The 57671-nt window shown below is 65.7% G+C and carries 40 protein-coding genes and 2 pseudogenes (1 of these 42 running past the window's edge); 21 read left to right on the forward strand and 21 right to left on the reverse strand.

Annotation, left to right across the window (positions count from 1 at the left end):
* Positions 1 to 60: 60 nt before the first annotated feature.
* The 5 genes and pseudogenes from BGO47_RS06625 to BGO47_RS06645 all read right to left on the reverse strand — a co-directional run.
* Positions 61 to 1287: pseudogene (locus tag BGO47_RS06625) on the reverse strand (sugar transferase); the annotation flags it as partial.
* A gap of 63 nt (positions 1288 to 1350) precedes the next feature.
* Positions 1351 to 1641, reverse strand: coding sequence for a Dabb family protein (locus BGO47_RS06630; protein ID WP_292709759.1), 291 nt, complete (start codon positions 1639 to 1641; stop codon positions 1351 to 1353).
* Positions 1642 to 1643: 2 nt separating this feature from the next.
* Complete coding sequence (locus BGO47_RS06635) at positions 1644 to 2627, reverse strand: GDP-L-fucose synthase (protein ID WP_292709948.1); 984 nt, start codon at positions 2625 to 2627, stop codon at positions 1644 to 1646.
* Between the two features lie 76 nt (positions 2628 to 2703).
* Complete coding sequence (gene gmd / locus BGO47_RS06640; protein ID WP_292709761.1) at positions 2704 to 3732, reverse strand: GDP-mannose 4,6-dehydratase; 1029 nt, start codon at positions 3730 to 3732, stop codon at positions 2704 to 2706.
* Positions 3733 to 3779: 47 nt separating this feature from the next.
* Entirely contained in the window at positions 3780 to 5039 is a 1260-nt protein-coding gene (locus BGO47_RS06645; RefSeq protein ID WP_292709763.1) for a glycosyltransferase family 4 protein, read from the reverse strand.
* A gap of 55 nt (positions 5040 to 5094) precedes the next feature.
* On the opposite strand from BGO47_RS06645, the gene BGO47_RS06650 reads away from it, so the two are divergent.
* The 4 genes from BGO47_RS06650 (at position 5095) to BGO47_RS06665 (ending at position 9164) form a co-directional block, all read left to right on the forward strand.
* Entirely contained in the window at positions 5095 to 5673 is a 579-nt protein-coding gene (locus BGO47_RS06650) for an acetyltransferase (RefSeq protein WP_292709765.1), read from the forward strand.
* A 64-nt stretch (positions 5674 to 5737) separates the two neighbouring features.
* The gene (locus BGO47_RS06655) at positions 5738 to 6844 is read left to right on the forward strand and encodes a glycosyltransferase (RefSeq protein WP_292709767.1); all 1107 of its coding nucleotides are present in this window, start codon (positions 5738 to 5740) and stop codon (positions 6842 to 6844) included.
* Between the two features lie 4 nt (positions 6845 to 6848).
* Positions 6849 to 8273, forward strand: a complete 1425-nt coding sequence (locus BGO47_RS06660; protein ID WP_292709769.1) for a hypothetical protein — start codon at positions 6849 to 6851, stop codon at positions 8271 to 8273.
* A gap of 3 nt (positions 8274 to 8276) precedes the next feature.
* Positions 8277 to 9164, forward strand: a complete 888-nt coding sequence (locus BGO47_RS06665; RefSeq protein ID WP_292709771.1) for a glycosyltransferase family 2 protein — start codon at positions 8277 to 8279, stop codon at positions 9162 to 9164.
* A 179-nt stretch (positions 9165 to 9343) separates the two neighbouring features.
* Here BGO47_RS06665 and BGO47_RS06670 read toward each other — a convergent pair whose 3' ends face one another.
* Together BGO47_RS06670 and BGO47_RS06675 are read right to left on the reverse strand one after the other, a co-directional pair.
* On the reverse strand, positions 9344 to 10783 hold the full coding sequence (locus BGO47_RS06670; protein ID WP_292709773.1) for a Coenzyme F420 hydrogenase/dehydrogenase, beta subunit C-terminal domain: 1440 nt from the start codon (positions 10781 to 10783) through the stop codon (positions 9344 to 9346).
* Positions 10780 to 11832, reverse strand: a complete 1053-nt coding sequence (locus tag BGO47_RS06675; RefSeq protein WP_292709775.1) for a polysaccharide pyruvyl transferase family protein — start codon at positions 11830 to 11832, stop codon at positions 10780 to 10782. The genes BGO47_RS06670 and BGO47_RS06675 overlap by 4 nt, the downstream gene beginning before the upstream one ends.
* Positions 11833 to 11922: 90 nt before the next feature.
* On the opposite strand from BGO47_RS06675, the gene BGO47_RS06680 reads away from it, so the two are divergent.
* The 3 genes from BGO47_RS06680 to BGO47_RS06690 all read left to right on the forward strand — a co-directional run bounded on the left by BGO47_RS06680 (position 11923) and on the right by BGO47_RS06690 (position 14386).
* Entirely contained in the window at positions 11923 to 12777 is an 855-nt protein-coding gene (locus tag BGO47_RS06680) for a glycosyltransferase (protein WP_292709777.1), read from the forward strand.
* A gap of 95 nt (positions 12778 to 12872) precedes the next feature.
* A complete protein-coding gene (locus BGO47_RS06685; protein WP_292709779.1) occupies positions 12873 to 14192 on the forward strand; it encodes a hypothetical protein in 1320 nt (439 codons plus the stop codon).
* 68 nt (positions 14193 to 14260) lie between these two features.
* Entirely contained in the window at positions 14261 to 14386 is a 126-nt protein-coding gene (locus BGO47_RS06690) for a hypothetical protein (protein ID WP_292709781.1), read from the forward strand.
* 971 nt (positions 14387 to 15357) lie between these two features.
* Here BGO47_RS06690 and BGO47_RS06695 read toward each other — a convergent pair.
* From BGO47_RS06695 to BGO47_RS06715, 5 genes are all read right to left on the reverse strand, one after another.
* On the reverse strand, positions 15358 to 16740 hold the full coding sequence (locus BGO47_RS06695) for a polysaccharide biosynthesis tyrosine autokinase (protein WP_292709783.1): 1383 nt from the start codon (positions 16738 to 16740) through the stop codon (positions 15358 to 15360).
* Between the two features lie 93 nt (positions 16741 to 16833).
* A complete protein-coding gene (locus BGO47_RS06700; RefSeq protein WP_292709785.1) occupies positions 16834 to 17481 on the reverse strand; it encodes an alpha/beta family hydrolase in 648 nt (215 codons plus the stop codon).
* A gap of 115 nt (positions 17482 to 17596) precedes the next feature.
* Positions 17597 to 18193 (reverse strand): low molecular weight phosphatase family protein, encoded by a 597-nt coding sequence (locus BGO47_RS06705; RefSeq protein WP_292709787.1) that lies wholly within the window; start codon positions 18191 to 18193, stop codon positions 17597 to 17599.
* A gap of 82 nt (positions 18194 to 18275) precedes the next feature.
* Positions 18276 to 19562 (reverse strand): type II toxin-antitoxin system HipA family toxin, encoded by a 1287-nt coding sequence (locus BGO47_RS06710; protein WP_292709789.1) that lies wholly within the window; start codon positions 19560 to 19562, stop codon positions 18276 to 18278.
* Complete coding sequence (locus BGO47_RS06715; protein ID WP_292709791.1) at positions 19559 to 19783, reverse strand: helix-turn-helix domain-containing protein; 225 nt, start codon at positions 19781 to 19783, stop codon at positions 19559 to 19561. The genes BGO47_RS06710 and BGO47_RS06715 overlap by 4 nt, the downstream gene beginning before the upstream one ends.
* A gap of 237 nt (positions 19784 to 20020) precedes the next feature.
* Between BGO47_RS06715 and BGO47_RS06720 the strand changes: the two genes are divergently transcribed.
* Both BGO47_RS06720 and BGO47_RS15115 read left to right on the forward strand, forming a co-directional pair.
* A complete protein-coding gene (locus BGO47_RS06720) occupies positions 20021 to 20263 on the forward strand; it encodes a helix-turn-helix transcriptional regulator (RefSeq protein WP_292709793.1) in 243 nt (80 codons plus the stop codon).
* Positions 20260 to 20490, forward strand: a pseudogene (locus BGO47_RS15115) (HipA N-terminal domain-containing protein); the annotation flags it as partial. The gene BGO47_RS06720 and the pseudogene BGO47_RS15115, both read left to right, overlap by 4 nt.
* A gap of 27 nt (positions 20491 to 20517) precedes the next feature.
* Here the strand turns inward: BGO47_RS15115 and BGO47_RS06725 are convergent.
* Positions 20518 to 21156 (reverse strand): low molecular weight phosphatase family protein, encoded by a 639-nt coding sequence (locus BGO47_RS06725; RefSeq protein ID WP_292709795.1) that lies wholly within the window; start codon positions 21154 to 21156, stop codon positions 20518 to 20520.
* Positions 21157 to 21243: 87 nt separating this feature from the next.
* On the reverse strand, positions 21244 to 22107 hold the full coding sequence (locus BGO47_RS06730; RefSeq protein WP_292709797.1) for a hypothetical protein: 864 nt from the start codon (positions 22105 to 22107) through the stop codon (positions 21244 to 21246).
* A 388-nt stretch (positions 22108 to 22495) separates the two neighbouring features.
* Here BGO47_RS06730 and BGO47_RS06735 point away from each other — a divergent pair, with 388 nt between their 5' ends.
* Positions 22496 to 23140 carry a CPBP family intramembrane glutamic endopeptidase gene (locus BGO47_RS06735; RefSeq protein WP_292709799.1) on the forward strand — a complete coding sequence of 215 codons (645 nt, stop codon included), beginning with the start codon at positions 22496 to 22498 and terminating at the stop codon, positions 23138 to 23140.
* On the opposite strand, the gene BGO47_RS06740 is transcribed toward BGO47_RS06735, so the two are convergent.
* The 4 genes from BGO47_RS06740 to BGO47_RS06755 all read right to left on the reverse strand — a co-directional run bounded on the left by BGO47_RS06740 (position 23137) and on the right by BGO47_RS06755 (position 37854).
* Entirely contained in the window at positions 23137 to 24693 is a 1557-nt protein-coding gene (locus tag BGO47_RS06740) for a LuxR C-terminal-related transcriptional regulator (protein WP_292709801.1), read from the reverse strand. The genes BGO47_RS06735 and BGO47_RS06740 overlap by 4 nt on opposite strands.
* A gap of 172 nt (positions 24694 to 24865) precedes the next feature.
* Positions 24866 to 26683, reverse strand: coding sequence for a sigma-70 family RNA polymerase sigma factor (locus BGO47_RS06745; protein ID WP_292709802.1), 1818 nt, complete (start codon positions 26681 to 26683; stop codon positions 24866 to 24868).
* A 566-nt stretch (positions 26684 to 27249) separates the two neighbouring features.
* On the reverse strand, positions 27250 to 36027 hold the full coding sequence (locus BGO47_RS06750) for an isopeptide-forming domain-containing fimbrial protein (protein ID WP_292709803.1): 8778 nt from the start codon (positions 36025 to 36027) through the stop codon (positions 27250 to 27252).
* A gap of 357 nt (positions 36028 to 36384) precedes the next feature.
* A complete protein-coding gene (locus BGO47_RS06755; RefSeq protein ID WP_292709805.1) occupies positions 36385 to 37854 on the reverse strand; it encodes a helix-turn-helix transcriptional regulator in 1470 nt (489 codons plus the stop codon).
* A 747-nt stretch (positions 37855 to 38601) separates the two neighbouring features.
* On the opposite strand from BGO47_RS06755, the gene BGO47_RS06760 reads away from it, so the two are divergent.
* Positions 38602 to 41247, forward strand: coding sequence for a LuxR C-terminal-related transcriptional regulator (locus BGO47_RS06760; protein WP_292709807.1), 2646 nt, complete (start codon positions 38602 to 38604; stop codon positions 41245 to 41247).
* On the opposite strand, the gene BGO47_RS06765 is transcribed toward BGO47_RS06760, so the two are convergent.
* A complete protein-coding gene (locus BGO47_RS06765; RefSeq protein ID WP_292709809.1) occupies positions 41158 to 42459 on the reverse strand; it encodes an MFS transporter in 1302 nt (433 codons plus the stop codon). The genes BGO47_RS06760 and BGO47_RS06765 overlap by 90 nt on opposite strands.
* Before the next feature lie 353 nt (positions 42460 to 42812).
* On the opposite strand from BGO47_RS06765, the gene rplM reads away from it, so the two are divergent.
* The 4 genes from rplM to BGO47_RS06785 all read left to right on the forward strand — a co-directional run bounded on the left by rplM (position 42813) and on the right by BGO47_RS06785 (position 45543).
* Positions 42813 to 43259, forward strand: coding sequence for a 50S ribosomal protein L13 (rplM, locus tag BGO47_RS06770; RefSeq protein ID WP_292709811.1), 447 nt, complete (start codon positions 42813 to 42815; stop codon positions 43257 to 43259).
* Positions 43260 to 43288: 29 nt separating this feature from the next.
* Positions 43289 to 43771 (forward strand): 30S ribosomal protein S9, encoded by a 483-nt coding sequence (gene rpsI, locus BGO47_RS06775; RefSeq protein WP_292709813.1) that lies wholly within the window; start codon positions 43289 to 43291, stop codon positions 43769 to 43771.
* A gap of 20 nt (positions 43772 to 43791) precedes the next feature.
* On the forward strand, positions 43792 to 45156 hold the full coding sequence (glmM, locus tag BGO47_RS06780) for a phosphoglucosamine mutase (protein WP_292709815.1): 1365 nt from the start codon (positions 43792 to 43794) through the stop codon (positions 45154 to 45156).
* 177 nt (positions 45157 to 45333) lie between these two features.
* Entirely contained in the window at positions 45334 to 45543 is a 210-nt protein-coding gene (locus BGO47_RS06785; RefSeq protein ID WP_292709817.1) for a hypothetical protein, read from the forward strand.
* A 123-nt stretch (positions 45544 to 45666) separates the two neighbouring features.
* On the opposite strand, the gene BGO47_RS06790 is transcribed toward BGO47_RS06785, so the two are convergent.
* Entirely contained in the window at positions 45667 to 46599 is a 933-nt protein-coding gene (locus BGO47_RS06790; RefSeq protein WP_292709819.1) for a Ppx/GppA phosphatase family protein, read from the reverse strand.
* A gap of 35 nt (positions 46600 to 46634) precedes the next feature.
* A complete protein-coding gene (locus BGO47_RS06795; RefSeq protein ID WP_292709821.1) occupies positions 46635 to 47210 on the reverse strand; it encodes a YdcF family protein in 576 nt (191 codons plus the stop codon).
* A 127-nt stretch (positions 47211 to 47337) separates the two neighbouring features.
* Between BGO47_RS06795 and coaA the strand changes: the two genes are divergently transcribed.
* From coaA to BGO47_RS06825, 6 genes are all read left to right on the forward strand, one after another.
* A complete protein-coding gene (coaA, locus tag BGO47_RS06800) occupies positions 47338 to 48300 on the forward strand; it encodes a type I pantothenate kinase (protein ID WP_292709823.1) in 963 nt (320 codons plus the stop codon).
* 157 nt (positions 48301 to 48457) lie between these two features.
* A complete protein-coding gene (locus BGO47_RS06805; protein WP_292709825.1) occupies positions 48458 to 49783 on the forward strand; it encodes a hypothetical protein in 1326 nt (441 codons plus the stop codon).
* Between the two features lie 97 nt (positions 49784 to 49880).
* Positions 49881 to 51734 (forward strand): glutamine--fructose-6-phosphate transaminase (isomerizing), encoded by a 1854-nt coding sequence (gene glmS / locus BGO47_RS06810; RefSeq protein WP_292709827.1) that lies wholly within the window; start codon positions 49881 to 49883, stop codon positions 51732 to 51734.
* Between the two features lie 109 nt (positions 51735 to 51843).
* A complete protein-coding gene (locus BGO47_RS06815; RefSeq protein ID WP_292709829.1) occupies positions 51844 to 52248 on the forward strand; it encodes a metalloregulator ArsR/SmtB family transcription factor in 405 nt (134 codons plus the stop codon).
* Positions 52245 to 52751, forward strand: a complete 507-nt coding sequence (locus BGO47_RS06820) for an SRPBCC domain-containing protein (protein WP_292709831.1) — start codon at positions 52245 to 52247, stop codon at positions 52749 to 52751. The genes BGO47_RS06815 and BGO47_RS06820 overlap by 4 nt, the downstream gene beginning before the upstream one ends.
* Positions 52752 to 52913: 162 nt before the next feature.
* Positions 52914 to 57671 carry the 5' portion of a lamin tail domain-containing protein gene (locus tag BGO47_RS06825; protein WP_292709833.1) on the forward strand. 489 nt of this gene lie beyond the right edge of the window, so only the first 4758 of its 5247 coding nucleotides appear in the window; its start codon is at positions 52914 to 52916; the stop codon falls past the right edge of the window.

Below are 57671 nucleotides of genomic sequence, written 5' to 3' on the forward strand. Positions count from 1 at the left end.
CGGAAGCTCGTCGAGGCTGTACTTGCGCATGAAGCGCCCGACCCGGGTCACGCGGGGGTCATTCTTCATCTTGAACAGCACCTCGTTACCCGAGTCGCGCTGCGCTTGCAGCAGCCTCTCGAGCAGCTGTTCGGCGTTGGGCACCATCGACCGGAACTTGATCATCCTGAACGTCTTCCCCCCGCGACCCACACGCTCCTGACGGAAGAGCACGGGCCCGGTCGAGGTCAGCATGATCGCCACTGTCAGCAGAAGCAGCAGTGGGCTAATGACAATGACGCCCAGCACGGATGCGACGAGGTCGAACGCTCTCTTCGTGACTCGCTGACCGAGCGAAAACCGAGGGGTCTCGACGTGAATCAAGGGGAGGCCGGATACAGGACGAATGTGGATGCGAGGGCCAGCGATGTCGGCGATGCTGGGGGCGATCACAAGGTGCTGTTTGCCAGCCTCGAGACCCCACGAAATCTGCTTGACCTTCGCGGGCGGAAGATCATCGGCGCTCGTAACCGCGACCGTGTCGGCACCGGTTGCCAGCAGCGCTCTTTCAACGGCATTGACATTGCCCATGACTGGGATCGTGGTTCCCGGGAGGGAGTCTCCGACTTTGCCGCTCGGCACGCATGCGCCAGCCACGAGGTAGCCCGCGCGCGGCGTTCGCTGCAGCTCGTGCGCGATCTGGGCGACCGAGCTTTCTGACCCGACCAGAAGGACGCGGTGCATATACGAACCGCTTCGGCGCTTGGCGACCAGCCACTGCCGCCACAGCCACCGCACAAGAATGAGCACCGCGACACCGAGGGGCAGGCTGATCAGGAGGAAGCCGCGGGCGATGTTGATTTGGAAGAGGAACGCGATGATCGCGATCACTCCGAACAGTCGAACGCTCGAGTCGACAATGCGGATGTATTCCGCGCTCCCGGCACCAATGACGCGGTGACTGCGCGAGTCGGCGAGTGAGAGCGCCCAGAACCACACCACGACGAGAATCGTTGAGAGCGCCCAGTAAGAAACATCACTGAAGCGGTGGTCTTGCAGGAGCGCGAGTTCGGCGTTGCCTGTGCCGAACCAGAAGATCTGAGTGCCGAACACGACCCAGATGAGCACGATGGCGTCACTGATCCACAAGCGTCGGCTGAAGAGCAGCTGCCATCGTGCGTCGGCACGCTTCGCAGGGATGACGACCGATCCTGTTGAGGTCGTTACGGGGCGCGGCCCCGCGGAAGTTTCTTCGCCGTGCGCGCGATGCCCTGTTGCATTCGTGCCGTGCTGAACGTCAGCCGTCACAGAGTGCCCTTCGTCGTGGTCCCGATTCCACCCGGAGGCGAAGATACCACTCCTGTGTTTCGCTCAGTTGTCGCGCGCGTGATAGTCACCGACCCACCAATCCGAGATGCGCGCCATGTAGTCAGCGATGGCGATGTGTGCCGGATGTGCGCGGAAGCGGTCGAAGGCTGCAGCATCCGCGAATGCCGTGTCTTCCACAATCACCCGACCCTTACGCGAGTCCAGCGAGACTTCTACGTTCCACGACACAGCCTCGATCTCATCGCCGAGTGCCCGCAAAGCCGAAACCGTCCGTTCCAGCTCGGCGCCGGACACATCGTCGTGTACGCGAAAGAGGACGATGTGCCTGAACACGTCTACTCGCGAATTGACTCGACGTGGTCGTGATACCAAGCCACAGTGCGCTCGAGGCCTTCCTCAAGGGAGATCTGAGCGGTCCACCCCGCCTCAGCGAGCTTGGAGACGTCCAACAGCTTCTGCGGTGTGCCGTCGGGTTTGGATGTGTCCCACTCCGTCTCACCCTGAAAGCCCGTGACGGATGCAATCGTCTCCGAAATCTCGCGAATCGTGACATCCGACCCTGTGCCCACGTTGACCTGGTCGGGTCCGTCGTAGTGCTCCATCAGATGGAGGCACGCGTCCGCCATGTCATCCGCGTGCAGGAACTCACGGCGCGGTGTGCCCGTGCCCCAGTTGGTCACGGTCGCCGCGCCCGACTTGACTGCCTCGTCGTACCGGCGGATCAGCGCAGGCAGCACGTGCGACCCCCTCGGCGAGAAGTTGTCGTTCGGCCCATAGAGGTTGGTGGGCATGGCCGAGATCCAGGGCAGCCCGTACTGGCGGCGTACGGCCTGCGTGTGCAGGATGCCGGCGATCTTCGCGATCGCGTACGCGTCATTTGTAGGCTCGAGATGACCAGTAAGCAACGAATCCTCGCGGATGGGCTGCTCGGCAAGCTTCGGGTAGATGCACGACGACCCGAGGAACAGCACGCGCTCGACGTCGTTCGCGAGAGCGGCGTCCAGCACATTGGTCTGAATGCGCATGTTGTCGCTCAAGAAATCGACCGGGTAGGTCGAGTTTGCCAGAATGCCGCCGACCTTCGCAGCTGCCAGCACCACGTACTTCGGCTTGATCTCGCCCACATACGCGAACACCGCGTCTCGATCCTTGAGGTCAAGTTCGGCGGATGTCTTGCCGACGATGTTCTCGAACCCGGATGCCTCGAGCTTGCGCCAGATCGCAGACCCCACGAGTCCTCGGTGCCCGGCAACGTAGAACGTCGCGTCGCGGTCGAGTTCGCCAGGTGTGTACTCAACTCCGTCCGCCGCACTCCCCATCATCAAGCTCTCCTTCGATCGTTGAGCGAGCGAGGCCCCATCCGGTCGTTGAGCGAGCGAAGCGAGATGAAACGAATCACTTCGTTCCCCAAGACGCGAGCTTCACGGTGTCGATCCAGTCGGCGCCCTTCTCCAGTGCTTCCACGTCGGCGTCAACCATGAGCTTGGCCAATTCCTTCCCATCGATCGTGGGAGTCCAGCCGAGCTTGTCTCCCGCCTTCGTCGGGTCGCCGATCAGTGCGTCGACCTCGGTCGGGCGCAGGTAGCGCTCGTCGAACTTGACGTACTCCTGCCAGTCGAGTCCTACGTGGCCGAACGCCGTCTCGAGGAAGTCCTTGATCGTGTAGCCGACGCCGGTGGCAAGCACGAAGTCTTCCGGTTCGTCGACCTGCAGCATTCGCCACATACCCTCGACGTACTCGGCGGCGTAGCCCCAGTCGCGGATGGAGTCGAGGTTGCCGAGGTAGATGTCTTTCTGGACTCCTGTCTTGATGCGCGCGACGGCGCGCGTGATCTTGCGGGTTACGAAAGTTTCACCGCGGCGGGGGGATTCGTGATTGAACAGGATGCCGTTCACCGCGAACATGTCGTATGCCTCGCGGTAGTTCTTCGTGATCCAGAAGCTGTAGAGCTTGGCTGCCGCATAGGGGGACCGGGGGTAGAACGGCGTTGTCTCCGACTGCGGCGGGGGAGTCGCTCCGTAGAGCTCAGAGGTCGAGGCCTGGTAGAAGCGGGGGCGAATCCCGGCCATGCGCACTGCTTCGAGGAGCCGCACTGTGCCGGTGCCGGTCGTGTCGGCGGTGTGCTCGGGTTCGTCGAACGAAACCCGCACATGGGACTGCGCTGCGAGGTTGTAGACCTCGTCGGGCTCAATCTCCATGAGCAGGGTGACGAGTCGGGCGCCGTCACTCAGATCACCGTAGTGAAGGAAGAGCTTCGCGTCTGGGTTGTGAGGGTCGGTGTAGAGGTGGTCGATCCGGTGTGTGTTGAAGGTCGAGGCGCGGCGGATGATCCCGTGTACCTCGTAGCCCTTGGAGAGCAGCAGCTCCGCGAGGTATGAACCGTCCTGCCCTGTAATTCCGGTAATGAGTGCGCGCTTGGCCAAGACCGTCTCCGATGTCTTTCTTCGTGATTTTCAGTGGGGTGTGGCGACTACGCAGGGTGGTCGCCGGTCATAGTGACTTCGTACAGCATGTCGGCAAACTTCGTGATTGCTGTCTCTTCTTCGAGAACCGTCTGACGGTAATGCAGGCCGTTCACACCGAACCTTGTAGCCCGGTCGGGATTCGCACGCAGCTCGAGCGCCGCGTTACGCAGTGCCTCGGGATCTCCGGCGGGAACGACCAGCCCAGCGTCGGCTGCCCGAACTTCAGCCGCGGTGATTCCGGACGGGTCGGTCGCGGCAATGACCGGACGCTCAGCCTGGAAATATGAGGTCAGCTTGCTCGGCACGGCCATTTCGGCGACCCCGGCCAGCTCGTTGACGAGCAGGATGTCGGCACTCTTGAGAGCGGCAGCGTAGTCCGCGTCGTCCAGCGGGGGCACGAACTGGAGCGGCGCAACGCCGCGTGCCAGCTCCTGTAGCTTCTCCCGCTCGCCGCCGTCGCCGACGAGCACAAACCTCACCGGATCGCGATAGTGCTCCGTGACTCGAGCCGCATCGATGACATTCTCGAGGCCTTGCTTCACCCCCATGTTCCCTGTGTGCAGCACGACGGTTTCGTCGGGTTTCCAGCGGAACCGTTTGCGGGTAGCTGCGACATCGATTGGGGGGAACGGTGCCAGGTGGGTCCAGTTGCGAACTACGATGATCCGGTCGCGATCCACGCCGAAGTCACGGGCGACGATGTCGGCGAAGCGGTCGTGGATCACGACGACGCGGTCAGCGCTGCGTAGGAGACGACCTTCGATAGCGGCAAGCCCCTGTGCCGCACGGCCGCCTTGGCCGGTTTCGACCATTCCGCGCGCGTAGAGGTCCTGTACCCAGACGATTAGGGGCGCCGAGCGATGCAGCGCCTTGGCTCTGAGGGCCGCCATCGCTGACGATATCATCGCCGGGGACACGACGACGATTGCATCTGGCGACCCCCACCGACTGACCGTCGAGCGCGCGCCGAAGCTCACTTCCGAAGCAAGCCGCCGCGCTCCTTTGGGAGGGTTCGGAACGTAGTGTCGAACCCGTTTCACCGCGACGCCGTCGAGATGTTCGCTGCGTGACCACTGCCCGTAACCTGGCTTGATCTTCCAGTCCGGATAATGAGGATGGGCCGTAATGACGCGTGCGGCGATCCCTCTCCGGGCGAGTCCGCGGCTCATGGAACCCGTGTAGGGAGCGATACCAGTGTGCTCGGGGGGGTAGTTGATACCTACCACGAGCACGCGGGGTGAACTGTCGGGTGAACGGCGCGACATGCTGAGAGGCTATCGTGGTCGTGATTTCGTGACGGTTACGCAGAAGGGAAGGGTTGTGTCAGACATCCCAGTCATCGATCTTTCCCAGGCTCCAGGTGAGCACGCCGCTTGGGATCGTCCCGCGTGGTTCGTTTACCTCTGGGCGATCTGCGAGCTGCTGTTCATCACCAACGCGTGGCAAATCAGTTCGAGTTTGAGGGTGCGCGTCCTCAGAGCTTTCGGCGCCGACATCGGAGAGGGCGTGGTCTTCCGCCCGCGGACCCGGGTGAAGTTTCCGTGGAAGCTCCACATCGGGGCGCGCTCGTGGATCGGCGAAGGGGTGTGGTTTCACAACCAGGACCACATCTACGTGGGGCACGACGTCGTGATCTCTCAGGAGACCTTCCTGACGACCGGGAGTCATCGGCATCGCACGGACATGGCGCTTATCACGCGTGCGATACGTATAGAGGATGGCGCGTGGGTAACTTCCCGGTGCATCGTGCTTGGGGGGAGCCTCGTCGAGCAGAATAGTTTGGTCGTACCCGGGACCGTCGTGTCCGGGAGGGTGCCGCAGGACGCCATTTTTGGCACTCCCGCCGCTGTCGTACTTGGTCAACGCTGGACCATTGACCGCAGTAATGAGCCAAGTTGAGCCGCAGAGACGTGGCTCGTGGGCGTGAGGGTGTGAAGGGCTGGTGTGAGTGAGAATCCTCCATGTGGCAACTCTCGATTCCCCCGATGGAGCCTTCGGCGGGCCGACGCGGGTTGCACATACTCAGTGCGCCGAGTTGGCGAGACAAGGGCATGTGGTGGACCTTGCGGTTGGCTCCCCAAGAGAGGGGGTCGGTCAGTTTGATGGCGGGGGGTACGGCATATTGCGCTTTCGGGCGAGAAAGCTTGCGCCCGTCGGCGGTTTTGCCTCGCTTGTGAGTTGGCCAATGCTTCGCTGGTTGCGAGATAACGTCAAGAACTACGACGCTATTCATGTACACCTGGCGAGAGATCTGGTTACGCTCCCTGCTGCAAGCATCGCGCAAGCAGCCGACATACCAGTCTTTGCTCAGACGCACGGAATGGTCGACCCGAGCAAGAGGATGTCGGCGCGAGTAGTCGATCTATTGGCGACGCGGCGGGTGCTTCGCCACTCTCGTGTCGTGTTCGCACTGACCGCCGCTGAAGAGGTCGATCTGGCGGGTGTAGAGCCCGCTGTCAAGGTGCGACGAGTCGTCAACGGTGTTGCAATTCCGGATCGTCAGCCCGTGCGCGTTGTAAGGGAAAGCGGGACGCGCGAAGTCCTGTTCTTGGCGCGACTCCATGAGCGAAAGAGACCGGTCGCCTTCGTTGAGATGGCGGCGATCGTCTCTAGGCAGTTGAGCGATGTTCAATTCACGATCGCCGGGCCGGACGAGGGTGAGTTGGCGGCCGTGAGCGATACGATCTCCCGGCTCGCACTCGAAGATAGAGTTAGAGTCGTTGGGCCGCTTGCGCCCGAGTCCACGGATGCGGCGATGGCGCGGGCTGATGTATTCGTTCTCCCGTCCACGGGAGAAGTTTTCCCCATGACGGTGCTCGAAGCATTTCGAGTCGGTACCCCGGCAGTCGTAACGGACTCGCTGGGAATCGCCGACGAGTGCAGGAGAGCCGGGGCCGCGGTTGTTACAGATGGGTCGGCGAGTGCGCTTGCCAGCGCAGTGTCGGAGTTGCTTGGCGATGCTACCGCCGCGAAGCGGCAGGCGGAGGCCGCTTACCACCTCTTGCACTCAACGATGACGATTAGATCTGCCGTATCGCCGATACTCGAGGCATACGGAGAGGCCGAATAGACTCGTGTCGAATCCAGAGATCTCAGGCCTGCCGCGCGTTGTTCACCGCCGCCATCTCCTCGCTCAATTTCTTCTCCTCCCACTTCTCGTGGTCACCTGCATAGCCGCAATCCTGGAGCCAGAACTCGCATCAGTGATACCCGCGGGAGTTGTTTTGGTGGGCTCGCTTCTACTTTCCTGGAAGCGTCTCGCCCCGCTATGGCAGTCTCCGGCCCTAATATTCGCGGTTGTTATGACCCCAACGGCCTTGTTTGGCTTCACGTTCGGCAATCAGCTCGCCGATCTAGGCGGCACAGGGGGCGCAAACACCACGCTTAGTGGGGGAGACCAGGTCGCCACTCTTTGGCTATTTGTCGCCGCGCAGTTGCTCGTGCTCGCTTGCGCCGCGGCGACGGCAGGTTCTCCTGCGCGAGCCAACTTTCCCTCTGTCGCAGTGACGCCAAGAATTGTCGCCGGCGCGTTGACTCTCGCCGCCAGTGTGCTAATTCTCTCAGTTGCATATCGAGGCATCGGGTGGTATTTAGAGAGACCACTTCGATTCTCAAGTGAACTCGGAAACCTCGAGAGTCTACTTACGATATCTTCCATCGCTAGTTGCGTACTGCTCGGCCTTGTGATCGCCTCGACTGAAAGCAGCTTTGCACGGTTTTGGGCCATTGTGCTGGTCCTTTCCTACTCGCTGATGTTCTTCGCGATGGGCAGTCGGAACTTGGCCTTGGCGCCGATCTTGGTCTTCCTCGGGATGGTGCTTTCAGGACGGCATAGATTGAGGGTCTATCAGCTGCTCGTCGTCGGCGCACTTGTCGCCGTACTTTGGCCGATTCCGCTAGTTCTGCGAAATCAGGCGTCTCATGGACTATTTCCGTACGTGACAGCGCTCCCATCTGCAGACCTTGGTTCCGACTTGTGGCTCGCCTCCATCAACAACGTTCTGAGCGGGTTCAATATCGTTGGAACTACTGCATTCGTGCGACCTCAAATCTCTGCATCGGACATGGCAACGAGCATCTCGCTTCTTGGAGGTAGTGAAGCTGGCTGGTATGAGGTGGCGTCGCGGCTGCGTCTGAATCACTACACGCCATACGGTGCAATCGGCGAAATTGCGAATCAGGGTATTTGGGTGGCGGTCGTGTCCTTTTGTGTTCTCGGTGTCATCTTTGGGTTTGTCCAGCGAGTCGGGCGCAAACTTAGTGATAGCGCGGGGGGGCAGGTCTACTACCTAGTCCCATTGGGCCTGAGTATCCTTCTAGTGCTTCAGGCGACGCAGTACAACTTAAGGTCGGAGATGCGGCTTCTGTACTATGCGCTGGGCGCTGCCGTCATCGGACTCGTGGTCCATGCAACCCATTCCGCCTTGGCGCGTCGATCAGAAGGACGTTCGGTGCGTCTCAAGTCTGTTCTTGGCGAGACGCTCGACGAAAGGGGGTAGCCTTTGCCGGAAATCACAGTTGTCATGCCGGCTCATAACGCGCAGGCGACGATCAAGTTGGCAATAGAATCGACACTACGAGCGCTCCCTAAAGACTCGCAAGTGCTGGTCTGGAGTGACGCTAGTACAGACAGCACCTGTTCGATTGTGTCGGGAATTCGCGACCCACGGGTGAAACTCTTCGCGCACGAGGGCCACCCGGTGGGGCCAGGTCGAGCGCGGACCGAGTTGATGAATAGATCTGATAGCAGGCTTATCGCGCTAATGGACTCTGATGACATTTGCCTGCCCCATCGCTTTAGCGTGCAGGTGTCGATGTTAGAGGATGCCGACATGGTGTTTGGTGCGGCGCTGTGGTTCGGTACCGGAATTGCTGGACTGCGGCCTACCAGCCCGTGGCGTTACACAAACGCTGATACTGGAATTGCGCTGTTGCATCATATGCCGTTCTCGAACCCGACCGCCTTGATGGCCCGTGAAGCGGTTGAGGAGCTTGGCGGATTCCGGTCGACTGATGTGGCTGAGGATTACGAGTTTGTTCTGCGGGCCGCACTCTCGGAAAAGAGAATCCTGAGGACGGGCATACCCGTGGTCCTATATAGGCGCTCGGTAGGTCAAGTCAGCCAGGAGGATGACTATGCGGAGAGGACGCGCAGCGAGCCGACGCTTTGGCGTACGTTCTCAGAGCACGTGAACCGCGTGCTCCCTCGACTCGACTGGCGAACGATAGCGAGTTCGGCGGCGCTGACGCCGGCGGAGCGCCAGGATTTCTTTACTGAGCTCGCTCTGCTCACTAGGAGGATGTCTCCGGCGCTCCGCGGGCGGTATCGCAGGTACGCAATTCGGAACGTCGCGACAATGGTCGCCACGGGTCGGGACCATCAGGTTTAGCAAGTGTCATTGAGGGTGCTGCTGGGGGAGTTCGCGCTGCATTTGGTTGACACCGAGGTTCGGGAGCAAGGCCGTTTCTGAACCTCGCGATGAATGAACGACTCGACGTCATCGGCACCAGGGGATCTCCCATGGAGGGATCGCATCGGCGCCGACTGCGGGCGAAACAGGAACACGCGCTAGCGTCGAATGCGAATGCGCTGAATCAGCTTGCCGAGAACGTAACGAACACCTCGGGTCTTGATCGTACTCGAGACGAAAATCGCACGGTACAGGAGAGAGTAGCGCCAGGTCAGAGGTCTCATGCTTCGAATGAAGATTGACATATCGCCAGAATCCCGAGCCCTCGCATAAGTTACGTGACTGCGTCCAGCAATCTCCAACCTAGTGCGCTGCACGAGTCTGCGAAGCAGAGGGAGGGAGTGCGAAGGCGCGACACGTTTGGAGGGCGCCCACCCCTCGAGGCGCGCGGCACGATCAAGCCTCCAAGGCAACTCGCCTCGCGTGTGATTGATCAGACCGCGCTGAGATCGTCGAATGGTTTGAACGTCCACCGAGACGAGGTCCAAACGGCCCTCCGCTATCCCCTCCTCGAAGATAGTCTGCAAATCAGGGTTCCTAACGATCACAATGTTGTTTCCGGAAGCATCCCTCTCGTACTCCGGTAGCCAAGCGTCTCCGAAAACGACATCCGCCGTTTCGTTGAAGGCATCGTCGGTGTAGTCTGAAAACTTCGCCTTAAAGAATCCGTGGCCCCAGTCAGAGCCAACAAGATCCTCTTGCGACAAGAGGACCTCGAATGGCTCGCCGTCACGCGCACCCACTGCCGCCATTCGATAGTTCCACGCAAATCCCTCCTCATTCTTGACCCTAAAGTCGAACGAGCGCAATTCTCCTGGGCTAATGCCCGCCTGCCACCCAAAGCTCTCAACGTATCTCGTCGACTTCTGGTGGCCACAAACGAGGCCAAGTACATACGGGAGCCGTTCCTTGAGCAACGGGAGTTCCCGACATGCCAAACGAATTTCGTACACGATGCTCGGAATTCCCACCACCGCATAACGTCCCGGCAAGTTCAGCGCCTCCCCGAGCACCCGTGATAACTCTGCCGGATAATACTGAGACTTCGACCTGGCTCGGATGGAACTTTCGTCACGCGATATCGCGTAGTCAAAGAGTAGGCTTCCATCTCCACCAAAGCTCGGTGCGATATGCAGAACACCATCAATAAGGTTTCGCCGCAGCAGCTCCACCAGCAACCATGAGGCGCAGCCCCCTGAGCTCGCCTTTGCGCGAAAGTCTCCTTCGCGCACGTGTCCCGCGTATAGCGCCGAGTACCTTCCGACAACATCGTCGACAAGTACAGAGGAGTTGGAGCCGAACAGCTCAGCAGCGAGTTCGCTTTCATCCAGTTCGCGCATATCACACATTGCGCTCATCCTGCCAAGCATGTCAAGATCTTCTTCAGGAGTCTCCGGAGAAATGCGGGTTTCGTACAATCCAAACGAGTTGAGTTCAATTGACGCATAGGACGAAGCAATGGGGGCAATACCGCTTCCCACGTCGAGTCCAGCCCGCAATACGCGCTCGTATGGATGGAGATTGCTCTGACGGTTCATGCGTTGCAGTGCTCCAGGATCAGTTTCTCTAGCGCGGCGAAGTACTCAGTGACGAAGTATCTGCCCTCAATTCGTGGGAGCGAGGCTGCATAGAACTCCTTGACGAGTTCCGCGGCCTCCTCTGCCGTACTCGCGAAGCGTACGCGCTCGGAGTATGGCCCATTCTCGAACCACCTCACCCCGGAAGCCAGCTTATGATCTGTTGACGACAGAACAACTACGGGAATCCCTGCTATCACGGAGAAGATTGTGCCATGATAGCGATCAGTCACGGTGACTCGGAAGGTGGCGAAATTATGCCATGCATCGTGAATGGCATATGCCAGATTATGACGGAGTCTTTCGGCGGACAGAGGTGACTCGGTGTCCGTTCGCGAGACTGTCGCAATCCGAGCGAGTTGCTCTTCGAGATCTCGAGCCTTCTCTCCTTCGCCGTACATCGACTCCTTGTCATTTCGCAAACACAGATTTATGCCGATCCTGGCCTCCTCCGAAGTGAAGCTCCCAATAGCTCTTGTGACAACGTCGGGTGCGAGCGAAATTTTGACCCCAGGAAAGAGTCCTCGCCCAATCTCCTCTGATCGCTCGTCACGTGCAACAATAAGCAACTTCGGATGCGCAATTATGGAGCTCGCCAGTTCGCTCATGTCGAAAGTACCGGCAAAATTGATCGTCTGCGGAAGTACTACAACAGGATTCTTGTCGAAGATGCGCAAACATGCAATCTGGACGCGCAACTCGTCTGGGTAGAGATCTGTCATGTGGTACCCGCTGTGCAGAAAGACGCGGTCTCCGGATCGCCCCCATCGCCTCGCGAGCCTAAGGATCGAGTTGTTCCGTAGCGCTGCGGTACGTGTATCTATTGTGATCACGGGGACGCCCGGGAATAGGTCCGCGAGCCACTCCTCAGTGACAAGCGTTTGCGCCTGATCCCCGAGGTTCGAGTGATAGGGCGAGCCGATCAGCAGGATCTTCTCACGGTTGCGTGCCGCGACTAATGCCAGCATCGCCCTCGTCAGGAAGTACAACTTGGATATCTGAAGCCTCACGACAGAAGTTCTATCACTCCTGGGTTTCCGGGCGGTTACCACTCGAGGACGCGACACCTGGTTGGCTCGTTCACACGCTAGCCTCGTCCCGTGACATCTTCCTCGCGCCCCTACGTGTCGGTCGTCATCCCCTGTCGCAACGGGGGGGACACCCTCGCGAGGCAACTCAGGGCGCTTACTCAGCAGGTGACTTCCTTTAGCTTCGAAGTGGTTGTTGCAGACAACGGATCCACAGACCACACCGTTGACGTCGCCGAATCCTTCGGAGCAATCGTGCGAGTCGTTGACGCATCACGCGCTGCAGGCATCAACATCGCCAGAAATGACGGCGTTCGAGGGTCGTATGGTGAGCTAGTACTGCTCTGCGATTCGGATGACGAAGTTCAACAGGGATGGATACAGGCCTACGCTCAAGAATATCGACGTGGAGCGTATTGTATGGCAGGTCCATTTGACAGAGTAGATGACTCGGGTATCTGGCTCGAGTCAGTGGACGCGCTTCAGGTGCACCGCGCTACCCGACGCCGGTATCCGATCGGCGCCAATTGCGCCTTCAGTCGAAGCGCCTTCGACGAAATCGGCGGCTTCGACGAGCGTTTCGCCGGGGGTGCCGACGAGATAGACTTCTTCTGGCGCGCAGAAGACAACGGCTACCCGCTATTATACGTCCCTGCTGCTCGCATCAATTACTACATGAGAGCTGATGTTCGCAGCAGACTACGGCAACATATGAACTTTGGCAAGGGTAACATGCGGCTCGATCGAAAATACTTGTCGCCGGGTCGAGCACGAGTCGAGGTAATCAAATCCGTTGCTCGGATGCCTCGATGGATAATGCAGCTAGCTCTCAATCTAGGTTCCGCGGACGGCCGCTCGTCTGCGCTGCAGTGGATAGCGTACGAGCGCGGCATGATCTCTGAGTTTCTCCGCGGCGGCCACGCTTGACCTCGGGTACACGCCGTGCCGTCATCGCATTTACTGCGCTTGCGTTGATTCAACGCTCACTTTCACTCCTTCTTCTTCCTTTCGTTTCTCGGGCCATGAGTCTCGAAGATTACGGAACGGTGTCCCTTCTGACCGCCAGCGGGCTGCTTCTGGGTACGCTTTTTGGCGTCGCTCCCGAGATGGGAGTATTTCGTGCCGCTGCCCGCCTGAAGATTGACTCGGGTGCGAAGCATTTTCTGTCGGTCGCGTCTCTCTGGTTGCTCCTCGTTGGTCCTGCCTTGATCCTTGTCGCGTCGGTGACGCTCTTTGGCGTCAATGCCACCGTCTTGCAGATGCCTACCTCCTTGCTCGCGCTGGAGATCTTGGCTATTGGTCTGGGATTGTATCCAGCATATTTCGCAATGCCTATGCTGCGTGCTTCGATGCGCATATCCTATTTTTTCGCACTTTCGATCGTGACCATATTGGTGTCACTCGCTCTGAAGATTTTGCTTGTGATTGTGCTCGGCTATGGCCCGGAGGGCTGGGTCTACTCTGACCTGGGATCATCAGGCGCGGCACTGATTACTGCACTCGTGCTCGTTCGCCCTCCCATCACCCGCTATTGGCGACTTGGTGTCCATCCATTCTTAAAGTTCGTCGGCCCACTTGTTCCCCATGCAATGTCGGTGTGGGTCATTTCGCAGCTGACGCGTCCCCTTATGGCGACGTTCTTAAGCCTTGAGGAAGTTGGCGCCTACTCGGTTGCATTCAATGCGGCGAGTATTGGCCTACTGCTCCTAAACGAGGTCAACCGAGTCTTTCTTGTCGATTACTCGGCGACTTCATTTCCCGCACCCGACCGTCGTCTTGCGCCTAAGGCTCGATTTCAACTGCTTCTCGCCGTTGCCGTTCCGGTTGCTGTCTCGTCGGCATCTATTCCGTTCAATCTCATTGCACTTCCGTCAAGCTATGGATTTGTTGCACCGATCGTTTCGGTTCTCGGTATGGGGGGGCTATTTTGGTCGATTTACATTCTAGCGATGAATTTCGTGACCAATACGGCCGGTGACACACGTTGGAGCTGGATTACGACGCTGTTCGGAACGGTTGTCCTCGTGGGAGGAACCTTTGTACTTGGCGATCTACTGGGCGCGATCGGCGTTGCCATTGCGTACGTCGCGTGCTATGCAGCGATGGCGGTGGGGTCCCATCTCTTAGCTCGACGCATGCGACTCGAGGTCTCGTGGCGCGACGCTGGCTTTTCTGCCGGATGGACCGTGTTCGCCTTGGTGACCACGACTACCGCGGCGGGAGCCACAGCTCTCTTCGAGTTCGCTCCCGTCGCGTCAGTGTTCGTACTCATAACTTGTCTGGTCGCCGCAATGGGTCCGATGCTTATACCGATTGTGCGCAATCGACGCTCAGAGTCCTAGAGGGGCTCTTCACGATTGTGAGGGTCAAGGTGGGTAGGCCTGCGCGGGCAAGGAGCCAGGCTTCCTGGATGATGGGAGTTCTTCGAGTCCTCGGCCACGAAGACGCCTGGACGTTCTCAGGTTGGTACGTGGCGCTCACGGTAGAGCTTGATAAGGATCTCGACCATCTCCCTGCGATGGTGTCGGCGCCGTGAGTTCGTGTCCGTCGACGATGATCGTGATCTCGCGCAACGGCCACAGCGTGAGGACGATGCGTCGGACGGTGAAGTCGCTGCTCCTGAAGGGTATTGGGTGATCGCGAGGCGATGACCATGCCGGTGAGGTGCGTGGGATCGAGTCCGGGGGACGCGCATCTCGGTCGCGCTTAGGTCGGTCTTTGGCCATCTGGAACCCCGCATCGACCCCGAAGATTTCGCAGTTGGCCGATACCATCTCCGAGGCGCTGGCCGCGGCGATGGCGAGGCCGGTTACGTATCCCTTCCGCCCCGGTGCGCGAGCGGTGTTCTCGGCACTGTTCGGGTTCACGCCAGGCTTCGCGCCCAGGGTCACGAATCAGTTCTGCTTTGCCGGGCGGATACTGCGTTGATCTGCTCGGCGTGTTCGACCTGCCTACTCAACGCGATCCTTGTCGCAGCTCTTCCGCTTGTGACCCGCACCCGCGGCGCGAGTGGCCTCGATCGTCCCCGTCGATGGCGACACTCTCGACCGTCGCGTAGTGCTCGGCGAGGCTGTATCGGTCGACGAGGTTCGCGATCCGACAACGAACCCGAACCCGGCGTCCGCCAATCGATTCAAGTTCACCGCCGACTACATTCCTGCGTCGGCGAGAACACCGCACCTCTGTCGCAGAGCGGCTCTCCCGAACTGGTCGATGATGAGCAGTAGGGTGAGCGCGTCCCCTCTGTTGACTGCGACTCGTGGACCGCGGTTGACAACCCGCCCTGATCGACAAGGATGTCGTCGAGCAGCCGCAGGCCCACACGGAGTTCATTGCTCATCCCGACCTCGCGGACCGCTGTTAGGCCCGGGCCTCACCTGTCGGCGGACGTGGGACCCCCCACGCGCAGTGGATCAGATCGTCGCTGTGCTTGCGCGCTGACGGTCCGTCCTCGTCTTCGCTCTTGGTGGCGGTAGGTACGTCGTCGCAATGGGTTCGGCGGCCGAACTACTTCTTGTCGGAGTGGCCGTAGCCGTAGCCGTAGCCGTAGCCGTAGCCGTAGCCGTACATGTACGAGTCAGGTCCCTTCGTCGGTGCCATCGTCATGACGAGGCCTGCGACCTTCGCGCCGACGGTCTCGAGAGCGTCGAGAGCTCCGTCGAGTTGGTGGGTCGACGTGCGCCCAGCGGCCGTGACGACGATCGCGCCAGCCGTAAGTCTCGACAGAACCGCGGCATCCGTCACCGGAAGAAGTGGAGGAGCATCGCAGATGACGACGTCGAAGGTGTTCACGAAGTCTTCGAGGAGTGCTTTCATCTGCGACGACCCGAGCAGCTCGGACGGGTTCGGCGGCACCTTTCCAGCGGGCAGCACGTACAGCGGTCGGCGGCCCCAGGGAAGCATGACATCGGTAACCTTCGCGCGACCGATCAAGACATCCGTGAGTCCGACCGCGCCCTCGATGCCGAGGTAGTCCGCAACCTTGGGCTTGCGCAGGTCGGTGTCGATGAGGGCCACCCGCTTGCCGGCATCCGCGAGCGCGATCGCCAGGTTGACCGCCGTCGTCGACTTGCCCTCGCTGGGAATGCTCGAGGTGATGACGAAGCTCGTGCCGCCATCCATCTCGATGAACTGCAGGTTCGTGCGCAGGGCGCGGAACGACTCGGCCCGCTGGTTCGTCGGGTCGGCCTCGAGGATGATCGGTCGCTCGGCAGCCTTCGGGTCGAAGGGGATCACGCCGATCATCGGGCGATCGGTCAGCTGAGCGACATCACGCGGCGTTCGCACCTTCGTGTCGAGCACGGTGCGCAGGATGGCTACCGCGATGCCCAGTGCGAGACCGATGAGGCCACCGAGAGCGAGGTTCAGGGGAACGTTCGGGCTGACCGGCGTCGTACCTGGGAGAGCCGGGCGGATGACCGTTGTCTTCACCGGGCTCGCGGTCAGGTCGGCTGTCGTTTCAATGTCTTCGACAGCGTTGCCAAGGCTCGTAGCCGTGGCGTTGGCGATGTCGGCGGCGAGCTGCGGATCGGCATCCGTCACCGTGATGTTGATCGCCGTTGTGTTGAGTGGAGCCGACACTGAGACCATCTCGGCGAGCTCGTCAGGAGTTAGGTCAAGGTCGAGATCATCAATCACCGGATCGAGCACGAGCGGCGACTCCGCGACCACGACATACGTCGCCACGCGAGCCTGCGTGAAGGTGGAGCCCTGCTGCAGCTCTTGGATGGCGCCAGAGGTTTGGGTCGATACCGCGACGGTGCTCGTCGACTCATACAACGGCGTGCGCGTCAGGGAGTACGCCGCGGCGGCACCGACACCGACGAGCGTCAGCGCAAGGATGATGAGCCAGTTCTTGCGCAGGATGTGCAGATAGTCGCGGAGCTCCATGGTGCCTCTCGGTTGGGGATCCTCGAACTATCCTCACACACCCGGTATTTCGCGCTGGTATCCGGCTGGTATCCGTTCAGGGTTGCGCCGCAGCTACCCGTCGAGGAAGTCGACCATCAGCTCCCGGATTTTCTGCCATGAGATCTGGTCCATCCTCATGTTGTGGTCGGTGTCGAGGAACTCGAGCCGACTTGCTGCGGCCAGCGGATATGCCTCTGCGGCACCTCTTCCGCCGTACTCGTCATTGACTCCCTGGAGGATGAGGAGCCTGCTCTCCAGGGTCGCGAGGTGCAGATATCTGTCTGGGTTCGGGCCCTCTTCCGGGTTCTCGAAGGGGTAGCCAAGCGCGATCACTCCTCGAACGCCTGCAGCATCCGCGATTAGCGTCGCAACTCGGGCGCCTGCTGACCGAGCCACCAGAAACACTTCCTCGTGGCTCACCTGCTGGAGTGTGGTCAGGAGGGCATCAGCGCGAGCTGCGACCGAGGCGGCTCGCGCCCAGTTTCCCGGAATGAAGTACTGCCATCGACTTGGGTGGAGTAGCAACAGTGGTCCGATGATCAGCGCTCGGGCCGGGCGAGGCCACGACAGAACGAAGGGTGGCATCGTCAGCCTGCGAGTCTCCTCGTGGCGTGAGAACCAGTGGCCGACCGACCAGCCTTCGTCACGAAGAAGATCGATGAGGCCGGTAAGGAGCAGCTCGTCCCGCGGGAAGTCATCGCGGCCTACCAGAATGACCATCCGGCTATCGCTGGGATCCCCGAAGTAGTCGATATGACCGCCGGAAGGGCGGGGCATGTCGACCCGGATTGCCCGCTGGCCGGGTCGTGTTCGTCGAGCCACAGACGTTCGAGGGTCAGGTGAGAGCGGCGCGGATGACGCGAGCCACTTCTTCTACCGCGGGAAGCAGCTGGCTCATCGAGGTCTCGTAGGTGTTCCAGCTGCGACCCGCCGGATCAAGAACGTCATCCTCGGTCGGATCGCCCGGGGCATCGACCGTGCCGCGCACCGCGATGACTCGTGCGAGTGCGGCCTGGAACCGCGCTCGCGGATCGTCGCCGGCATCCGTCGCGGCCTCGTGGATCTCGGCATCCGTCACATGCCGTGACAGCCGCGCGAACTCGAGGATCGTGAACGCTCTGCGCAGCAGCGACGGATCGAGTTCGACCACCGCCTTACGGTGCGCGCGGGTCATGGCCAGCACGAGGTCGCGACCGGCGAGCACCGGTTCGGTGAGGCGCTGGGCCTGATGAGCCTCGATCTCTGGCGCCGGGATGCCGAGCTCGGCCGCGATCTCGCACGCGTTATCGGTCATCGCCTCACCCGGGCGCGGCTGCGTGCCTGCGCTTGCTACCTCGACCGGGAGGTCGGCGAGGAGGAGGCGCAGGTACAGCTCTGAGAGGGGGGAGCGGACGATGTTGCCGGTGCAGACGGTGAGGATCTCGATCGGCATGCATCGAGGGTACCTGGGGGCGCTTCGACTCGCTTCGCTCGCGAGGCGGCCGGGGAGGGGTGGCTCGTTTCGGTTCGCGCGCTCAACGAACGCGGACGAGGGGGAGGCGGCGAACGCCTGCCAACGCGGCATCCATCACTGCGACAGCGTCGGGGTCGAGAGTGAAATCGGCCATGCTGGCTCGAGCAGCCTCGAAAGCGTCGACAGCACCCGATCTGATCTCGTGAACGATCGCGGATGCGTCGTTGGGGCGGACCCCGAATCGTGACCCCGTGCGGACCAGGCCTGCCACAGAGATGCGGTCGAGCGCATACTCGCCTTCCACACTCATCGCACTGCTGATGCTCGCTGAGCCATCCCAGTACCCGGCGTACGTCAGCAGATCGTAGAGAGGGGCGAGCTCCACCGAGCGGCCCCGCAGCATGAGGGAGTAATTCTTCGCGTGAGCATCCGCGCACCCCGCAACGACGTTGAAGACGAACGCGCGGAAGAACGCGGCGCCGGTCGCTTCGCGATCCGCGACCAGCGGCAGGGAGCCGATGAGCCGAGCGATGCTGGCCACGCCCGGTCCGCCGTCGCGTTGCTGATACTTCTTCGAGGGCGCCACGCTGAGCGCTTGGCACATGTCCTCTTGGTGGAGTCGATGCCACCGCCCGTCCGTCCACTGGCGGTCGTATCTCTCGCTGATCAAGACATCCCAGTCGCCGATACGGCCGAGCTGCGCGGTGGCGACCTGACATCCAAGATGCGCCGCTGCGCGCAGAGTGAGTTGCTCGACCACGTCGATGCGGCGGAAGGCACCGACGACCGGCTTGAGGATGTGTGTCGTCGGCTGGCTTCCCCCGGGGACTGCCCAGCGGCCATCCGGCATCCGGAACAGCGCAATCTTCGGCTGAGCGCCGGCGATGGTGAAGCGCCCAGCGCCGTTACCGACAGCCACGCCGTCGGTGTACTCGGTGACCACCTGATCGAGCATCAGGGCCACCTCTTCGTCAGTGACCGGCCGCGCGCTCTGCTCGGCGAGCGCGTCGCTCGCCAGCTCCCCGGGCGGAAGGATCTGCACCGCGCCCGCCGCATCTGCTCCGATGTATTCAAGAAGCGCCAACGGATTCGCGGGTGACACCCCGAAGCGGCGTCCGATCGCCCGCAGCGCCTCGTCGTTGTCGGGGAGCAGCCCTTGAAGCCAGGGGAGCACGATCCGCTTTCGGTGTGTCGTCGCGCTCAGCGGCATCGCCAGCGACAGGGGAGTCGCATCGTCACGATCTCGGTAGCCGGCGTCATAGGTGAAGCTGACGTTTCCCGATGCCGACTGGGTGAGCATCCCCGTCGGGGCGCCATCCAGGTACACCGCCAGCTCGGATGCCGTCACCGCAGCACCTGTCCGGTCGCGAGGTCCCGCAGCACGACCTCGTAGCCGAACGCCTGGAAGAGATCAAAGAGTTTCGCTGACTCAACCGTCGGCTTGCCCGACTCGACATCGGCGACGAAGGATCGCGACAACCGCGCTCGTGTAGCGAGGTCCTGCTGCGTCCAACCCCGTTGCGTGCGCAGCTCTCGCACAACGGCCGACGCATCGCGCATCGTCAGCATTCGGGGCTCCCCTCGCTGGTGGTATGTCGCCGTACGGCTCCTTGTGGGAATGTCGCCGTACGGAATCATTCTAGGATGTCGCCGTACGGCTACACAAGGCTCAGGCTTGGGCTGCTTCACGTGAGACTCGCCGCTCTCCGATGTCATTTCGGGAATCAGTTGCACCGTGATTCCCGAAATAACATCAAGCGGGGTATGATGCTAAAACGGGAATCACCGGCGCCAGGGGGTCGTCCCATGCGAGTGCTCATCGACGACCCGAGTGACCTCGGGCGGCTCATCCGTCGCATCCGAGAACAGCACGGGTGGTCGCAACGCCGACTCGCCACAGCTCTCGGGGTCGGCCAGCGCTATGTCCACGAACTCGAAACTGGGCGCGCCAAGAGGTTCGACACTCACTACCTGCAGGTGCTCGCCGCGCTGGGCGTTCGACTGGTCGCCGAGGCCGACGATCCTGACGCTGCGGCATCCGACTCATGATCGACACCCTGCCCGTTCGGCTCTACGACACGAACATCGGAACGCTCGAGCGTACGACCCGAGGCGGGGCAGTTCTGCGCTGGTCGCGCGAGGCGATCGATCGGTGGGGTGAGAATTCCCGCGTTCTCAGCGCCGGCCTGCGCGTCGGAGTTGACGACGAGCAAACCTCCGAAGCGTTCTTCGGGGGGCTGCTTCCCGAAGGCGAGCACATCGCCCGGCTCGCGCTCGCTCAACGACCGGGAGGCGCGGCTCGCTCACCGAACGAGAGAGGCCTCGCGAACGCGGTTGGCGTATGCCACTGCGGCATCAAGCGCCGGGATCATCTCCGCCACCGCCCGGGCGTAGTGCGCACGACGCCGAGACAGCTCAGGGTCGAACACGTCATCGACCGTCGGGTCTCCGGGCGGATCCGTCGTGCCCCGAACCTCGCGCACAAGGTCGGTCGCGGCGCGGACCCGCGCACTCGGGTCCTCGCCCGCACGATCCACCGCACGCTGGAGGGCGTTGTCATCAACCAGGGCTGAGAGCCTGGCGAACTCGCGGATCGTGAATGCGCGACCCAAGGCGCTGAGATCCATCCGCACGCACGCGCTGCGGTGGATGCGGGACGCGCCGAGAATGAGGTCGGCCTGCTCGACCATCTCGCGTGTCAGAAGCTGCGGGCGATGAGACTCGGCATCCGTCATCGACAGACCCAGCGACGTCGCGGCATCGCGAGCCCGTCGCGTCATCCCGTCGCCGGGCGCTGGATGCGTGCCTGCGCTGCGCACCGTGATCAAACCATCCGCGAACTTATCGCGCAGGTACAGCTCGGCAAGCGGCGAACGAATCATGTTCGCCGTGCACACGACAAGGACCTCGACCATTGATCCCCAGATCTCTGTGGCCACCACTTCGGGTGTCGATGCCCCGTCCCCATGTGCACCGACAGGTACAACCATAGGGGGTGAAATGTGAACGGATGGTTTCGTGCCGCGCTGTCAGCGGGTGGAGACAAAGGTGTCGCCCGCCCAGACCCAGGGCACGCCCTCGCCGTCGAGGGTGACGGCGACCGGGGCATCCGTCGGAATGCTCGGGATGCAGGTCGCAGCTCCCGGCTCCGCCACCAGCATCCCGTCGCAGGATGCCGCATCCGCCCGGGCCGTCGTGACCTGGCCGTCGCCGGACACGGTCAGCGCCAGAACCCCGGCCTGGCCGAGGGGCGACCAGGTGGCGGCATCCGTCGACTGGGAGGCATCCGATCCGCAGATGACTGCCGTCGTGCCGTCGCCGGCGCGCACCCCCGTCGGCGCCCCGCAGGGGGCGTCGAGGGTGCCGGCGGGGGTCACGACGGCTAGCGGATTCGCGGGATCAATGTAGGTCGACGAGGCGAGGATGTCGCCGTTGGGCTCCCAGAACTGCCCGTCGGTGAAGGTACGCATGCCCTGCAGCGTGCAATCCGCGCCCATGAGCGCGACCATCTGGCCCTGATCCGCCGCATACGGCGACAGCGAAAGGATCTGCCCGATCCCGAGGTAGCGGGGCGTGACATCCGACCAGGTCTGCCCGGCATCGGTCGAGCGCTCCAGCAGCGGCTCGATCGACCCGCACTGCCCGGCCGTCGCGCGCCACCACACGCCCTCGGATGTCGCGAGGAATCGCTGGGCCGGACCCGCTGCCGCCGCCACGGTCACGGTCGGCGTCGGGGTAGGCGTCGCGGTCGGAGTCTCGACGCCCATCGTCGGCGTGACGCGTGGCGCCTCGGTCGGGGGAGGTGTCTGCGTGCGCGTGATCGCCAGCCAGCTGAGGCCCCCGACGGCGAGGATCAGCACCGCGACGATCACGATCGACACCCACGTGGGCACAGAGCCTCGGGAGCGTCTTGACGTGCTCGAGCGGTAGGCCACGGCGGTCCTCGCGTGTCGGCTGGTGTGCGGCGGGCGGAACAGCATCCGCTCGCTCTAGCGATGCGGATAGAAGCATGTGGTTCTGGCGCCGAACCGGCGAGGAATTCCCCCGGCAGGTACCCTGGCGCCTATGACGGAGTCTAGCGCGGCGACAGTACGTTCACCGGAACCAGGGTCGTCGAGGCGCTCGGACTCGACCGCGGAACCCGGATCCTCGCGGCGATCCGCCTCCTCTCGGGGGTCGGATTCGTCGCGGGGATCGAGGCGGAGCGAGCGGGCTGCACACTCGTGGCGGTCGGGCGGGTCGACAGTCGCTCGCTGGGACTGGGAACTTGTCGGATGGGCAGTGCTGTTGCTCGGCGCCGGCATCTTGCTCTCGACCCTCGCCGACCGGCTCCTGGGCGGCACCCTTGGTTCCGCGCTCTCGCTTGCCGCGCTGTGGGGCGGGATGCTCGCCGCGATCATCCTCGCCTTCGCGCGCTCCCGGCCCCGGATGCTGCTGCGCTTCCATCCGTTCGACCTGATCTACGGCATCGTGCTCGGGGTCATTCTGCGCTTCGCGCAGGGCTTTCTCGAGATCGCCGGCACCGGCACCGCCGCGTGGCCGACAGCAGGGACGATCGATGGGTCGCTCCCGGCATCCTTCTGGTTCGACGGCGTGCTCGCGCCGGTCGTGATCGCGCCGCTTCTCGAAGAGTTCTTCTTCCGCGCCGTGCTGCTCGTGGCGATCTTCACGGCGGTCAGACGGATGACGAACTCGCGTTCGTGGGCAGGGTTCGCCGCTATCGCGGTAACGACCGTGCTCTTCATCGGCCTGCACCTGGTTTTCGACACCTATACCTGGTGGTCGGTGGCGACCCTCGGGCTCGTGGGGATCGTGTGTGCCGGCCTGGTCGTCGCAACAGCGCGCATCTGGGGCGCCGTGCTCACCCACATGGTCTTCAACGGCGTCGCCGTCGCGATGCTCGTTGTCGGCACCGTCGGCGCCTAGGCGGTCGGGGGGAGTGAGACCAGGCCGAGCCGCGTCGCTTCGGCGATGGCCTCGTGGCGCGAGGAGACTCCCATCCGCCGGTAGAGCGAGCGCACCTGCGACTTGATCGTGTTGACCGACACGTGCAGTCGTGCCGCGATCTGAGCGAGCGAGTCGGGGTTCGCCAGAGCCGTCAAGACCTCCTGCTCGCGCGGGGTGAGGATGACGGCAGGGGGCGGGGCTGGGACAGCCGAGTGCGCGAGATGTGGGGGAAGATCAAGCGGAACCTCGTCGCGCACAGTCGCCGGCACCACGGCGAACGGGCGCCACAACCCCTCATCACGGGCAAGTGCCGCCGCGGCGCCGGAGATTCGATCCTCGGCCGGAAGGCCCGCGCGCTGGAGCGCGAGGGATGTCAGCAGCAGCGCCTCGAGGCGCACCGACGGCCCGATTCCGCGGCGCTGCGCGAGCGACCGGGCGGCGTGGACCGCCACCAGCGGGTCGGCGCGAGTGATGAGGGCGCGCACGGCGCCGAGGGCGCACAGCGCCGGGAGGGAGGCCGGGTCGCGCACCGGCATCGTCGGCGGCATCCCGAGCATTTCACCAGCCTTCTCGCGCAGGAACGTCGCAACGCACAGCCCGAGCGAGCCAGCCGGTAGCTGGCGGTTCTCGGTCTCGGCGTCGACCAGATCCATCACGCTCGCGGGGTTGCCGGTCGCCAGACGCCACCGGCCCTCGGCCAGAACCACGAGCGGCCAGAACTCGAAGAGAACGTCGCGGTCAAGGCTCGCCAACACCTGCGGTGCGGACTCGTCCATCCGCTCGACGGCGATCAGCGCCCGCGCCAGCCGGGTGCGCGCACGGATGCGATCGGCGTAGGCGTTGTTCGGTTGACGCTCGGCCTCGGCACGCGCGAGCGCCGCTTCGGCATCCCGCAGCCTGCCCTCCATCGCCAGAACGCACGCCTGTTTGATCAGTGCGTCGCGACGGATGCCGAGCTCGGCATCGCCGTCGGTGGCGGCGAGCGCCGCCCGGTAGTCGGCGAGCGCCGCGGCGGTGTCGCCAGCGAGCAACTCCGTCGTTCCGAGCTGGGAGTACGCGGCGGCGAGGAACTGCGGAAGGTGGGCGGGCTCGAGCGCCGACTCGGCCTCGATGTGCTGGCGCAGTCGCTGCGCGACATCCCGGGCCTCGTCCAACTCGCCGCGCAGTCGGTGCGCGATCATCCGTTGCGCGACACGCCAGCCCTGATCGGTCGGTGCGTCCAGGTGCGACCCCGGCGCGGCATCCATCGGGCGGGTCGCCAGCAGTCGGATGCGCGCGGGGCTGTCGAGCACGGGCAGCGCGAACCGCTTGGCCAACAGGAGTGCCGGTGGTGCGGCATCCTCGGGCACCGGTACAAGCAGCCGACGCAGTTCGGCCGGTCGGTCCAGGAACAGCGGCCAGAGGCCGGCGCTGAGCAGCCGGACCGCGGTGGCCGCGTCGTCACGCTGCCACGCGGCATCCACCTGCTCGATCAACGTCGACAGCACCTCGGCAGAGGTTGATGGCGTGGCTTCCGGCTGTGGTGTCGGCATGAACATGCGGTTCCTTCCCGTCACCACCACAGATGCAGGGAAGGAGAATTCGTGACGCGAACCCGGGAAAGTCGTTGCAGCAGAGGCTGGAGGAGTGGTTCGGTCGCGCCGTGATGCGGGTGTGACGTGACGGATGCCGCAGGATGGCGCGACTGACGTGTGTTGGGCGACGCTACCCAGCGGCGAAGGTGACGAACGACGCGACTCCGTGGCGACCGGTGACCGGATCGATATAGCGGATGCCGATCGTGACCGTCGTGTCTGACTCGGGCAGCGTGAACTCCTGGGTGAAAGAGCCTGACGCATCCAGCACCATCGGTGTCGGGCGGCAGGGCGAGGGGTCTGGCAGCTTGATGCGCTGCACGGACGCCGCCGGGGTTCCCGTGATCGACAGCAGGAAACCGGACCGGGAGACGACCTCGCCCTCGCTCGGTGAGATGAACGCCGGTGGCGCGTCCACTGAGACTGTCACACCGGTCGACAGGGGAGAGATACGCCCGTCGATCGACTGACGGGCGGTGAGGGTGTGATCGCCGGCCGGGAGGTACTCCGACGCGTCGGTGGCGCAGGTGCCGCCCGACAGGTCGGTCACTTCCCACGCACCGGCGTCGTCGGCGACGGTTGTCGCTCGCACCGTGTCGGTTTCGTCGAGGATCTCGACTGTCGCGCCCGGTTCGGCGTTCACGCCAGAGAGCTCGGGATACACCCGTGTGCCCGCACTTGCGTCGACGACGACCTCGGGTGCCGGCAGCGCTGGCACCGTCGGCGTGGGTGACGGGGTGGGGCTCGGGGTCGGCGCGCTCGGGGTCGGGCTGGGCGTCGGCGCGGGCGTGGGAGCGGCCGGGCGCGTCGGTGTGGGCGCGGGGTCGCCGGCGGCCGGCGCCGGTGCGGAAGACCGGTCGGGTCGGGGAGCCGGTTGCGGACTCTCCGAACCCGGAACCGGGGTCGTCGCCCTCTCGTCGGGCCCGGGGTCAGCGACGGTCTCGACGTCGCTCGGGGAGGCCGGCTGCGCAGCCGGAGGGTTCGCGGCGCCCGCACCACCGGCAATCGTGCCGACTGCTGCCCACACTCCTGCGCCCAGAGCCACGGCCGCCACCGTCGCGGCTGCCACGACACCGAGCTGGGCCGACCGGGAAAGCCGTGACCGTGGAGGTCGGAGCCCCGGGGTCGTCGCGCCGGCCGCGACAGTCGCGGCTCCTGCAGCAGCACTGGACTGCAGCCATGCCGCGTAGGTGGCGGCAGCAGGAACCCCCACGACGACCGGCAGCAACGCGAGGGCGAGCCTCGTCGAAACCTGTTGGGCCTCGCTCCAGGCCAGAGCGCACTTCGCGCACGTCGCGATGTGCGCCTCAGCGGTGCGGGAATCCCGGGCGCTCAGGGCTCCGCGGGTGTGTGCGCCGAGCATCGACAGCACCCCGCGGCACTCGTCGTTGTCGGCTGCCAGCAGCTGACCGTTGACCCAGGCATCGCGAAAGCCGCGTCGGGCCCGGATGACCAGAGCCGACGCCGCGTTGGCGGCAAGGCCCAGCAGCGGTGCGAACTGGCGAGGCTTCAACCCCTCGACATCGCTGTACCAGAGAGCTTCCTGCCAGCGCGTCGGAAGAGAGCGGAAGGCAGACACGGTGACGCCTGCTTCCAGAGCGGCCTCGACCGACTGCGCCGTGTCGGTGTCGGCCGACAGATCCGCGACATCCGTGCTCGTGGTCTCGGCCGCACGCGAGCCCCACTCCCGTGCGACGTTCTTGACGGCGGTCAGGAGGTAGGGGCGAAACCCCATCGTCGGGCCCCCGCCATCCTTGATGCGCGCAAAGACCCGGGTGAAGGCCTCGGACACGACGTCATCGGCATCCAGTGTCGTGAAAGCGCGCGCGACAGCGAGCGCCGCGGCGCTGTGACGAAGCCACAGTTCCGCGTACGCAGCCGTTGTGGTGCGGCGTGACAGAGCGACGAGATCGTCGTCGCTCAGGGCCGCGAGCCCGGTGCGGGGCACGATCAGCTCACCTTCCGAGAGGACACGGGTGACAGCCGTTCCCAGAGACGGCTGTCTTCTAGAGTGGGTGGCAGAACCGCTTCGCGCAACCATGCGGTCTCTGTGAAGAGGCGAACATGGCGGCTCAGCTCCGCGAATTCCGTCGCAGGCAGGCCCGCGCAGTCGAAGACAATGACGTGCGGGAGCGCGGTATCGGGAGCCTCGCCAGAGCAGCCCGACCGTACCGGAACGCCGGGCGAGACGAGCAACATCCGGGCGGGAAGGGCTCTGGTCCACGACGCGCGACGCGGCGATGCGCAGGTCACCGCGGCGGTACCACGCTCCCACCGCCACACACGTGAGCCATCAGCCAGCTCGAGCCATCGTCCCCAGAGGCGCGCCTCGGAGAGCCGTGCAATTCCGGCGCGTGGCCGGGTAACGAACAAGCGCCAGCGTCGCGCCCGAAACCGGAACGGCCGCCACGGCCCTTCCGACGCTGCGGAGTCAGAAGGGCCGTGACGGGGGACAGCTGGGGACGTGTTCACACCCCTACAGATGCCGTGTGCTGCATTTCATGACGCGATTTCTCATACGCCGGTCTGCCGACGTGATGCGGCCAAGAACCCGCCACCGGCGATCAGCAGGAGCAGTGTCGCCATGATCAGCCACCAGGGTAGGGATCCACCGGTGCCCGCCAGCGGGTCAGCGGCCACCGGGTTGGTGGTGGATGCCGTGAGGCTCGATCCGGGCAGCTGCTCGGTCGGGGTCGTCACGGTGACGGTGTTCGTCACCTCCGGGTAGGCGGCGTTCCCGACCTTCACCACGAGCGTGATCGATGCCGTCTCGCCGACACCGAGCGGACCGGTCACCGTGCAGGTGACGGTTTGGCCGGATGCGTCGCAGCTCGCACTCGCGCTCGTGGCCGACACGAAGGTCAACCCGCGCGGCAGCACGTCAGTGACCACGATCGGACCGGGATCCTCTGTGGGGCCGTCGTTGGTCACCGCGATCACATACGTGCCCTTCGAGCCGACCTGTAGTCCGCCCAGCGCCGTCTTGGTGACCACCAGGGTCGACTGGGGCGGCACCGTGACGGTGTCATCACTCGTGTTGTCGGTCGGGTCGGTCTCGGGCTGATCGGCCGAGACGACACCGACGTTGATGACCTCGTCGTAGGCCGCAGCCGTCACAGTGACCGTGAGCGACAGCGTCGGGGCATCTGTGGCCGGGGCGAGATCGCCGGTCAGTGTCGCTGTGACGGTGGTCGTGCCATCCGGGGCTACCGGGTCGGCCACGACAGTCCACGCGGGGTCGCTACCTGCGGCATCCACATACACCAGGCCTGCCGGGATCGTGTCGACCACGGTCACCCCCGTCGCGGTGGAGGGGCCGTCGTTGTGCACGGCCAGGTCGAACGGCAGGTTGTCGCCGATGCGGACATCGCTGGCGTCGTGGGTCTTCACGATCGACAGGTTGACCGCCTGGCTGACCTCCAGATCCGCGGTGTCGGTGTTGGAGTGCGGGTCCGGCGCCGGCTCGGGGGTGCCCGAGCTCACCGTCGCGCTGTTGGTCAGCACCGTCGTGCCGGTGATCGGGTCGACAGGGATCGACGGGTCAAGCTGCACGATCAGCGTCACATCCGGCGCGTCAGCCCCCGCCGCGAGCCCGGTGCCCGAGGGCAAACGGGTGAGCGTGACGGTCTGGGTGCCGCTGACCGGATCCACCGGATCGGCCACGGCCGACCAGTCGGTGCCGTCGACCAGGCTGACGAAGGTGATGCCTTCGGGCAGCGTGTCGACGATCGTCACGGGCGCCACCGCGTTCGACGGCCCGTAGTTGTGTACCTCGAGGAGGTACCGCGCCTCGTCGCCCGCGATCGCGGTGGTGACGGGGTCACCCGCCTCATCGACAGCGGTCTTCACGATGCCGAGATCCGCGAGAGTCTCGACTGTGATCGTCGCGTCGTCGGAGTTGTCGGACGTGCTCGTCTCGGGCGTCGAGGTTGCCACCGTCGCGGTGTTGGTCAGGTCGGTTCCCGTCAGAACGGATGCCGACAATGCCGCGGTCACCGAGATCGTGGTCGTACCCACGGGCAGGTCGGCGATCTCGCAGGCCGCCGGGGTCACCGTGACATCGCAGGTCCAGCCGCTGCCCGACATCGCCGTGACGGTCATCCCCACCGGGGTTGCGTCGGTAACCACGACATCGCGCGCCACCGACGGACCCTCGTTCTCGATGGTGAGCGTGTAGCCCACGTCCGTGCCGGCGATGTAGGGCCCGGCGTCCGGCGTCTTGGTGATCACGAGGTTGGTGAGCGTGTCGAGGGTCGTGGGATCCTCGGCGTGGTTGTTGCTCGGGTTGTCGTCGTCGGGGCCGTCGACATCTGCCTCGTTGGTGTACGAGCCGGCGGCGAGGTCTGAATCCGTCGTCGCCGAGAAGACGATGACGATCGTCGCGCCGTTCGCGAGGCTCGAGGAGGAGTCTCCCACCGTCCAGGTGAGGGTCTGACCCGCCACGACCGGTTCGGTCGCCGTCGCCGCGCCGCCGGCGACGCTGACCGTGGCGCTACCGGTCTGGTAACCGAATCCAGATGGCAGGGTGTCGGTGATCTCGATCGGGCCCGACGAGGCGGACGGGCCGTTGTTGGTGACGGTGACCGTGTACTCCAGCGGGTCGCCCGCGTGCACCGTGCCGGTGTGCGTCTTCGCGATCGAGAGGTCAGCCGAACGCTCCGAGTCGGAGGTGGAATCGGTGTCGTCCGGGTCGTTTGTCGCGTTGTCGGCGTGCGCGATGACCGTGTTCTCGATCGTCGCGCCGGTCTCGACCGCCGCATCCAGCAGCAGGGTCACGCGGAAGGATGCCGACCCGCCGGCTGCCAGATCCCCGGTCAGGGCGAAGGTCTGGTCATCGCCGGGTCCGGAGGTGCTGGTGGTGCGAGTCCATGTGCCGGTCACCGAGGTGAGCGACTGGTACGTGAAGTAGTCGGCCACCTCGTCGTCCACCGTGACGGTGCGCGCGTCGGCGGTGCCGGTGTTGGTCACCTCGACGAGGTAGGTCACCGGCTCGCCCGGCACCACCGGGTTCGCCGCCGTCGCGGGAACCCACGCCGAGCCGTCGAAGATCACGCGGGTCTTGTTGATCCCCAGCGTCGTGTCGATCCCGGGGGTCACCGTTTCGGTGTTCTCGTTGTTCGACGGATCCGGATCTGTCGTCTCGCCCGGAGTCACCGTGCCGGTGTTGGAGATCCCGGTGCTGGCCGGCCACGACGGGTCGATCGTGCCGGTGAGGGTGAACGCGGTGACCTGGCTCGCCGTGAGGCGCTCACCGTTCGCGAGGGTGAAGGTCACCGTGTCCCCGGCGTCGAACGGACCGGGCTCCGACGCGGTCCAGCCCGCTGGCAGCGTGCCGAACGTCGTGTTCTGCATACCCGCAGGGATCGTGTCGTTCACCGTGATCGGGTTCGCCGTGCTCGAGAGCGAGTCGGAGGGGCCGTCGTTGGTGACGGTGAGGGTCCACGTCACCGATCCGCCTGCGTTCACGGGGCTGGATGCCGTCTTTTCGATAACGAGATCGGCCTCAGCAGTGACGGGAACTTCCGCGTCGTCAGTGTTGTTCGACGTGTCGGGGTCATGGGTTGCGCCCGTGACGGTCGCCGTGTTGTCGACGGGGGAGTCGGCCACATCGAAGGATGCCGCAGCCTGCGCCGTGACCGTGATCACCGGGAAGCTCGCGCCCGAGGCGAGGGTGTCGGCGCTGTCCGTGCGCGAGCAATCGAACCCGGTCGTCGACACCAGCGCGCAGTCCCAACCGGTGCCGGAGACGCCCGTCACGCTGAAGCCCGCCGGCAGCACACCGGCATCGCCCCACGTGTCGCTGACGGTGAAGGGGCCGACTGCGTCATCCGGACCGTTGTTGGTCACCGTGATCGTCCACGCTGTGCCGGCGGAGCCGCCCGCAACGAGCCCCGTGCCGGGATCTTTCTGCAGCTGCAGATCGGCGGAGTGGATGAACGCCTCAGCCGTCGCATCCGGACCCGTGTAGTCGCCATCTGCATCACCGGTGGCACCAGAGGTGTCAGTGGTCGTCGCGCTGACCGTGTTGGTGTGCGGCGGGTGGACCACCGGGGGGCCGGCCTGAGTCACGCCCGCGTCGACGAGCGCGCTGGCGCGCGGGATCGCTGTGAAGACGATCACGATCGACTGGCCCGGCTGCAGCACGGCGGAGGCAGGGCTCGCAGTTCCGAACGACCACGCCAGCTTCTGCGGATCGCCGGAGTCACCAGTGCCGGTCACGGTCGGATCAGGAGCCGGCGATACCGCGCTGCCGGCGACGGTCACGCTCGTCACGGCATCCATCTCCCAGTTCACCGGCAGTGTGTCAACCACGTCCACGGTCTGTGCCGGACCGTCACCGTTGTTTGTCGCGGTGATCGTCCAGCTGAACGGTGTGCCTGCGTAGGCCAGGTCACCCGCGGTGACGGCCTTTGTCAGGGCTACATCCGGCAGCGCCGGGTCGACGGTCGCGGTGTCATCGACATCCGTGGGGTCGTAGTCCCGGCCATCGGTCGGGAACGATTCGTAGTGGTCGACGGATGCCGTGTTGGTGAACGTGTCGGCATCATGCAGGTTCGCACTCGCCGTCAGGGTCGCCGAGTACGTGAACTGCACGGTGTTACCGGGTGCGATGTTGCTCAGCGGACCTGGCAGGTCGGCCTCGTCCCAGGTGATCGTGCCGCCGCCGAGCACGGGGTCGGCGCCGGTGAGCGCGCCGCCCCCGGTGATGGTGGTCGGATCGACAACGACGCCCGTCGGGATGTCATCGCTCACGATCATGTTGTAGGCCGGGGTCGTGCCCGAGTTGGTCACCGTGACGGTGTAGTCGAAGGTCTCACCCGGGTTCGGGGTCGCATCCGAGACGGTCTTGACGATTCCCAGAAGCGGGTTCAGTACGGTGACGGTTGCGCCGTCGTCGATCGTGGTCTTGGTCGAGGGGTCGTCGTTCGTTGTGTTCCAGGCGAACGCCGCGGTGTTGGGGAGGCTCGTGATGTTCGCCGCCACCGCGCCGCCGTCGAGCAGCACCTCGTACGTGAGGGTCAGGACCCGATCGACCGGCTGCGACAGGATGTCGTTGCCACCGCCGTCGCTGTAAGTCCAGGTGGCGGTGTTCGTGCCGGCATCCAGCGCGTAGTCCCACGTGCCGGTGACACCCGTCGACGGGCTCGCCGTCGGACCGCTGATCGTCGCATCCTGCAGCACGACTCCAGCCGGGAGGTCGTCGGAGATCACTGGGTCGTAGTAATTGATGTTGGCCTTCAGTGTCACCTGGACCTGGTACTCGACGGTCTCACCGAGCGGTTCTGAGACGCTGCTCGTGAAGGCGTCAGTCGTTCCGGCGGTGCGCACGCCCTTGGCGATCTCGGCGGTGACAGCGGTCACTGTCGCATCGTCGGTCGAGGTGCGCGTCCCACGCCGGCTCGTGACATCGCCGCCGAGGCTCGTCGGCAGGGTGTATCCGGTCTCGGTCACGGTGTTGGTGTAGCTCTCGCCACCACCGGTGGAGGGGTCGATGCTCGCCTCGTAGGTGAAGGTTGCGGTCGGGGGAATCTCGGCGACGTTCCACGTGATCGTGCCGCCGGCACCGGTCGTCACTCCCACGTCGTAGGCCGCCGGCGCCACGGATGCCGATCCGATGTCCACGATGAGGCCAGCGGGCACCGTGTCGACGATGACGTTGTCATACGAGATCGGTCGGTTCGACGTGTTGGCGACGCTGACTGTGTAGGTGATCGTGTCGCTGGTCGTGAGATCGGATGCCGGCGACGCCGACTTCGTGATCTGCGGGCTCGGCTCGATGTAGACGACCGACGCGTCGTGCTGCCCATTCCAGGTGTCGCTGGTGAACAGTGCCCGGTTGGTGAGGGTCGAGTTCGTGTTCCCCGCGTCGCCGACGTACAGGGTCAGGGTCACGGTGAACACCTGCGCGTCGTTCGAGGTGTTCGAGTACGAGGCAGGGAAGGTGAGGGCCCCCGCGCCCGACAGCGAGAAGTCGCCGGCTGTGGCGCCGGTGAGGGCCGACGCTGTCCAGGTCGGTGTTCCGTGCACGGTGTAAGGAATCGGCGTGCTGCCACGCAGCAGCGTGCCACGGTCTTTCAGGACAGCGTTCGTCACCGTCGTGTGTGCGGGGACGGAGACCGAGTAGTCGAATGTGATGAGCTCGCCCTCGACAGCCTGGTTCGATCCGTTGTTCGGGTCGAGGTTCTGTTCGCCGATACCCGTGTTCGGGCCGACCTCGGTCGACACCAGTTGCTTGTCGACGGTCGGGTCGGGTGTGAACACCGAGGAGTCATCGCGGGTGTTCGCGCCCGGCACCGTCTCGTTGACGGGCCGCGTCGTGTCATCGAGCGAGTCGGCGGGGTAGAGCGTCTGCGTGTCGCCGGTGTTGAGGTCGACGTCGTACTGCGTGATCGAGGCCGTGTTGTCGTAGTCGACGTTCACGCGCGCGTCCGCAGGAATCGTGACGTCGTAGGTGAGGGTCGCCGTGCCCGGTGCGGCGGCAACGGCAATGCCGGTCCACGCGATGATCGAGCGGCCACTGTACGAGGACTCGAGATCGGACGGGTAGCCGGGGTCACCCGGATCGAGTGCGGCGCCGCCATTGCTGATCGCCGTGACATCGCTCTTGTCGATACCGCTGGGGAGGGCGTCCCAGACCGTCAGGTCGGCGTCGAAGTCGCCGCCGGACAGGTCCACGCGGTACGTGACGACGTCGCCGGCAGCGACCTGGATGCCGTCGCGGTTGGAGTCGAAGACCGTGCCGTCGGGATTGTTCTGGCTCTGAGCTGGGAGGGTCGCGTCCCCGTCGACATCGCGCACACCCTTCAGCAAGGTCGGGCCCTGACCGAGCTGGATCTCGGACGCGTCGCGCAAGAAGAACAGATCGCCCAGCACGTTCTCCTGCTGGTACTTCATGAGGTTCTGCGGCTTGTCCAGCGCGGAACTGTCGGACGGCGTGTTCGAGGTCACCAGTCCCAGGACATGCAGCACGAGTCGGGAGTTCAGAGGGACGTAGCGGTCACCGCCAGCGCCGACGGCGCTGACCTGCCATTCCAGTCGCTGCCCGTTCTGAGAGAAGCTGTCGATCGTCACCCCGCCGCTCGTGCCGCCAGAACCGCTATAGATCGCGGAGTCGAGGTAGGAGACTCCCGCGGGCAGGAAGTCGGTCACCAGCGGGTTTCGAACGTCGATCTCATTGGCGAAGACGACCGTCAGTTCGTAGCAGACGACATCTCCGGCGTAGAAGGCGGCGTCCGCGGCATCCGTCTGGTTCTGCGCCCACGGCGCGCCGGGAGCCACATCACACGACGCCGCAGCGGTTGGCGCCACTCCGGGGGTGGGAATCACGGAGTCGCGCGGGAGCACCTGCTTGGAGATCGCCGAGAACGCCGAATCGATCATCGCCTCGGAGTCGTCCCAGACATCCTCCGTGCCGTCGGCAGGAACGCCGCTGCCGTTGGTCACGCCGGTGAGTGCTGCAATCGCGTCAGTCCATCCCGTTATCGTGACGGTGTTGCCCAGGCTGTCGCCCGACGTCGTGGGTCCGACCCACGGGTTGTCGGTGTCGTAGGTGCTGCGCATGAGAGCCGTGTAGGTGACCACGTGCTCGTCGTTCGCGGTGAGCGCTGCCGGGTCGATCAGATAGGTCACCGCGAACGTGCCGGTTGCCGAGTCATAGTCGATGGCCGTCGCGGTAGCCCCGGTGAGAGACTCTCCGCCGCTCGACCAGGGGTATGGGCAGTCAGCAGGCAGGGGATCACCGGTGAGGGCAGCCGTTGCCGGCCCCGGAAGCGCGGGACACAACCCGTTGTCGAGAGTGTCGACGAGTTCGATCGGGTCGGGATCGCTCGGGTCGCCGGCGCTCGTGTACTCGCTCGTCGCGATGTTCAGCGTGTAGGTCGCCAAGCCTCCCGTGATGAACTCACTGCCGGCACCGGTTGTAACGCTCTTGAGCACCCGCAGGTCCATCGCCTGGATCTGCTCGGTGTCGGTGTCGCTTGCCGCCGCGGGAGTGGACGGCGCGAGTGGACCCACGTACGTACCGGCAACCGTAGCGAGGTTGTCGTAGAGGATGCCGTCGCCGAAGCCCGCGCCCTGTCCCTGCCGGGTCGAGGCGCCGTTGTTGTTATTCAGGTTGGATGCCTGCTGGAGCCCGGCGGGATCAGGAGTGCCGCTCCCGGCCGTCGTGACGAAGTCCATCGTGTTCTCGAACAGCGGGACAGCGGCGACATAGCGGATGACGTACGTGCCGGCCACTCCCGGGGCGCTGAGATCAGTGGTCTGCTCCGTGCCTCCGGTGAGGTTGGGGAGGTTCCAGGTCACCTTCGTGTAGACGCCCGGGTCAAGGCCGGCGGGGATGCCGGTGTTCACCGTCTCGACGCTGGCCGGCGTCAGGCAGTCAGCGGGCGAGGCGCCCGTGATCGGGCCCGCGGTCGGGTATTCGAGGGAACCGCCGAGGCTTCCACCGCCGTCGTAGAGCAGCGGCGAGTCGGCAGTGTTGTCAACGCTTGCGCACGCCAGGAACTCAAGGCCTGCGGGGAGGAAGTCGACGAGGGTGACGCCGTTCGTGTCGCCCTGCGGTGAGTTCTCGACGGTCAGTGTGTAGACGGTCTGGTGGTCGTGCACGCCGCGCAGCAGTTCGATCTCGGGGCTCGGCTCGTGCTTGGTCAACCGCAGGGCGTGAACCGGCATGTCGGTCGAGCTGGCACCGCCCGAGGTCTCGGCTGCGCCCGCCGTGCCCCCGACACCGGTCGACCCGTCGAAGACGGGGATGAGGGCGGGGTCGGCGGAGATGTAGCCGGTGAGGGTGATGTCGGGCGCGGCGCCCACCGGGAAGAGATCTGCGTCAGGACGCACGGTCAGCGACGACGGATACGTCGCCGTCCCCGGCAGATCGGCGACGTCCTGGAATACCCACAACTGCATTCCCGCCGGTACCGTCGCAAGCGGGTCGCCGGACTGCGTCTTCGCGCTGTTGGGAAGCTGAGCGCCGCTCGGGTACACGAGAGGGCTGCCCATGCCGCCCGACGAGACGAAATCGATCCCACTCGGCAGCAGGACGGTCAGCGACGCGTTGAATCCGCCTGTCGTCGAGGTGTTCGTGATGGAAACATCGAAGGTCGCATCCTCGCCGGCGAGGATGAATGGTTTGGTATCGGCATCCCCGTATGCGCCGCCGGTCTGCACCAACCCGATCGACGTCGACGGATCGGGAAGCGCAGCAGCAGACGCTGCTGTCGTCGCGCCCCAGATACCCACACCCACGGTGCTGGCGATCAGCGCAGGTGCGAGCAGGAGCGAAACCCGGCGCATCCAGTTCCGACGCCTGCGCTCTCGGGACGCGCGGCGAGTCGCGGGAGCGGCGGATGCGGAGGGCGCAGGGGCGTTCATTACGTGACCGGCTTCTGTCAGGTCGCTCGGGTGATGAGCGAGGGAGGGCAGCACACAATGCCCGCGCAGGCGCAGGCGCGGAGACCACCAGTCCCGCTCGGGCCGCGAGCTGGCTACTCCTCAGCCCGAGTATTGAGGTGTGGGCTAGCACAAAACGGTTCTGCCGCCCGAATTCACCCGGTTCTTCACCCCTGTGCTGTGATGCTTCACACTCACTGTGCTGCCACGGACCGGCGCACGATTCCGCCGCGTCTCACACGTGGAGCCGGCCTCTGTGGCCTAGAGCAGACCGAGGCGGTGAGCCGTGAGCAGCGCCTGGACGCGGGTGGTGGCCCCGAGCTTGCGAAAGAGCGTCCGCTGCTGCGACTTCACCGTGTTCTCCGACACGAACAGGGCCTCGGCGATCTGTGCGCGTGTGAGGTCGGTGGCCAGCAGCTCCAGCACCGCGCGCTCGCGGGGCGTCAGGACCGGCGCGGGCGAGCCGCGCAATAACGTGTTGCCGAAGCCTTCAGGCCAGCCCTCGACAGTCGCGTGTGCGAATCGAGCCACAACCCCCGGAACGTACACGCGTTCGACATCGTCGAGGCCCCCTGACCGCGCGACCAGGCCGCGCAGCAGCTCGGTCGCGTCATCCGTACTGCCTTGGCTAAGAAGTGCAGCGCTCAACAACGTCACCCGAAGGAACTCGAGTTGACGCAGGGGAGAGGTCTGGGCGTGCAGGCCGATCAGTCGACGGATGGCCTCAGCCGAGTCGCCGGATCCCACCGCGACGGCTTCGCGCAGCACGCGATAGATCGCCGGGCGCTCATCGATGCCGCTGAGAAGCACACGGGCCTGCGGGACGTCGCCTCGCAGGAGTGCCGCTGTCGCATGAGCCGCCGCGAACACACTTCCGGGCACGCCCTGGCCGGGAACGAATCCCGAAGCCGCGGGCTGAAAGCGAGCCACGCTCGCCTCGGCCTCATCGAGTCGCCCGCGACGCAGATGAAGTCGGAACAGGACATCCACGCGGTAGGGCCAGAGCTCACCCAGAAGCGGCACCGGGATCCGCTCGACCTGCTCAACCGCATCATCCAGGCCGCCGTCGCCGGCGACGGCTGCCGCTGCCAGCGCGGCGTGCGCGTCGATGACGTGCTCGACCCAGCTGGAGGTGCGCGGCAGCTCCGCGGCCAGCGCGAGCTTGCGCCGCGCTGTCCGAGGATCGCCGTGAAGCGCGTGTACGAGTGCCGGCTTCACATATGCGTCACGAAGGAGCGCGGTAAGCGGAGCCGGGGGCGGCGTCCGGCGCGCGAGCGTGAACGACGCCAGTGCCTCGGCCAGGTCGCCTGTCAGCATCTGTGACAGTCCCAGTTGCACGGCCTGGAAGGTCGCCATCCCGGCTGTCTCATCGAACAGCGCATTCATCCGGGGGGACTCGGAGGCCCGTCGCATGACGTCGGCTGCGTCGCGCGCCTCGCCGCGAGCGCGGGCATCGAAGAATGACGCCGCCATCTCGCTGGGGTCAAGGTCCGTCGTTGAGTGAGCCACAACGGGCCCGTTCAGGAACAGGCGGAACGCGCGCACGGCGCTGCCAGCCGGGATCGAATCCGGCGGGATGGCACGCAGGATCTCGCGCATCTGGTCAGGAGGCACTCCGAACCACGCTTCGAGCGGGGAGCGGGTGATGATTGCGACGACCTCATCCGCGTTGCCGGCATCGTGGGCCGCGAGAAGGCGCACCCCAGTGGTGACCTCGATCTGCGGCTCCATCGCGAACCCTTCACCCCCACCGCCCGCCGGGTATCGGGCGTCACCTGCACATCTTCACGCGCATTCGGCACGAGTCTAGGACGCGGCACCCGTGTCCCCAGCGCATTGGAGAGTGCGCGTCGAACCCCCGTCAGTTCCGCCGCGTGAGCCGCTGAGACGGGTCGAGCGATGGCCGCTCGGGAAAGCGGCCATCGCTCCGGCCCGAAGGCCGCCCCCCCACGCGATCGCGAGCGTGATCTCCAGGTCGCATCGGATCGCGCTCCGCGGCAGAGATCGCTGCCGCACGAGTCGACGCTAGCCAAGCCATCGCGTCCCCGCTCATCCGTGTACTCAGGTTCACCCGTTAGATCACCCCCGCGAGGGGATGGGGGAGGGAGCGAGCGGAGGCGCCGGGGTGAAGATGGGGGCGAATTTCGCGGCGCATGCCTTCCGCATCGATACGCGGATGCTTACGCTCGCCGCGGGACTCCCAGATCCCCCGGCGACGGGCCGTACCTTCCCCGAGAGACGGTCCGTCGCCCGGACCCGTCGGCCGATCACCACCGCGCGAAAGGCATCCCCGACATGACGAATCTGCGCTTGGCTCTCGCGTTCGCCATCCTGCTTCTTCTGGGCACGTGTCTCCTGCTGGTAGGAGCTATCGTGCGCGGCACCATCGCCGCTCCGCTCGCCCTCTTCTGACGGCCCGTATCCTAGAAGGGCGTCGCCACGCCCTTCTACCCCCGCGGCGATGCCGGGGTCGATTCGATGGGTCTTACCGGAGTTCCGCGTCTTCCAGGCGCACTTCTCGATCGCCCACGTCTCGAAGCCGTTCTCGAGGAAGACCACGCCCTGGCTGTCCTGTGTGCACCAGCAGGCATGGGAAAGACCGTCGCGATGGCCCAGTGGGCAGCGCGGACGCCACGCCGCGGACTCTGGCTCCGCGTGGCGGACGGCGGCGGCTCACCGACAGTCTTCGCCGGCCACCTCGCCCTGGCCCTTCACGACTACGGCCTCCTCGACCCCGGGAACCCGCTGTCGGCAGGTCCTGCCGCCTTCCAGTTCGTCGCCGACCCCTGGGACACCCTCCGCCGGGGCCTTGCTCGCCTCGGCGAGATAGCGCTCGCCATCGACGAGAGCGAGTATCTCGAGCCCGACACGATCAGTGGCGTCATCCGGCTTCTCAGCGACCTGCCGTCGCTGTCGGTGCGTACCAGTACTCGCGCGACGAACGGCTTCGCCGAGCCCGCGCTCACCCTCGCGCTCGACGTCATCGTGTTGCGCGATGACGCACTCGCCCTCACGCGCGGTGAGACGGCGGCTCTTCTCAACACCGGTGAGCACACCCCGGTTGTCGGGGACGTCCTCGACCACGGTGGCGCCCCCGGGCTCGCCCGATTGCTGACCTTCGACGAGAGCGCGACGGGAGGGCGCGGTGGAGACCGCACCCTCCGGGAGATCGACTCGTCTCGGGTGTCGGAGATCGTCGAGTCGTTCCTGCGCATCCGGCGACCGTCGTGGGATACGCGGTTCACCGGCTTCCTCGAAGCAATCTGCCTGGCTGATGCCGTCGATGTCGAGCTCGCCGTCCGTCTCACCGGACAAGCCGACGCGGCAGCACTCCTTGACCGTGCCGAGCGGGAAGGGCTCGGGCAGTGGCGTGGCCGCGGGGGTCAGGGCCCACGGCGGGATGCCGTCGCCGTCTTCGAACCGTCACCGTTCGCGCAGCGGGCGCTGTCGGCATCCGCTCGGCGTAACCTGCCGGCGCGCAGGCTTCGGGAACTCAACATTCTGGTCGCGCAGTGGGAACTCGACTCCGGACAGCCGTTCTCGGCGTTGCGCCGCGCCGTGGAGTACCGCGACTGGCCGCTCGCGACCGACACTGTGCGCCGCTACTGGAACGAGCTCTTGCCGTACGGATTGCGGGTCACTGAGCTGTTTCGGGGAGTGCCCCTCACCGTCCTCGGGCGCCTCCCGCTCGTCACGACGCTGCTCGCGATCATCGCCAACGCCCGGCCCGATCACCGATTGCGAGCGATCGAGTACTTCCTCCTTGCCGCGTACGGCTCGCGCCAGCGCTCGGCGACCCGCGATCCCGCAGACCGCGTCCTGCTGCGCGCCATCGAGTCTGCTGCGCAACGGGTTTCGGGACGGGATGGCGCCAAGGCTGCCCGGGAGGCGTTCGACACCCTCGGCGACCTCAGCACCGATGACAGGCTCCGACTGGGGCGAAACGAGCCCAGCGTCTGGAACCAGATCGGCACGAGTCTGCTCTATACCGGTGACATTCCCCGGGCGATCGTCTGCTTCCGCCAGTCGGTAGCCGTCAGCGACGCCGGCGGGTATCGCGCCGGGCTTCAGGGGCTCGCGCTGCTCGCGGGAACACACGCGCTGGACGGCGAGATCGTGCAGGCGCGCGCGATCGCCGCTCGCGCCGAGGAACGGGAGTGGCCGGAGCGCTGGAAAACGGGTTACCCGGGCAGCTTCCTGCAACTGGCCCACGCCGTGATAGCCCTCGAAGACGGAGACCTTGCGGCCGCGACGGCGCACCTGCACGTCCTCGACGACCACCGCGAAACGATCGAGCACTGGGCGCCGCTGCTGCACATCGACGTGCTCATCGAACTGCGTCGCCACCGGCCCGATATCGCCCGGGAGCGGATCCGGAGTGTCGTGAGCGCCCAGCGAGCCCGGCGCGCCGTCTCGCCGTTCACCAGCGCCCGATTGCGGCACACCAGTGCGCTGGCAGCCCTGGCAGCCGGAGATCTCGCTGCTGCCGAACGCGTCCTCGGCCGCAGCGAGGATGCACGCACCGCCGTCAGCCGTGCCCGCATCGCCCTCGCCGCAGGTGACGCCGAACGCGCGTTGCGACTCCTCAACGGTGCGGCGGCCGGGCAGGCATCCGCTCGCGCACGCGCCGAGCACCTCGCGCTGACCGCAGCATCCATCGCCGTTCTCGGCAACGATGACGCCCACACGCGAACGGCGATCGAGCGTGCGGATGCCGCGCTCGCCGAAAGTGGGCAGATGCTTGCTCTCGCGCTGGTACCCGATGCGGCCCTCGCCGCGCTCGCCGCGAGCGCTGGCCGGCTGAACCAGCCTGACTTTGTCCAGCGCGTGGCGCGTGCCCGTGACTGGGCGATGATCGGGTCGCCCGGCGCCGCGCCTCGGCTCACCGCACGCGAGCACGCGGTCGCCCTCGAACTCGGCCGCCACGACGGTGTGGCTCAGATCGCCGCAGCGCTCACCGTGTCGCCAAACACCGTCAAGTCGCAACTGCGCGCGCTCTATCGCAAACTCGGTGTGAGCAATCGCGCCGATGCGCTACGAGCGCTCGCCGCGTGGGGGCTCGTGCGGCCCGGCGTCGACACCGACCCCGACGACGGGCTCGCTCACGGGCCGCAGGAAGGGTAGGACCGCCAAGCCCGCGAGACTCACCACTGCTGCGCCCACGCACAGGGTCGTGAAGTTGTCGGCGGCGCCCGACATTGGATCCGGACCGCCGAGGGTGAGCAGCCATGCTGCGACGCTCGGGACCATGATCTGGGGCAGCGTATCGGCGATGTTCAAGGCGCCGAGGTATCGGCCGCCGGCACCGACGGGGATGCGACGGAGCGCTGTCGCAAGATTCACCGCCAGGAACACACCCATGGAGATTCCACCCAGAACAGCGCTGACCACCAATGTCGGTGCGCTCGCGGCACCAGCCCGAACGAGTGCCGCGCCAGCCAGGAGGAGCGCGGAGCCTGCGAGCAGGATGCGGGGATCGATCCGGTCAGCCACCCACCCGATGACGAGGGCGGCGATGACGATCGCCCCGCCACCGGCGAGCGTCGATAGGGAGGTGAGCGCCGTGGCGGCACCCGCTGTTCCCGTGATGCGGTCTGCCACCAGGTAGAGCATGAACGAGCTCACCAGACCGAACGCCACCGACTGGATGAATCGGCCCACCCAGACCGGTGCGAAGCGGCGGATCGAAGCGGCGCCACCAGCATCGGCATCCGGGGTCTGCGTTGCCCCCGCCCGTGCCGGGGCCGCACGCGGTGGAAGTACCGCCGCCGCCACGACGGCGACGGCGACAGCCAGCACAGACATGGATATCGTCACCGTGGCGACGTGATCGGGGAGCACACTGGACAGGAGCAGGGGTGGGACGGTGCCCAGAAACGCAGCAGCCGAGAAAGCTCCCGAGGCTCGCCCACGTTCGGCATCCGGAACGGCGTCAGCGAGCAGACCTGCCGCCGCTGCCAGGAGCGCGTTGTACGAGATCTGCACCAGCACCCACGCGGTGAGCAGGAGCCCGATCGACGGTGCGATCAGCAGCAGGCCCATCGACGCAAGCCCGAAGACGGAGCCGCCGATGATCCACGGATGCCGCGAGCCGAGCCGCGAACGCGTGCGGTCAGAGAGCGCCCCGAAGAGAGGATTGGCGATCGTCGCCGCCACGGCGCCGAGGGTCACAGCCAGGGCAAGGATGCCGGTTCGCTCTGTCGGGGGAGCGAGCAGATCGACCGCCAGTGGCAGACCGGTGATGGCTGGCGCCGTCATGGCCCCGATCCCGACGAGGTTCAGGGCCGCCGGAACCAGTGCCCCCCGTCCGAGTCGAGCACGGGAGCGGTCGGGCATGAGCATCAGGCTAATCTCTCCCGGGGTTCCGGTGTCGATGGGGCGCCGGGCGCGACCGGGATGCTATGTCGCAACGGTGCACCGTTTGGCGCACACGCCGGCGCCGCCGCCACGCCTGCGGCGTGTCGCGGTCGGGGTGCGCCGTTGCGACAGGGCTGGTACCACGGGCACGGCGCGGATGGTTCGCGCGCAGCATCCGGATGCCGTAAGCTATCCCTTTGGTGCTTGCCTCACTGCGGCAGACACCTGCGAACGTGAGCCCTCCACTGGCGTGTTCGGCGGCCTTCGGCCTCGGAACCACCCCGGAGCGGGATTCACGAACTCCTCCGTTCGAACCAGAAAGCAGCACTATCGTGACGCGCACATTCACCCCCAAGGCTGGCGAAATCCAGCGCGAATGGCTCGTGATCGACGCCACCGACGTCGTTCTCGGCCGCCTCGCCTCCCACGCTGCAGCGCTCCTGCGCGGCAAGCACAAGGCGACTTTCGCACCGCACGTTGACAGCGGCGACCACGTCATCATCATCAACGCTGACAAGGTCGCCCTCACCGGCCAGAAGCTCCAGAAGAAGATGGCTTACCGCCACTCCGGCTACCCGGGTGGGCTCAAGGCCGTCGCGTACAGCGAGCTGCTCGAGAAGAACCCCGTCCGCGCCGTCGAGAAGGCCATTCGCGGCATGCTCCCCAAGAACAGCCTGGGTCGCCAGCAGCTGTCCAAGCTGAAGGTGTACGTCGGTGCCGAGCACCCGCACGCCGCTCAGCAGCCCAAGACATACACGCTCGACCAGGTCGCCCAGTAAGCGCCGGACAGACCCAGAAGGACATACTCGTGGCGAACGACACCACCGCAACCGAGCCCACCAGCTACACAACCGAATCCGCCGTCGACGTCGAGGCTGTCGAGGCCGCGCGCCCCGTGCTCAACGTTCCCGGCGCGGCAGTGGGCCGCCGCAAGGAAGCCATCGCGCGCGTGCGCCTGGTTCCCGGTACCGGCACCATCACCGTCAACGGCCGTGCGTTCGAGAACTACTTCCCGAACAAGCTGCACCAGCAGCTCGTGACCGACCCCTTCACGCTGTTGAACCTCACCGGCGCCTACGACGTCATCGCCCGCATCCAGGGCGGTGGCCCGTCGGGCCAGGCCGGTGCGCTGCGCCTGGGCATCGCCCGTGCGCTCAACGAGATCGACGCCGAGAACAACCGCCCGGCCCTCAAGAAGGCCGGCTTCCTCTCGCGCGACGCTCGCGTGAAAGAGCGCAAGAAGGCTGGTCTCAAGAAGGCGCGTAAGGCTCCGCAGTACTCGAAGCGTTAATCGCTTCCCAACCGCGAACCATGCCGCTTTTCGGCACGGACGGCGTACGAGGGCTTGCCAACGGCATCCTCACCGCCGATCTCGCTTTGTCCCTGGCCCAGGCGACAGCTGTCGTCCTGGGCCAGGGCCGTACCGCTGATGCCCGCCGTGCTGCGGGCAAGCGCCTCACCGCGGTCGTCGCCCGTGACCCACGCGTGTCGGGGGAGTTCCTCGTTGCCGCTGTGTCGGCTGGACTTGCCTCGTCGGGCGTCGACGTCCTGGATGCCGGCGTCTTGCCCACCCCCGCCCTGGCCTACCTCGTCGGCGACCACGACGCCGATTTCGGGGTCATGGTCTCGGCATCCCACAACCCAGCACCCGACAACGGCATCAAGATCTTCGCTCGCGGCGGTGTGAAGCTGCCCGACGTCGTCGAGGCGCGCATCGAAGCCGCCATGAGCGGTGACAAGCTGCAGCCGACCGGCGCCGGCGTCGGCCGGATCTCCCGGTTCTCGGATGCCGAGGACCGCTACGTCCTGCACCTGCTCCAGTCGCTGCCGCATCGGCTCGAGGGTCTGCATGTCGTGCTCGATTGCGCGCACGGCGCGGCATCCGCCGTCTCGCCGCAGACGTTCGCGGATGCCGGGGCTCGGGTCACCGTCATCGGCGCCGATCCCGACGGCTTGAACATCAACGACGGTGTCGGTTCGACGCACCTCGATCAGCTTGCGGCGGCTGTCGTCGCGCACGGTGCCGACCTCGGCATCGCGCACGACGGCGACGCCGACCGGTGCCTTGCCGTGGATGCAGCCGGGCGCGTGATCGACGGCGACCAGATCATGGCGATCCTCGCCGTGGCTTTGCAGGAGCGCGGCGAGCTCGTCGACGACACCCTCGTCGCGACAGTCATGAGCAACCTCGGTCTTCACCGCGCGATGGCCGATCACGGCATCCGTGTCGAGCAGACAGCCGTCGGCGACCGGTATGTGTTGGAGCGCATGACCGAGGGCGGGTTCGCCCTCGGCGGCGAGCAGTCGGGCCACGTCATCATGTCGCGGTTCGCCACCACCGGCGACGGCCTGCTCACGGGGCTTCACATCATGGCGGAGATGGCCCGGACCGGGCGCTCTCTGGCCGACCTCGCCTCGATCATGACCGTGTACCCGCAGGTGCTGGTGAACGTGACGGGCGTCGACCGGTCGCTGGTTGCGACCGACGAGGTCGTGCAGGATGCGGTGTCCCAGGCATCCGCTGCTCTGGGGCAGTCGGGCCGCGTTCTGCTGCGCCCCTCCGGAACCGAGCCCCTCGTGCGCGTCATGGTCGAGGCGGCCGACGCCGAGACGGCCCACGCTCACGCCGAGGCCCTCGCCGGCGTGGTGCGCGAACGGCTCACTCTTTCTGCCTGAGCAGTCGTAGCAGGCGCATAGGCTTTACCGTCGGGCGCCATAGCTCGGACCGTCACTCTCGATCCATCGATCTGCACGGACATCTACCCGAGCCTCGACGCGATCACCGATTCGACGACGGCGATCTCGACCACACAGCTTGCGATTCCAGAGTCCGTCGCGACGGCGGTCTTCTCGTTGTCCGACTACACCGGCTCATCCCGCAACCTCGCCCAGGTAAGCCTGGCCAGCGACAACGTCTTCGGTGAAGACGGTGGGGCGCTGCAGATCCCGACAGTGACGGGCTCGGTGGATGCCGGATACGCAGCATCCCTCGTGGTTCGAGTGGACACCACGACGGCCCCCACGAGTGGGTGTGCCCCCTCGGCTGGGGGTGGCCGGCCGTGAGGTCGTAACGGCGCAGAGTTTCGGCGACACGCCGGTGGCCGGAGCCTGAGGCCGGGGTGTCGAGCACGATCTGCGCCGTTGCGCATCGCACGCGGCGGTGCCGCGGCCGTGGCTCGGCGCCGGTCAGCCCCAGGCCATCGACTCGATGTAGCGCAGCAGCACACCCTCGCGCAGCGCCCACGGGCTCACTTCGAGCTCCTCGACATCCATCGCGCGCATCGCCTCGTGCAGGACCACGGCGCCCGCGACGATCTGGAAGGTGCGATCGGCGGTGATGCCGGGAAGCTCCTGTCGGGCGGATGCCGGAATGCGCGCCAAGCGCGGGATCCAGGACCCGAGCGCAGCGCGGGGGAGCATCATCCGCTCGCTTCCCGACCACCCCGGGAGTGGGTAGCCCACGAGTTTGGCAAGGGACCGGATCGTCTTCGAGGAGCCGACGGTGTGATCGGGCCGGGGGAGGGCGCCGAAAGTCTTGGTCAGCGGTTTGAGTGTCTGGCGGGCGTGGGCCCGCAGGCGATCGACGGCCTCCTCGCCGGGCGGATCGTCTGGCAGGTACGCGATCGTCATGCGGCCGGCGCCGAGGGGAACGGATGCCGCCTCATCCGGCAGCTCATCGGCGCCCGCCGCGATCTCCAGTGACCCACCGCCGATGTCGAAGAGCAGGATCTGGCCTGCCGACCAGCCGAACCACCGCCGCACCGCGAGAAACGTGAAGCGTGCCTCGGACACGCCCCCGAGTACCTGCAGCTGCTGACCGAGCGCCTCCTCGATGCGCCCGATCACCTCGGCGCCGTTGGTCGCCTCCCGCACCGCCGAGGTCGCCGTAGCGAGGAACTCGTCGACCTTCTCGCGTTCGGCCACGGCGCGGGCCTGCGTGACGGCATCCACCAGCGCGGCGATACCCTCCTGGCTGATCGCGCCATCGGGCGTGACGTACCTCATGAGGCGCAGCACCGATCGATGGCTCGTGGAGGCCAGGGGCCGACCGCCGGGGTGGGCGTCGGCGACGAGGAGATGGACGGTGTTGGAGCCGATGTCGAGGACGCCCAGACGCACGGGGGTCAGCCTATCGGTGGCTTGAGCTGGGGGCGTCAGGGGAGCGCGCCGGCGGGTGGATCCGCGCAGCCGAGGACCCACGCCTTCGCGAATGCGGCGCTCTGGTAGGCGTAGTTGTAGATCCAGCGCGAGAGGTTCAGGCGCTCGTCAACGGGAATCACTGTCACATCGGCATCCGCGCACGCGTCGAAGATGAAGCGCGTGCGCAGGACGTGCGGAGTGTAGGTCAGGACGATGACGGCGTCGCCGTCGGTCGCGTAGGACTGCAGCATCGCGGCTTCCCCCCTCGTGGTGAACGGGTCGGGGGTGCGGCAGGTCACGTAGGCGCGCCAGCAGTAGGCGAGCTCGTCGGCCGAGTCCGGACCCGACGATGGCACTGACACCAGGACCTCATCGGCGATCCCCTGGTCGCGAAGGCTCTCGGCGTCAGCGATGCGGGTGGCAGTCGGCGGGCCGATCACGTAGATGAGGTCGGCTGCGGGTGCCGGGGGATCGGCAGGAAAGACATACAGCGGAAGCCCGACCGCGGCGACGAGGGCGATGATCGTCAGGATGCCGAAAGCGCCGCGTCGCGCCCACCGGGCTCGAGTGATGATCGACTCGTCGTCCACGCGTGCATCCTCCGTCTCTTGGTGCGGCGACCACGGCGTCGACGTGCATTGACGAGCGCCAGTGTAGTGAGCCATCGATGACAACTCGGCGTCGGGAGGGATACGTCGCGGGGACTACGATGGCCCCGTGCCCAGCGATGCCGCAGCCCTTGACGCCCGCGAGCAACTGAACCCGCAGCTCTACCGTGAGATCTCGCGCCCCGACTGGGCGAGGCTCGCCGCCGACATGCCTCAGCCGCTCACCGAGACAGAGATCGTGTCGCTTCGCGGCCTCGGCGATCGCCTCGACATCGACGAGGTGCGCGAGGTGTATCTCCCGCTCAGTCGCCTCCTGAGCCTGTATGCCGGCGCAACTCGCCGAATCGGAGCAGACACGAGCGCGTTCCTTCACGAGACCGACTCGACCACCCCGTTCGTGGTGGGTGTCGCCGGTTCGGTCGCCGTCGGCAAATCCACCATCGCGCGTCTGCTGCGCGAGCTGATGAGTCGCTGGCCCGACACCCCGCGCGTCGAACTCGTGACCACCGACGGCTTCCTCTATCCCAATGCCGAGCTCGAGCGCCGCGGCATCATGCACCGCAAGGGCTTCCCCGAGTCCTACGACCGGCGCGCGCTCGTGCAATTCCTCACCGACGTCAAGAGCGGCGCACCCGAGGTTCGCGCTCCCTTCTACTCCCACATGAAATACGACATCGTCCCGGATGCCGTCATCACGGTTCGCCGGCCGGATGTCGTGATCGTCGAGGGACTGAACGTGCTGCAACCACCGCCGTCGCCGAACGAGGTGGCAGTCAGTGACCTGTTCGATTTCTCCATCTACGTCGATGCCGATCCCGAACACATCACGCAGTGGTTCGTCGACCGATTCCTCGCTCTCAAACACGGCGCATTCGCCGACCCCGGATCGTTCTTCAACGTCTTCTCGGACCTCACCGATGAGACGGCGGTCGAAACTGCCCTGGGGTTTTGGAACGAGATCAACCTGCCGAACCTGATCGAGAACGTCCTGCCCACCAGGCATCGGGCTACCCTCGTGCTGCAGAAGGCTGCCAATCACGCGGTCGACCGCGTGCTGCTGCGCAAGGTCTAGAAGCGCGATCACCGCCCGATATCGGCGCGGATCGGCGGGATTCTCCAATCGCCGGGGACGTGGGAGCGGTACCAAAGCAGGTGGGACGCCACCGATATCGCGACACGCCGATCGTCATGGTAGAGATGTCTCATGCGGGGTGGTCATCGGGGGCCGTATGAAAGCTCTGCTCCCTAACCGGCGTGGGCGCTTCTTCGGCGTGACGCTCCTGTCAGCGATTGCGGCAGGGGCGATGATCGGCGTGCCCGCCATCGCCGCGGCCGCGCCGGCGGACGTGGCCGGTTCCGCGGCATCCGTCACCCCCGTCACGACCCCTGAGTCGGGCGCATCGGGTGCCGATGGTGGGGTGGATGCGGCATCCTGCGTCGCGGGGATGTCACCCCACCTCGTGCGGCTCACCGGCTCTGATGGGGATCCCGTGCGAAACCCCGTCCTGCTTGTGCACGGGTGGCTCAGCACCGCGATGCCCGAATCGGAGGCAGGACCCCGACCGGTCACGACGAGCACGGGTATCGCAAACTCTCCGTTCTCCAGGCCCGTCGAATGGTCGTCGGACGGCGATCCCGCGGTGGATCTGCGCTCGCTGCAGGAGCGACTGTCCGAACTGCCCGACACCACTGTCTTCGCCTTCGATTACTCGTCCATGGCAGCACTGTGGGTGGGGCACACCGCCACCGCCCCCGCGCTTGCGGGAGTGATCGACTGTCTTGCCGCGGAGTCAGGCGACACCGTCGACATCGTCGCGCACTCGATGGGTGGGCTCGCCCTTCGTTACGCCCTCGGGGGATCGAACGAGGGGGTGGCCTCGCACGTCGGTCAGGTCATCACCGTGGCGACACCCAACGAGGGCTCTCAGGTCGCATCGGCGGTGTCGATCCTCGGGGATGCGACGGAGTCGCTGTTCTCGTCGGCCTCGCTCCTCGCTCAGATCGCTGTGCCCGCAATCGTCGGAATCTGCAATCGCGAGATGGAGTCGGATGCTCGCGTCGGGTGCGACATCCCACCGAGCGTGCGGACCGTCTTCGCGGTCGCGGGTGACGGCGGTCAGGCGCTTCGGGCGGGCTCGGCGGAGCTCTCGAGCGTGCCGGAGTGGCCGAGCAGCGTGAAGGTTCACGCGATTGCCGGCGATTACCGCATTCACGTGACGGCCGGGCTCGTGCCCCCCGAGATCTTCACGGCTCTGCGCGACGCCGCGGGGGTCTTCGGGTTGGATGTGAGGCCTGCTCTCGACGAGGAGATCGAGGCCGGTGATGGCATTGTCGAGGTGAGTTCGGCGACAGCGGATGCCGACTCGAGCTTCATTGCGCGCTGTGACGTGACCGTCGAGCTCACCACCACGGAAGGGTCGGCGACGTTCGGCGATCTCACGGAGCGATTCGGTGGCATCCCGCCGCTTGCGGGTCCGTGTGCACACGATCGCCTGTTTGAGAACGACGACGTCGCGCGGGATATCGTCGCGACGCTCGGGGCGTCCCGCGGGTAGTGCTGTCGCGACGCTGGGGCGTCCCGGAGATAGCGCCGTCGTGTATTCCCGGCGGCGGCGCAGGATGCGGGCGTCCGCGCCCCGTAGCATGTGTGGAATGTGTGGAATCGTCGGCTATGTCGGGCCCCGTGAGAGCCAGCCCATCCTCATCGCCGGGCTGTCGCGTTTGGAGTACCGCGGCTACGACTCGGCCGGCATCGCCGTCATCGACGGTGACGGGAACCTCGGCATGCGCAAGCATGCCGGCAAGCTCAGTGTGCTGCGCAAGGATCTCGCCGAGCATCCGCTCCCCGCGGGCACGACGGGCATCGGGCACACGCGCTGGGCGACCCACGGTGGCCCCACTGACGCCAACGCGCACCCGCACCTCGCCGACGACGACAAGCTCGCGCTGATCCACAACGGCATCATCGAGAACTTCGCCGCGATCAAGAACGAATTGCGCGAAGAGGGCTTCGAGTTTCGTAGCGAAACCGACACCGAGGTCGCAGCGGTCCTGCTCGGCCGCGAGTATCGCGCGCACGGCGGCGACCTCGTCGCGGCGTTCCGTTCGGTAGTCCGCCGCCTCGACGGTGCCTTCACGCTCCTCGCGATGCACCGCGACAACCCGGGCCTCGTGGTCGGCGCCCGACGTAACTCGCCCCTGGTGATCGGACTCGGCGAGGGCGAGAACTTCCTCGCCTCGGATGTCGCGGCCTTCGTCGAGCACACGCGTCAGGCTCTCGCGATCGGCCAGGACGAGATCGTCGCGATCACCCCCGACGGCGTCGAGGTGACCGACTTCGACGGAAACCCTGTCGGTGTCGAACCCTTCGAGGTGCTGTGGGATGCCGCCGCCGCCGACAAGGGCGGATGGTCGTCGTTCATGGCCAAGGAGGTATCGGAGGAGCCCGAGGCCGTCGCCAACACGGTGCGGGGCCGCATCCGTGAGGGGGTCGTGTCGATCCCCGAGCTTGACGGCCTCGACGACCTTTTCGCCGGCATCACCCGCGTCATCGTGGTGGCCTGCGGCACGGCTGCCTATGCGGGGATGGTCGGCAAGTACGCGATCGAGCAGTGGGCTCGGGTGCCTGCCGATGTCGAGCTGGCTCACGAGTTCCGCTACCGCGACCCGGTCATCGGATCTGACACTCTCGTCGTCTCGATCAGTCAGTCCGGCGAGACGATGGACACGCTCATGGCGGTCAAGTACGCGCGCGAGCGCGGCGCCAAGACCCTGTCGATCTGCAACACGCAGGGGGCCACGATCCCGCGGGAGTCCGACGCGATCGTCTACACGCACGCGGGCCCCGAGGTCGCCGTCGCCTCGACCAAGGCCTTCGTCGCGCAGATCACGGCGCTCTACCTCCTCGCCCTGCACATTTCGCACGTGCGCGGGACGCTCAGCGACACCGAGATCCGCCAGCAGGTGCTCGAGCTCGAAACCGTGCCCGAGAAGATCGCGCGCGTCCTGGAGAGTGAGCAGGAGCACATCGAGCAGTTCGCCAGGTGGATGGGTGACACCCAGTCGGTGCTGTTCCTCGGTCGTCACGTCGGCTATCCGATCGCGCTCGAGGGGGCGCTCAAGCTCAAGGAGATCTCCTACATCCACGCCGAGGGGTTTGCGGCCGGCGAGCTCAAGCATGGTCCCATCGCCCTCATCGAACCCGGGCAGCCGGTCTTCGTTATCGTGCCGTCGCCGCGTCACTCGCCGCTCCTGCACTCGAAGGTCGTCTCCAATATTCAGGAGATCCGCGCGCGCGGCGCACGTATCATCGCCGTGGCCGAAGAGGGGGATGCCGCCGTGCTTCCCTACGCCGACGAAGTGCTGCGCATCCCGCTGGCAGACCCGCTGTTCGAGCCGCTCCTGGCCGTCGTGCCCCTGCACATCTTCGCGATGGGACTTGCTACGGCGAAGGGCCTGGACGTCGACCAGCCGCGCAACCTCGCAAAGTCCGTCACGGTCGAGTAGGCCCCGGGGGCGCTGCTTCGGTCGGATACCGCCGCGTCTGTCGGATGCTCCGCCTGGGCCCGGCTCATTGCCTCTCGACTATATAACGTAAGAATGATATAAAGAGAGCATGCACGCTCTCGACATCCTCGGCGATCCGGTTCGGCGCCGACTGGTCGAGGTGCTTGCTCAGGGCCCGCAGCCCGCAGGTGCGCTGGTCGACCTCGTCGGCGGCGAATTCGCCATCAGCCAGCCCGCGATCTCGAGGCACCTTCGGCTGCTGCGCGAGAACGGCTTCGCGGATGCTGACATCGACGGCACCCGGCGGATCTATCACCTTCGCGCCGACGGTCTCGACGCTGCCGCGGCCTACCTCGAGCGGCTGCGCTCACCGATGTCCCAACGTCTCGACGCTTTGCACACCGAGATCGCGCGAGGCCGGTCTTCACGGCGACGCGAGGCGGCGGTCGCCGAGCCCGACCACGAGGCAGCGGCATCCGGAATCCCCATCACACCCGCACAGGAGGCATCATGACCCTCGACGCTCCGCTAATCACGCGCGACGGCGACCGCTACCACCTCGAGTACTCCGAGGTCTACGCGACCGACATCGACGACCTGTGGTCAGCAGTCACGACCGCCGAGCGGCTCTCGCGATGGATGGCGACCTGCCGGGGCGACCTGCGTGAGGGCGGCGAGTGGGAGGTACTGGGATCGGACGGCGAGGTGTGGTGCCGAGGGGTCGTCACCTCCTGTACCCCGCCGCGCGGCTTCACGACCACCTGGCACGCCATCGGTGAGGATCCCACGGAGCTGACGGTGACGCTCGCGCCCGAGGGCGCCGGAACCCGCCTGACGCTCTCGCATCACGGCATCCAGTCGATCTTCTACGGCGCCGGGTGGCAGACCTACCTTGAGCTCCTGACCCGAGGGTTGGTGGCGCCCGATGCCGTCCTGATCGATGATGCCGCGTGGGACGCGCGATTCGCCGAGCTGCGACCCGTCTACGACGAGAAGTTCGCGTCGTTGCGCACCTGACCCCTCGGCCGGGGATGGCGGTGCGGGAGCCGGCAGTCCGATAAGCGAATCACTGCGGGCACCGAGCTCTCACCTGCCCGTCACGGTGCGTTCACCTCGGCGTCGCCGCTGGTCACATCGGGCTCGTAGGTTCGCAGGGTTTGCTCCAGACGAAAGCTGTTGATGTCTCTTTCCACCCCTGCGCGCCTGTTCCGTCCGTTCTCTCTCCTTACCGCCACCGCGATTCTTGCCACACCTCTCGTGGTTGCCGCGCCGGCCGCAGCGGCATCGGAGACACCGCACCTCGTGATCACCGAGATCGTTCCCGACAACGTCGGCTATGACGACTTCGAGTTCATCGAGGTCCACAACCTGGGCGCCTCGGCGGTCGATCTGGATGCAGCGAGCGTCGGGTTGTCGTACATCTACGCCGACAGCGATGACCGGGCCTCCGATGTACCGCTGACCGTCGAGCCTGGAACGGTGATCGACGCTGGCGAGACGATCGTGCTCTGGCTGAGCTACACCACCTCGACAGTCGACAGCTTCGCGAAGAGCGTGGACGACTTCCGTTCCCACTTCGCCGCGACCCAGCCGGAGAGCGACTACGACGTCGTCCGAGTAACCGGACAGTCGGGCATGGCCAACGGCGGCGGCCGCGGTGTGCGTCTGACCGCCGCGGGTGCCGAGGTTGCGCGTGCGTTCGTTCCCGTCGGCGCGGTGAGCACCGACCTGAGTGTGCACTTCCGAGTTCCGGCATCCGGGACCTCTGCGGCAGTCCTGTCGACCCTTGCAGTGCCCACCCCGGGCGTGGTCGTTCCCGAGGCGCTCGTGGCGGAGGCGCCCGAGCCCGTCGTCGAGATCGAGCCCCGCGACCTGATCATTACCGAGTTCGCGCCCGACAACGAGGGCACTGATCGCTGGGAGTACGTCGAGGTCTACAACACCACTGATCACGACATCGACCTCACTGCCACGAACACGACTGTCGTCTACGACTACGTGTCCAGCTCCAAGGCTCTTGCGTTCCCCGCGGGAAGTGTCATCCCCGCTGGTAAGGCAGCGGTGCTGTGGCTCCAGTATTCGCCGAACACCGACGGCTCCACCGCTGACGGCTTCCGCGCGTTCTACAACGCCGACGCCGATCTCACCGTCATCCCGATCACCGGTCAGTCGGGGTTCGCGAACGGCGGTGGCCGCGGCATCCGTCTGGTCTCGGGCGAGACCGTCATCACCGAGGCCTGGTACGCAGCCGGGGAGGTCGGCAGCGGCACGAGTGTCGACTATCGCCTCCCCACGCGGCTCACCGAAACGATGATGGCCGTGCTCGCGACCACCGTGGCGCCGACACCGGGCGTCATCCCGGCCGACACGCTCGTTCCTGCGCCCTTCGCCCCGAAGCCCGACGCCGACCTCGTGACGGCGCCGCTGCAGATCACCGAGGTGGCTCCCGACACCGCGAACGTCGGCGGGTCCGACGCGTATGAGTTCATCGAGGTCTACAACGCCACGAGCACGCCCATCGACTTCTCCGACTACACCCTGAAATACCTGTACCCGCTGGCCGATCTCACCAACTCGTCGACGACCCTGTGGCCCGCGACAGTTCGGGACGCGATCATCCGTGCGGGCGGCACGATCGTCTTCTGGATCAAGAACGGCGCGAACGACGCGCTCACCGCCGCGGACTTCAACGCGCACTTTGGAAGCTCCCTCATCGCCGATGAGAGCCTGTTCGAGATCCGGTCGGGCGGGATGTCGAACTCCGCCGCTCGCGGGCTCGAGATCACCACCAACACCGGCTTCACCGTCAACCGCGCGTACTACAACCTCGGCGGCGTGGACGATACGACCGCCGATCAGCCCATTCAGTACGCCGTCAATCACGACGATCTGACCCTGCAGACGAAGCTCGGCACCGCGGCCGCGACACCGGGAGCCATCGCCCCTGAGCAGGTCGACGACGGACTGATGATCGTGCCCGCAGACACCGCGGCTCCCGAGATCACCGACCAGACAGCATCCGAGATCACCCCGGGCACCGACTTCGAGATCGCTGCCCAGGCGACCGACGACATCCAGGTCAAGACCCTCTCGATCGCTGTCCGCAGCAACCTCGACGCCGAGCCGATCCGCCACGAGATCGTCTCGGACGGCGGGGATCGCTACGTCCTACCGATCGCCGCCGCCGACCTCACCGGCAAGCGCTGGTTCGAGTACACCGTGGTCGCCAGCGACGGCACGAACGAGACAGTCGTGGGGCCGGTGCGGGTCGCCCTCGCCGGCGTCGACACGTCGCCGGTGCGCCTGAACGTGACCGACGAGCAGTGGCTGCGCGGCGAGGTGGATCTGATCGCCGGCGGCGACACCTACCCCGCCGAGGTCGAGGTCAGCATCGACGGTGACCCTGTCACGGCGAGGCCTCAGCTGGAGGCTGCACCGGTCTTCGCGTTCGAAGCGAGCGGCGTCGACACGTTCTTCCGCAACGGCGTGAAGGTCGGGGACGACATCCTGCACATCTTCGACGACGGCATCTACTCGGGCTGGGACACGATCTCGACCGCGGTTGCGCTGGACTACGTCACCGCTGGCCAGAGTGTGACCGTCAGTGTGTGGGCCGGCACCAAGGCGGCCCCCGAGATCAACCTTGACGAGAACAACGACGACTTCTCGATCAAGGGGCTGCGGCTGATCCTGCCCGACGGCCGCACACTGACGCCGACCGGCTACGACGATCCGACAGCCGTGCTCGCGATGGGCGACAGTGCCGGCAAGTACGACTACTACGACGCGACGTTCACCATCCCGGCTGATGCCGCCACGGCCGTCAGCTACGCCTGGGACACCACCGCTGTGACCGACGGTGAGCACCTCGTCTCGGCATCCGACGGCGGTACCGAGGTCGACGCGCAGGTCCGTGTCGACAACACCCGGCCCGAGGTCAGCACCGATCTCGAGGCCGACAAGCTCTACCAGGGCGCGTTCACGATCGATGCGCAGGCCAGCGACCTCGGCTCCGGCCTCGTCTCGGTGGAGACGACCCTCGACGGTCGCGCCATTGCACTGCCGTACGAGACCTCGTCACTGACGCTCGCCGAGGGCGACCACGAGGTCGTCATCACCGCGACGGATGCCGCAGGCAACGTCACCGAGCGGGTCATCGGATTCCGCACCCCCGTCGAACACCCCGCCGTCACGCTCGTGTCGCCGGCTGACGGCGCGAGCCTTCGGCAGGGCTCGGTGACGCTCGAGGCCCGGGCCGTCGACCCCACCGGCGACCTCCTCGACGTGACCTTCGCCGAAGGGCGGGCGCTGAGCGTCGGTGACGGTGTCACCGCAGCGTCCGGCACGGTCGGTATCGCCGACACGACAGACCGCTCGGGGGCGCGAGACCTCACGGCCGACGAAGCCGCCCAGCTCGGCACATTCGACGGCGAGGCGCTGGTCGAGGCATCCGACACCGCGTTCCCTTACCATCTGTTCGACGCGGCGGTGCCCGCCGACGCCGGGGCCGACGCCCGCGTCCGGGTGCACTGGGAGGGTTCGGCCAACGCCAACGCCAAGCTGCTGCTCTACGCGCTCGGCGTCGACGGCGCGTGGGATGAGCTCGATCGCGTTGTTACAACGGCCGGCGTCACGAAGGATGACGTCACGACGGTCAGTCTTGACGCCGTCGTGCCGGTCGCCGACTATGCCGTGGGCGGCTCGGTGCGACTGCTCGTCCAGCACTCCGAAGGGTTCGCAGGCGAGAACCTGTCATCGCGCGAGAGCGAGATCGAGCCACGCAACCCCGAGGACACGCCCCGTTCGGAATACGACTTCACGCTCGCTGTCGAGTCGGACACGCAGTACTACAACGAGGAGTTCCACCAGCACCAGACCGCGATCCACGACTATCTGCTGGGCGAGCGGTCTGACCTCAACCTGCAGTACCTGTTCCACACGGGCGACATCGTCGACGACTACGACCAGCTGTGGCAGTGGAACTACGCCGACCCCGAGTACCAGAAGCTCGACGACGCGGCGCTGCCGTACGGCGTGCTTGCAGGCAACCACGACGTCGGCCACAAGGAGGTCGACTACACCAACTACGGCACCTACTTCGGCGCTGACCGCTATCAGGCAAACCCCTGGTGGGGTGGTGACTACGAGAACAACCGCGGCCACTACGACCTCATCACCGCCGGCGGCATCGACTTCCTCATGCTCTACATGGGCTGGGGCCCCGGTGACGACGAGATCGCGTGGATGAACGAGGTTCTCGCGCAGTACCCCGAGCGGATCGTGGTGCTGAACCTGCACGAGTACATGTTGACCACGGGAGGCCTCGGGCCGATCCCGCAGCGGATCTACGACGAGGTCATCGCCACCAACCCCAACGTGCGGATGGTGTTCTCGGGGCACTACCACGATGCCTACACGCGTATCGACGGCTTCGACGACGACGGTGACGGGGTGGATGACCGCCAGGTCTACCAGGTGCTCTTTGACTACCAGGGCCTCGCCGAGGGGGGACTTGGCTACCTCCGCCTGCTGCACTTCGACAACGAGAGCCAGAAGATCATCGCCCGGACGTACTCGCCCTCGCTCGACGACTACGACGCCGATGACCCCTCGCTCGCGGCCGAGCACCAGGAGTTCACGATGCCGTATGCCGCTCTCGGCATCCATCCTGCTCAGAAGGTCCTGCGCACCGACGGAGTTCGAGTCGACATCCTGACCTCGCACGAGATCGGTGCGGTCAGCGGCGTCGAAAGCGGCTCGACAACGTCGGTGACGTGGGATGCCACGCCCGGCGAGTACGGCTGGTACGCGTCGTCGGTCGACCCCTATGGGGCTGCCGCCGACTCGGAGGTTCGCGCCCTCACCGTGCTCGCAGACTCGGGCCCGGGCGGCGGCGACAACCCCGGCGGTGGTGACAACCAGGGCGGTGGTGACAAC

The organism is Microbacterium sp. 67-17, assembly GCF_001898325.1.
Taxonomy (GTDB): Bacteria; Actinomycetota; Actinomycetes; order Actinomycetales; family Microbacteriaceae; genus Microbacterium; species Microbacterium schleiferi.

Bases quoted from the DNA above. Each gene is read 5' to 3' on its own strand.
- BGO47_RS06635 (WP_292709948.1), bottom strand. From the start codon at position 2,627: ATGGGGAGTGCGGCGGACGGAGTTGAGTACACACCTGGCGAACTCGAC.
- BGO47_RS06645 (WP_292709763.1), bottom strand. From the start codon at position 5,039: ATGTCGCGCCGTTCACCCGACAGTTCACCCCGCGTGCTCGTGGTAGGT.
- BGO47_RS06670 (WP_292709773.1), bottom strand. From the start codon at position 10,783: ATGAACCGTCAGAGCAATCTCCATCCATACGAGCGCGTATTGCGGGCT.
- BGO47_RS06685 (WP_292709779.1), top strand. From the start codon at position 12,873: ATGAGTCTCGAAGATTACGGAACGGTGTCCCTTCTGACCGCCAGCGGG.
- BGO47_RS06690 (WP_292709781.1), top strand. From the start codon at position 14,261: ATGATGGGAGTTCTTCGAGTCCTCGGCCACGAAGACGCCTGGACGTTC.
- BGO47_RS06695 (WP_292709783.1), bottom strand. From the start codon at position 16,740: ATGGAGCTCCGCGACTATCTGCACATCCTGCGCAAGAACTGGCTCATC.
- BGO47_RS06700 (WP_292709785.1), bottom strand. From the start codon at position 17,481: ATGGTCATTCTGGTAGGCCGCGATGACTTCCCGCGGGACGAGCTGCTC.
- BGO47_RS06705 (WP_292709787.1), bottom strand. From the start codon at position 18,193: ATGCCGATCGAGATCCTCACCGTCTGCACCGGCAACATCGTCCGCTCC.
- BGO47_RS06715 (WP_292709791.1), bottom strand. From the start codon at position 19,783: ATGCTGACGATGCGCGATGCGTCGGCCGTTGTGCGAGAGCTGCGCACG.
- BGO47_RS06720 (WP_292709793.1), top strand. From the start codon at position 20,021: ATGCGAGTGCTCATCGACGACCCGAGTGACCTCGGGCGGCTCATCCGT.
- BGO47_RS06740 (WP_292709801.1), bottom strand. From the start codon at position 24,693: ATGCCGACACCACAGCCGGAAGCCACGCCATCAACCTCTGCCGAGGTG.
- BGO47_RS06750 (WP_292709803.1), bottom strand. From the start codon at position 36,027: ATGCGCCGGGTTTCGCTCCTGCTCGCACCTGCGCTGATCGCCAGCACC.
- BGO47_RS06755 (WP_292709805.1), bottom strand. From the start codon at position 37,854: ATGGAGCCGCAGATCGAGGTCACCACTGGGGTGCGCCTTCTCGCGGCC.
- BGO47_RS06760 (WP_292709807.1), top strand. From the start codon at position 38,602: ATGGGTCTTACCGGAGTTCCGCGTCTTCCAGGCGCACTTCTCGATCGC.
- BGO47_RS06765 (WP_292709809.1), bottom strand. From the start codon at position 42,459: ATGCCCGACCGCTCCCGTGCTCGACTCGGACGGGGGGCACTGGTTCCG.
- glmM (WP_292709815.1), top strand. From the start codon at position 43,792: ATGCCGCTTTTCGGCACGGACGGCGTACGAGGGCTTGCCAACGGCATC.
- BGO47_RS06805 (WP_292709825.1), top strand. From the start codon at position 48,458: ATGAAAGCTCTGCTCCCTAACCGGCGTGGGCGCTTCTTCGGCGTGACG.
- glmS (WP_292709827.1), top strand. From the start codon at position 49,881: ATGTGTGGAATCGTCGGCTATGTCGGGCCCCGTGAGAGCCAGCCCATC.
- BGO47_RS06815 (WP_292709829.1), top strand. From the start codon at position 51,844: ATGCACGCTCTCGACATCCTCGGCGATCCGGTTCGGCGCCGACTGGTC.
- BGO47_RS06820 (WP_292709831.1), top strand. From the start codon at position 52,245: ATGACCCTCGACGCTCCGCTAATCACGCGCGACGGCGACCGCTACCAC.